At 65.4% G+C, this 53,615-nt stretch carries 59 protein-coding genes and 1 other RNA gene (1 of these 60 running past the window's edge); 33 read left to right on the plus strand and 27 right to left on the minus strand.

Annotated features, from left to right (window positions below; genetic code table 11):
- Positions 1-29 precede the first annotated feature (29 nt).
- The 3 genes from RBB42_RS18515 to RBB42_RS18525 all read right to left on the minus strand — a co-directional run bounded on the left by RBB42_RS18515 (position 30) and on the right by RBB42_RS18525 (position 3,606).
- Positions 30-1,625 (minus strand): TRAP transporter large permease, encoded by a 1,596-nt coding sequence (locus RBB42_RS18515; RefSeq protein ID WP_305971154.1) that lies wholly within the window; start codon positions 1,623-1,625, stop codon positions 30-32.
- Positions 1,625-2,440 (minus strand): TRAP transporter small permease subunit, encoded by an 816-nt coding sequence (locus tag RBB42_RS18520; protein WP_305971155.1) that lies wholly within the window; start codon positions 2,438-2,440, stop codon positions 1,625-1,627. The genes RBB42_RS18515 and RBB42_RS18520 overlap by 1 nt, the downstream gene beginning before the upstream one ends.
- Before the next feature lie 155 nt (positions 2,441-2,595).
- Positions 2,596-3,606, minus strand: coding sequence for a TRAP transporter substrate-binding protein (locus tag RBB42_RS18525; RefSeq protein ID WP_305971156.1), 1,011 nt, complete (start codon positions 3,604-3,606; stop codon positions 2,596-2,598).
- A gap of 203 nt (positions 3,607-3,809) precedes the next feature.
- On the opposite strand from RBB42_RS18525, the gene RBB42_RS18530 reads away from it, so the two are divergent.
- Positions 3,810-4,490 carry a GntR family transcriptional regulator gene (locus RBB42_RS18530; RefSeq protein WP_305971157.1) on the plus strand — a complete coding sequence of 227 codons (681 nt, stop codon included), beginning with the start codon at positions 3,810-3,812 and terminating at the stop codon, positions 4,488-4,490.
- Between the two features lie 46 nt (positions 4,491-4,536).
- Positions 4,537-5,382 carry a fumarylacetoacetate hydrolase family protein gene (locus RBB42_RS18535; RefSeq protein WP_305971158.1) on the plus strand — a complete coding sequence of 282 codons (846 nt, stop codon included), beginning with the start codon at positions 4,537-4,539 and terminating at the stop codon, positions 5,380-5,382.
- Positions 5,383-5,432: 50 nt separating this feature from the next.
- On the opposite strand, the gene RBB42_RS18540 is transcribed toward RBB42_RS18535, so the two are convergent.
- From RBB42_RS18540 to RBB42_RS18550, 3 genes are all read right to left on the minus strand, one after another.
- A complete protein-coding gene (locus tag RBB42_RS18540) occupies positions 5,433-6,185 on the minus strand; it encodes an SDR family NAD(P)-dependent oxidoreductase (protein WP_305971159.1) in 753 nt (250 codons plus the stop codon).
- A gap of 91 nt (positions 6,186-6,276) precedes the next feature.
- The gene (locus RBB42_RS18545) at positions 6,277-7,332 is read right to left on the minus strand and encodes a transketolase family protein (RefSeq protein WP_305971160.1); all 1,056 of its coding nucleotides are present in this window, start codon (positions 7,330-7,332) and stop codon (positions 6,277-6,279) included.
- Between the two features lie 26 nt (positions 7,333-7,358).
- Positions 7,359-8,210 carry a transketolase gene (locus RBB42_RS18550; protein WP_305971161.1) on the minus strand — a complete coding sequence of 284 codons (852 nt, stop codon included), beginning with the start codon at positions 8,208-8,210 and terminating at the stop codon, positions 7,359-7,361.
- Positions 8,211-8,374: 164 nt separating this feature from the next.
- On the opposite strand from RBB42_RS18550, the gene RBB42_RS18555 reads away from it, so the two are divergent.
- The 5 genes from RBB42_RS18555 (at position 8,375) to RBB42_RS18575 (ending at position 14,909) form a co-directional block, all read left to right on the plus strand.
- Positions 8,375-9,535 carry an acyl-CoA dehydrogenase family protein gene (locus RBB42_RS18555; protein ID WP_305971162.1) on the plus strand — a complete coding sequence of 387 codons (1,161 nt, stop codon included), beginning with the start codon at positions 8,375-8,377 and terminating at the stop codon, positions 9,533-9,535.
- Positions 9,535-11,670 carry an acetate--CoA ligase family protein gene (locus RBB42_RS18560; protein ID WP_305971217.1) on the plus strand — a complete coding sequence of 712 codons (2,136 nt, stop codon included), beginning with the start codon at positions 9,535-9,537 and terminating at the stop codon, positions 11,668-11,670. Before RBB42_RS18555 ends, RBB42_RS18560 begins: the two co-directional genes overlap by 1 nt.
- Positions 11,660-12,571, plus strand: a complete 912-nt coding sequence (gene bcoG, locus RBB42_RS18565; protein WP_305971163.1) for a 3-dehydrocarnitine:acetyl-CoA trimethylamine transferase BcoG — start codon at positions 11,660-11,662, stop codon at positions 12,569-12,571. Before RBB42_RS18560 ends, bcoG begins: the two co-directional genes overlap by 11 nt.
- A gap of 62 nt (positions 12,572-12,633) precedes the next feature.
- Positions 12,634-13,734 carry a Gfo/Idh/MocA family protein gene (locus tag RBB42_RS18570; RefSeq protein WP_305971164.1) on the plus strand — a complete coding sequence of 367 codons (1,101 nt, stop codon included), beginning with the start codon at positions 12,634-12,636 and terminating at the stop codon, positions 13,732-13,734.
- A gap of 17 nt (positions 13,735-13,751) precedes the next feature.
- A complete protein-coding gene (locus RBB42_RS18575; RefSeq protein WP_305971165.1) occupies positions 13,752-14,909 on the plus strand; it encodes a Gfo/Idh/MocA family protein in 1,158 nt (385 codons plus the stop codon).
- 192 nt (positions 14,910-15,101) lie between these two features.
- On the opposite strand, the gene metF is transcribed toward RBB42_RS18575, so the two are convergent.
- Entirely contained in the window at positions 15,102-15,971 is an 870-nt protein-coding gene (gene metF / locus RBB42_RS18580) for a methylenetetrahydrofolate reductase [NAD(P)H] (RefSeq protein WP_305971166.1), read from the minus strand.
- 108 nt (positions 15,972-16,079) lie between these two features.
- Here metF and RBB42_RS18585 point away from each other — a divergent pair, with 108 nt between their 5' ends.
- Positions 16,080-16,985: a LysR family transcriptional regulator gene (locus tag RBB42_RS18585; protein ID WP_306043748.1), complete on the plus strand. Its 906-nt coding sequence runs from the start codon at positions 16,080-16,082 to the stop codon at positions 16,983-16,985.
- A gap of 4 nt (positions 16,986-16,989) precedes the next feature.
- On the opposite strand, the gene RBB42_RS18590 is transcribed toward RBB42_RS18585, so the two are convergent.
- A complete protein-coding gene (locus RBB42_RS18590) occupies positions 16,990-17,295 on the minus strand; it encodes a hypothetical protein (RefSeq protein ID WP_305971168.1) in 306 nt (101 codons plus the stop codon).
- 247 nt (positions 17,296-17,542) lie between these two features.
- Positions 17,543-17,749 (minus strand): cold-shock protein, encoded by a 207-nt coding sequence (locus RBB42_RS18595; protein WP_043144101.1) that lies wholly within the window; start codon positions 17,747-17,749, stop codon positions 17,543-17,545.
- Between the two features lie 228 nt (positions 17,750-17,977).
- Between RBB42_RS18595 and RBB42_RS18600 the strand changes: the two genes are divergently transcribed.
- Positions 17,978-18,295 (plus strand): arsenate reductase family protein, encoded by a 318-nt coding sequence (locus RBB42_RS18600; RefSeq protein ID WP_305971169.1) that lies wholly within the window; start codon positions 17,978-17,980, stop codon positions 18,293-18,295.
- Positions 18,296-18,314: 19 nt separating this feature from the next.
- Positions 18,315-18,683 carry a hypothetical protein gene (locus tag RBB42_RS18605; RefSeq protein WP_305971170.1) on the plus strand — a complete coding sequence of 123 codons (369 nt, stop codon included), beginning with the start codon at positions 18,315-18,317 and terminating at the stop codon, positions 18,681-18,683.
- 4 nt (positions 18,684-18,687) lie between these two features.
- On the opposite strand, the gene RBB42_RS18610 is transcribed toward RBB42_RS18605, so the two are convergent.
- The 4 genes from RBB42_RS18610 to RBB42_RS18625 form a co-directional block, all read right to left on the minus strand.
- On the minus strand, positions 18,688-19,254 hold the full coding sequence (locus RBB42_RS18610; RefSeq protein ID WP_305971171.1) for a DoxX family membrane protein: 567 nt from the start codon (positions 19,252-19,254) through the stop codon (positions 18,688-18,690).
- A gap of 7 nt (positions 19,255-19,261) precedes the next feature.
- Positions 19,262-20,008, minus strand: coding sequence for an HvfC/BufC N-terminal domain-containing protein (locus tag RBB42_RS18615; RefSeq protein ID WP_305971172.1), 747 nt, complete (start codon positions 20,006-20,008; stop codon positions 19,262-19,264).
- A gap of 99 nt (positions 20,009-20,107) precedes the next feature.
- Positions 20,108-20,956: an MNIO family bufferin maturase gene (gene bufB, locus RBB42_RS18620; RefSeq protein ID WP_305971173.1), complete on the minus strand. Its 849-nt coding sequence runs from the start codon at positions 20,954-20,956 to the stop codon at positions 20,108-20,110.
- Between the two features lie 65 nt (positions 20,957-21,021).
- Positions 21,022-21,330, minus strand: coding sequence for a BufA1 family periplasmic bufferin-type metallophore (locus tag RBB42_RS18625; protein WP_305971174.1), 309 nt, complete (start codon positions 21,328-21,330; stop codon positions 21,022-21,024).
- A gap of 603 nt (positions 21,331-21,933) precedes the next feature.
- Between RBB42_RS18625 and RBB42_RS18630 the strand changes: the two genes are divergently transcribed.
- Positions 21,934-23,049, plus strand: a complete 1,116-nt coding sequence (locus RBB42_RS18630) for a TauD/TfdA family dioxygenase (protein ID WP_305971175.1) — start codon at positions 21,934-21,936, stop codon at positions 23,047-23,049.
- A gap of 151 nt (positions 23,050-23,200) precedes the next feature.
- On the opposite strand, the gene thrS is transcribed toward RBB42_RS18630, so the two are convergent.
- Positions 23,201-25,150 carry a threonine--tRNA ligase gene (thrS, locus tag RBB42_RS18635; RefSeq protein WP_305971176.1) on the minus strand — a complete coding sequence of 650 codons (1,950 nt, stop codon included), beginning with the start codon at positions 25,148-25,150 and terminating at the stop codon, positions 23,201-23,203.
- Positions 25,151-25,262: 112 nt separating this feature from the next.
- Here thrS and RBB42_RS18640 point away from each other — a divergent pair, with 112 nt between their 5' ends.
- The 11 genes from RBB42_RS18640 (at position 25,263) to rpmG (ending at position 33,133) form a co-directional block, all read left to right on the plus strand.
- Entirely contained in the window at positions 25,263-26,504 is a 1,242-nt protein-coding gene (locus RBB42_RS18640) for an MFS transporter (RefSeq protein WP_305971177.1), read from the plus strand.
- 58 nt (positions 26,505-26,562) lie between these two features.
- Positions 26,563-27,234, plus strand: a complete 672-nt coding sequence (locus RBB42_RS18645) for a DNA-3-methyladenine glycosylase I (protein WP_305971178.1) — start codon at positions 26,563-26,565, stop codon at positions 27,232-27,234.
- A gap of 92 nt (positions 27,235-27,326) precedes the next feature.
- A complete protein-coding gene (locus tag RBB42_RS18650) occupies positions 27,327-28,067 on the plus strand; it encodes an alpha/beta hydrolase (protein WP_305971179.1) in 741 nt (246 codons plus the stop codon).
- Complete coding sequence (locus tag RBB42_RS18655; protein ID WP_305971180.1) at positions 28,064-29,029, plus strand: alpha/beta hydrolase; 966 nt, start codon at positions 28,064-28,066, stop codon at positions 29,027-29,029. Before RBB42_RS18650 ends, RBB42_RS18655 begins: the two co-directional genes overlap by 4 nt.
- A 53-nt stretch (positions 29,030-29,082) precedes the next feature.
- Positions 29,083-29,283, plus strand: a complete 201-nt coding sequence (locus RBB42_RS18660; protein WP_371931803.1) for a VOC family protein — start codon at positions 29,083-29,085, stop codon at positions 29,281-29,283.
- Between the two features lie 30 nt (positions 29,284-29,313).
- The gene (locus tag RBB42_RS18665) at positions 29,314-29,925 is read left to right on the plus strand and encodes a hypothetical protein (RefSeq protein ID WP_305971218.1); all 612 of its coding nucleotides are present in this window, start codon (positions 29,314-29,316) and stop codon (positions 29,923-29,925) included.
- A 120-nt stretch (positions 29,926-30,045) separates the two neighbouring features.
- On the plus strand, positions 30,046-31,008 hold the full coding sequence (locus RBB42_RS18670) for a nuclear transport factor 2 family protein (RefSeq protein ID WP_305971181.1): 963 nt from the start codon (positions 30,046-30,048) through the stop codon (positions 31,006-31,008).
- A complete protein-coding gene (locus tag RBB42_RS18675; protein WP_305971182.1) occupies positions 31,005-31,601 on the plus strand; it encodes a class I SAM-dependent DNA methyltransferase in 597 nt (198 codons plus the stop codon). Before RBB42_RS18670 ends, RBB42_RS18675 begins: the two co-directional genes overlap by 4 nt.
- Positions 31,602-31,674: 73 nt before the next feature.
- A complete protein-coding gene (locus tag RBB42_RS18680; protein WP_305971183.1) occupies positions 31,675-32,385 on the plus strand; it encodes an alpha/beta fold hydrolase in 711 nt (236 codons plus the stop codon).
- Positions 32,386-32,432: 47 nt separating this feature from the next.
- An RNA gene (gene rnpB, locus RBB42_RS18685) (RNase P RNA component class A) lies at positions 32,433-32,858 on the plus strand.
- A 107-nt stretch (positions 32,859-32,965) separates the two neighbouring features.
- Positions 32,966-33,133: a 50S ribosomal protein L33 gene (gene rpmG, locus RBB42_RS18690; protein WP_305971184.1), complete on the plus strand. Its 168-nt coding sequence runs from the start codon at positions 32,966-32,968 to the stop codon at positions 33,131-33,133.
- Between the two features lie 448 nt (positions 33,134-33,581).
- Here the strand turns inward: rpmG and RBB42_RS18695 are convergent, their stop codons facing one another.
- From RBB42_RS18695 to RBB42_RS18705, 3 genes are all read right to left on the minus strand, one after another.
- Complete coding sequence (locus RBB42_RS18695) at positions 33,582-34,043, minus strand: cupin domain-containing protein (RefSeq protein ID WP_305971185.1); 462 nt, start codon at positions 34,041-34,043, stop codon at positions 33,582-33,584.
- 89 nt (positions 34,044-34,132) lie between these two features.
- Positions 34,133-34,912, minus strand: a complete 780-nt coding sequence (locus RBB42_RS18700) for a Bax inhibitor-1/YccA family protein (RefSeq protein ID WP_305971186.1) — start codon at positions 34,910-34,912, stop codon at positions 34,133-34,135.
- Positions 34,913-35,040: 128 nt separating this feature from the next.
- On the minus strand, positions 35,041-35,238 hold the full coding sequence (locus tag RBB42_RS18705; protein ID WP_306043749.1) for a hypothetical protein: 198 nt from the start codon (positions 35,236-35,238) through the stop codon (positions 35,041-35,043).
- A gap of 125 nt (positions 35,239-35,363) precedes the next feature.
- On the opposite strand from RBB42_RS18705, the gene RBB42_RS18710 reads away from it, so the two are divergent.
- Positions 35,364-36,209, plus strand: a complete 846-nt coding sequence (locus tag RBB42_RS18710; protein ID WP_305971188.1) for a LysR family transcriptional regulator — start codon at positions 35,364-35,366, stop codon at positions 36,207-36,209.
- 3 nt (positions 36,210-36,212) lie between these two features.
- Here RBB42_RS18710 and RBB42_RS18715 read toward each other — a convergent pair whose 3' ends face one another.
- Positions 36,213-36,611 carry a hypothetical protein gene (locus RBB42_RS18715; protein ID WP_043144144.1) on the minus strand — a complete coding sequence of 133 codons (399 nt, stop codon included), beginning with the start codon at positions 36,609-36,611 and terminating at the stop codon, positions 36,213-36,215.
- Between the two features lie 55 nt (positions 36,612-36,666).
- Complete coding sequence (locus tag RBB42_RS18720) at positions 36,667-37,686, minus strand: alkane 1-monooxygenase (RefSeq protein ID WP_305971189.1); 1,020 nt, start codon at positions 37,684-37,686, stop codon at positions 36,667-36,669.
- 164 nt (positions 37,687-37,850) lie between these two features.
- Between RBB42_RS18720 and RBB42_RS18725 the strand changes: the two genes are divergently transcribed.
- Together RBB42_RS18725 and ftsY are read left to right on the plus strand one after the other, a co-directional pair.
- Positions 37,851-39,536: an NAD(P)H-dependent oxidoreductase subunit E gene (locus RBB42_RS18725; protein WP_305971190.1), complete on the plus strand. Its 1,686-nt coding sequence runs from the start codon at positions 37,851-37,853 to the stop codon at positions 39,534-39,536.
- Between the two features lie 188 nt (positions 39,537-39,724).
- Entirely contained in the window at positions 39,725-40,843 is a 1,119-nt protein-coding gene (gene ftsY, locus RBB42_RS18730) for a signal recognition particle-docking protein FtsY (RefSeq protein ID WP_305971191.1), read from the plus strand.
- Between the two features lie 5 nt (positions 40,844-40,848).
- Here the strand turns inward: ftsY and RBB42_RS18735 are convergent, their stop codons facing one another.
- Complete coding sequence (locus RBB42_RS18735) at positions 40,849-41,331, minus strand: MgtC/SapB family protein (protein WP_305971192.1); 483 nt, start codon at positions 41,329-41,331, stop codon at positions 40,849-40,851.
- 71 nt (positions 41,332-41,402) lie between these two features.
- Between RBB42_RS18735 and RBB42_RS18740 the strand changes: the two genes are divergently transcribed.
- Both RBB42_RS18740 and RBB42_RS18745 read left to right on the plus strand, forming a co-directional pair.
- Entirely contained in the window at positions 41,403-42,305 is a 903-nt protein-coding gene (locus tag RBB42_RS18740) for an EamA family transporter (RefSeq protein ID WP_305971193.1), read from the plus strand.
- Positions 42,306-42,336: 31 nt separating this feature from the next.
- On the plus strand, positions 42,337-42,966 hold the full coding sequence (locus tag RBB42_RS18745) for an inner membrane-spanning protein YciB (RefSeq protein WP_306043750.1): 630 nt from the start codon (positions 42,337-42,339) through the stop codon (positions 42,964-42,966).
- 12 nt (positions 42,967-42,978) lie between these two features.
- On the opposite strand, the gene RBB42_RS18750 is transcribed toward RBB42_RS18745, so the two are convergent.
- Complete coding sequence (locus tag RBB42_RS18750; RefSeq protein WP_305971195.1) at positions 42,979-43,449, minus strand: Lrp/AsnC family transcriptional regulator; 471 nt, start codon at positions 43,447-43,449, stop codon at positions 42,979-42,981.
- Between the two features lie 76 nt (positions 43,450-43,525).
- Between RBB42_RS18750 and RBB42_RS18755 the strand changes: the two genes are divergently transcribed.
- The 4 genes from RBB42_RS18755 to RBB42_RS18770 all read left to right on the plus strand — a co-directional run bounded on the left by RBB42_RS18755 (position 43,526) and on the right by RBB42_RS18770 (position 48,740).
- The gene (locus tag RBB42_RS18755) at positions 43,526-44,647 is read left to right on the plus strand and encodes a type III PLP-dependent enzyme (RefSeq protein ID WP_305971196.1); all 1,122 of its coding nucleotides are present in this window, start codon (positions 43,526-43,528) and stop codon (positions 44,645-44,647) included.
- 106 nt (positions 44,648-44,753) lie between these two features.
- Entirely contained in the window at positions 44,754-47,051 is a 2,298-nt protein-coding gene (locus RBB42_RS18760) for a xanthine dehydrogenase family protein molybdopterin-binding subunit (RefSeq protein WP_305971197.1), read from the plus strand.
- On the plus strand, positions 47,029-48,081 hold the full coding sequence (locus RBB42_RS18765; RefSeq protein WP_305971198.1) for a T6SS phospholipase effector Tle1-like catalytic domain-containing protein: 1,053 nt from the start codon (positions 47,029-47,031) through the stop codon (positions 48,079-48,081). Before RBB42_RS18760 ends, RBB42_RS18765 begins: the two co-directional genes overlap by 23 nt.
- A gap of 191 nt (positions 48,082-48,272) precedes the next feature.
- Positions 48,273-48,740: a CoA-binding protein gene (locus RBB42_RS18770; RefSeq protein WP_305971199.1), complete on the plus strand. Its 468-nt coding sequence runs from the start codon at positions 48,273-48,275 to the stop codon at positions 48,738-48,740.
- 22 nt (positions 48,741-48,762) lie between these two features.
- On the opposite strand, the gene RBB42_RS18775 is transcribed toward RBB42_RS18770, so the two are convergent.
- The 5 genes from RBB42_RS18775 to hisA all read right to left on the minus strand — a co-directional run bounded on the left by RBB42_RS18775 (position 48,763) and on the right by hisA (position 52,382).
- The gene (locus RBB42_RS18775) at positions 48,763-49,734 is read right to left on the minus strand and encodes a zinc-binding metallopeptidase family protein (protein WP_305971200.1); all 972 of its coding nucleotides are present in this window, start codon (positions 49,732-49,734) and stop codon (positions 48,763-48,765) included.
- A gap of 138 nt (positions 49,735-49,872) precedes the next feature.
- Positions 49,873-50,178 (minus strand): phosphoribosyl-ATP diphosphatase, encoded by a 306-nt coding sequence (locus RBB42_RS18780; RefSeq protein WP_305971201.1) that lies wholly within the window; start codon positions 50,176-50,178, stop codon positions 49,873-49,875.
- Positions 50,179-50,501: 323 nt separating this feature from the next.
- Positions 50,502-51,260, minus strand: a complete 759-nt coding sequence (gene hisF / locus RBB42_RS18785; protein WP_305971202.1) for an imidazole glycerol phosphate synthase subunit HisF — start codon at positions 51,258-51,260, stop codon at positions 50,502-50,504.
- A gap of 86 nt (positions 51,261-51,346) precedes the next feature.
- Positions 51,347-51,562 carry a hypothetical protein gene (locus tag RBB42_RS18790; RefSeq protein ID WP_305971203.1) on the minus strand — a complete coding sequence of 72 codons (216 nt, stop codon included), beginning with the start codon at positions 51,560-51,562 and terminating at the stop codon, positions 51,347-51,349.
- Positions 51,563-51,659: 97 nt separating this feature from the next.
- Entirely contained in the window at positions 51,660-52,382 is a 723-nt protein-coding gene (hisA, locus tag RBB42_RS18795; RefSeq protein WP_305971204.1) for a 1-(5-phosphoribosyl)-5-[(5-phosphoribosylamino)methylideneamino]imidazole-4-carboxamide isomerase, read from the minus strand.
- A gap of 135 nt (positions 52,383-52,517) precedes the next feature.
- On the opposite strand from hisA, the gene RBB42_RS18800 reads away from it, so the two are divergent.
- The gene (locus RBB42_RS18800) at positions 52,518-52,901 is read left to right on the plus strand and encodes a DUF2147 domain-containing protein (protein WP_305971205.1); all 384 of its coding nucleotides are present in this window, start codon (positions 52,518-52,520) and stop codon (positions 52,899-52,901) included.
- A 128-nt stretch (positions 52,902-53,029) separates the two neighbouring features.
- Positions 53,030-53,422 (plus strand): DUF2147 domain-containing protein, encoded by a 393-nt coding sequence (locus tag RBB42_RS18805; protein ID WP_305971206.1) that lies wholly within the window; start codon positions 53,030-53,032, stop codon positions 53,420-53,422.
- A 106-nt stretch (positions 53,423-53,528) separates the two neighbouring features.
- Here RBB42_RS18805 and hisH read toward each other — a convergent pair whose 3' ends face one another.
- Positions 53,529-53,615, minus strand: the 3' end of a protein-coding gene (gene hisH, locus RBB42_RS18810) for an imidazole glycerol phosphate synthase subunit HisH (protein ID WP_305971207.1). It continues 549 nt past the right edge of the window; 87 of the gene's 636 nt are visible here — the last part of the coding sequence; its start codon lies beyond the right edge, outside the window; the stop codon is at positions 53,529-53,531.

Below are 53,615 nucleotides of genomic sequence, written 5' to 3' on the forward strand. Positions count from 1 at the left end.
GCCCAAGCGGCGACCGGTCCGGCCCGGGGTCACAGGAAGATCGTGACGATGGGCGGCCAGGCCAGAAGCACCGCCAGCGCACAGAGCTGCAACGCGATGAAGGGCAGGAAGCCGCGGAAGATGTCGGTGAGAGAGATATGCGCCGGGGCCACCGATTTCAGGTAGAAGGCGGCCGGCCCGAAGGGCGGTGAAAGGAAGCTCACCTGCATGTTCATGCAGAAGACCACGCCGAACCAGATCGGCACGTAGCGCGCGTCCACATGGGCGAACCAGCCGATCTCTTCCGCCGGGAGGCGGACGACGATGGGCAGGAAGACCGGCATGACCAGCAGCACGATGCCGACCCAGTCCATGAACATGCCCATGATGAGGAAGATCAGCATCATGACCAGGATCACGCTCATGGTGGGCATGTCGGCCCCGACGATCATGTTGGCGACATATTGCGGTCCGCCCGCCAGGGTGTAGGCGGCCGCCAGTGCAGCAGCGCCGATGGTCACCCAGATGATCGTGCCGGTGGACTTGAGCGTGCGCATCAGGCTGTCGTAGACGATGTCCCAGGTCATCTCGCGCCGGATCAGGCCGATGACGAAGACCGCCACCGCGCCCATGCCCGCGGCCTCGGTGATGCCGGTGATGCCGCCGTAGATCGATCCCAGCACGACGCCGATGACGACGATGGGCGCGATCAGGCCCTTGCCCATCTCCCAGCCGACGGCGGTGCGTTCGCGCCCGACCACGAAGAAGACGATCACGGCAAAGATCACCAGGGCCCCGACCAGCCAGGGAATGTCCGAAACCATGCCCAGCAGGATCGGTTCGACACCTTCGATCACCTCGTTGGCGCCGGTCACGGTGAAGAAGAGCGCGCGCAGGATCAGCACGCCGGTCACCCAGATGCCGAAGCGGGACAGGAAGCCCAGGAACATCAGTCCCTTTTCCCCGCCCTTGGGGGCGTCCGGTTCCTCGGGCGGCAGCGGTGCTTTTTCGGGCGACAGCTGCGTGGTCACGATGATGTAGAGGATGAAGAAGGACGCCAGCATGAAGCCGGGCAGGAAGGAGGCGGTAAACAGCGCCTTGATCGAGGTTTCCGTCACCAGCCCGTAGAAGATCAGGACGATCGAGGGCGGGATCATGGTGCCGAGGCTGCCGGAGGCGCAGATGGTGCCGATGGCAAGATTCTGGTTGTAGCCCAGCCGCAGCATCTGGGGCAGGGCGATGAGACCGAGCAGGACCACCTCGCCGCCGATGATGCCGGACATGGCGGCCATGATGACGGCCATGACGGATGTCACGATGGCGATGCCGCCGCGCACGCGAGACAGCCAGACGTTCAGCGAGGAATACATGTCGCGCGCGATGCCGGATCGTTCCAGCAGTGCCGCCATGAAGATGAAGAGAGGTACCGATATCAGCACGTAGTTCGTCATCTGTCGGTAGACGGCCTGGCCCAGCACGCTGAGCGGTCCCTGTCCCCAGGTGCGGAACAGGATGTCGACGTCGAATTTCAGGACCAGCGTGACCACCGCGAGGAAGGCCGAGGCAAAGCCCAGGGGCATCCCGATGGCCAGCAGCGCGAACATCGCCAGCAGAAGGATCAGCGAGAGTGTGCCGATGTCGACCATTACTTGTTGTCCTCTTCCAGGGTGCGGCGCAGGGCCTCGATCTCGTGTTCGTCGATCTCGTCGGCGGGGGTGTGGTGTTCGGGGGCCTTGTTCCAGTCGGCGATCAGGTTCGACAGGGCCTGGATGGCGACCAGAACGATGATGAACAGGATGGCGGGCTTTACCGTTCCCGGAATGGGCGGATCCCAGGCCGTGCCAAAGGTTTCCATCCGCAGCATCCGGCGCATGGCGTCGTTGTAGCCGCCCCAGACCAGGCAGAAGGTGAAGACCCAGATCAGGAAGACCGAAACGCAGTCCGAGGCTTTCTGCATCCAGCGGGGCATCATGTCATAGATGACGTAGATGCGGATGTGGCTGCGTTGCTGCATCGCGTAGAGCCCGGCCAGCAGGAACAGGAAACTGGCGATCCAGAGCGACAGTTCGTTGGCCCACATGGTCGGCTGGTTGAAGACGTAGCGCGACACCACCTCGTAGAACATGACGAGCACGATATAGGCGATCGACATCATGGCCAGGCGCGCGCAGACCAGCGAGAGGATGTCGAAGGGCCCGGTGTGATCGACCTCGATCGTGCCCTTGTCATCGCTGAGAAAGAGCGCGGCAAAAAGCAAGGCCAGCGCCAGGGAGATCAGCGTCACCGTGACGATAGGCTTGCCCTGCGGGCGGATCATGTCGTGCATGCCGATGGCATCGGACGAGATGAACTGATTGAAGACGAGAAATATGAAGAGAGCGATGGTCAGGCCCGAAAACCCGATCATGGCCATTTGAACCGGCTTTCTGAGCGGTCCCAGCCAGACGCTGTCCTGTTGCATGCGCGGTCATCCCGGTATGTAGAGTGGCAGTTGGCCCGTTGCCCGTGCCGTCCCTCTGGCTGTTCCGCGTCCCGTGCGGGCGCCTGTGCCAGAGACGAAAACGGCGAGCCTCGCGAAAGGCTCGCCGCGATGTCACGAGGCGGTCAGCCCGGCGATCACTCGGCGATCAGTCCGAGCGCCGTCAGGTATTCGCGGTGGCTTTCCACCAAGGCGGCCGCTTCGGGGGTCTTTTCAGCCCAGCGGTCCCAGGCGGTTTGTGCCGCCTTGCGGAAGTCCGCGCGGTCCTTGGCCGACCAGTCGTGCAGCGTTACGCCCTTGGCCTGCAGTTCCGCTGCGGCTTCGGCGTTCTTCTTCTCGTTCGACAGGGCGGTGTGCAGGGTCAGTTTCTGCATCGCGGTGTCGATGATGCGCTGGTGCTGCTCGCTCAGACCGTCCCAGACGGACTTGTTGCAGGCCAGGTGGTCCGACGGCATCGAGTGGAAGCCGGGGTAGGTGGCGTGGCTGACGATGTCATACAGGCCGAGACCCACGTTGTTGTAGAGACCCGAGGCGTCGGCACCGTCGATGATACCGGTTTCCAGCGCGGTGAAGATCTCGGTGAAGTCCATCACGATGGGCGTGGCGCCCAGCTCGGTGAAGATCTCGGTTTCCAGGCCCGGGGGCGAACGGAATTTCCAGCCCTTCAGGTCATCCGGGCCGGCAATCGGCTTGGAGGACGAGAGCGATTCCTGGCCGTAGAGCCACCAGCCGATCAGCTGCATGCCCTGCGCGTTGTAGAGTTCCTGTGCGGCATCGTAGCCACCGCCGTAGTACAGCCAGGAAATCTGCTGCCAGGGCGTGTCGTAGCCGCCCATGATGTCGCCGACGAACTGGAACGCGGGGTTCTTGCCGGTCTGGTAGGCGCCGCCGGTCATGTCGCAGTCGACGATGCCGTTGATGGCGGCGTCGAAGGTTTCCGTGGTGGCCACGACGGACGAGCTGTAGAACATCTCGATGGCGATTTCGCCGCCGGACATCACCTGCACGTCATCCGCGAATTGCGCTGCCAGGACGCCCGAGGGGTGCTCGGACGCATAGTGGGTCTGGATGCGCAGGGTCACCTCCTGCGCGCTGGCCGCGGATGCAGCAATGGCAACGGCCGCGGCCGTCGTCAGGATCTTTTTCATATGTTCCTCCCTGTGGCGGGCTCCCCCCCGCCGATCGTTGTCGGGGTCGAACCCCTGTCCCCGGATGGTATACCATCACGTGAAGGCAAGCTAACCAAAGCAATGTCGACAGGCAAGGATTTTTGGTATACCAGATTTCCCTCATGGGAGGCCGCCCTGCAGGGTGGAAAAAAGGGTGCGGATTCAGGGAGGTGAACTGCGCCATGACGGATGAGACACTGCCCGAACAGATTGCGACTCGGCTGCGCCGGGACATTCTGCGTGGCGTTCTGCCGCCGGGCACGGCGGTCAAGGAGCGGGACCACGCGGCGGAACTCGGCGTGAGCCGGACACCGCTGCGCGAGGCGATTCGGATTTTGGCCAAGGAAGGGCTGGTCCAGTTGCGTCCGGCACGGTCCCCGATCGTCGCCAACCCCAGCTTTGAAGAAATTGCCCACAACATCGAAGTCATGTCGGCGCTCGAGGTGCTGTCGGCGCGGCTGACTTGCGAGCGGGCCAGCGAGGCCGAGATCGAGAGCATCGCCGAAGTCGCGGATCGTATGGACAAGCAATACGACAGCCTCGACATGCTGGACATCTTCGAGATCGACATGGGCTTTCACCGCGCAATTGCGCGGGCGGCGGGCAATCCCGTCTTGGCAGAGGTCCACCAGTCATTGCTGGCGCGCCTTTGGCGGGCGCGGTATCTCTCGGCCAGCCGCAAACGCTCGCGCGAGCGGGTGCTGAGCCAACATGACAAGATCGTTGCCGCGCTGCGCGCGCGCGATGCCGAAGCCGCCCAGGCGCAGGTGCAAGCGCACCTTGATCACCTGCTGGTCAACGTGGCCGATTTCTTCGAGTCCGTGAAGGACGAGGGCGGAGAGGCAACCGAACCGGTCGAGTGATCGGCCGAACGACAATAAAGACCCTGGAACAAGGATTGGGAAGTTTATGAAACTACTGCGTTTTGGCCCGGCGGGCCAGGAAAAGCCCGGGATGCTGGACAGCGACGGCCAAGTGCGCGACCTGTCGGCCCACGTGGGGGATTTCGCCGGCGAAACGGTCTCGCTCGAGGCGCTGGAGGCCCTGCGGGCCATCGACCCGGCCAGCCTGCCGCTGGTGGCCGAACCGGGGCGGATCGGGTCCTGCCTGGCCTCGGTGCCGAACTTTTTCTGCATCGGGCTGAACTATGCCAAGCACGCCGCCGAAACCGGGGCGGAGCCGCCCAAGGAGCCGATCCTGTTCTCCAAGGCGACCTCGGCGCTGTCGGGCCCCTATGACCCGGTGGTGATCCCGCGCAACTCGGTCAAATCGGACTGGGAGGTCGAACTGGGCGTGGTGATCGGCAAGGCCGCCTCCTATGTCAGCGAGGCGGATGCGCTGTCCCATGTGGCGGGCTATTGCGTCATCAACGACATGAGCGAGCGGGAATTCCAGATCGAGAAGGGCGGCCAGTGGGTCAAGGGCAAGTCCGCCCCGACCTTCGGCCCGACCGGCCCCTGGCTGGTCACGGCGGACGAGGTGCCGGACCCACAGGCGCTGAAACTCTCGCTGGATCTGAACGGCGAGACCGTGCAGGACAGCGATACTTCGGACATGATCTTTGGCGTCGCCGAAATCGTTTCCTACATGTCGCAGTTCATGTTGCTGCAGCCGGGTGACATCATCGCCACGGGCACGCCGTCCGGCGTGGGCATGGGCATGAAACCGCAGCGTTTCCTGAAGCCGGGCGACGTGATGGACGTGCGCATCGAAGGTCTGGGTGAGCAGCGGCAAGAGGCCGTCGCGGCCGGCTGAGGCATCAGCGTGGAAGGACATGGAAAAGGCCCCGCGAGGGGCCTTTTTTGTCAGTGGATCAGCGAGCCGCCGTTCACGTCGACCTCTGACCCCGTGACGTAGGCCGACAGGTCCGAGGCCAGGAACAGGCAGCAGCCCGCCACGTCGCTGGCCTGTCCGGCGCGGCCCATCGGGATGCCGGACAGGATCTGTTCCATCATCTCATTGGTCAATGCCCCGCCGGTGATGTCGGTTGCGATGAAACCGGGGCAGATCGCGTTGGCGCGAATGCCGTCGGGCGCCAGTTCCCGGGCCATCGCCTTGGTCAGGCCGAGGATGCCCGCCTTGGCCGCCGAGTAATGCGGCCCGCCAAAGATACCGCCGCCCCGCTGGGCGGAAACGGACGAGATATTGACGATGGAGCCGGTCTTGCGCGCGCGCATGTGCGGGATCAGCGCCTGGCTCATGTAGAGCGTGCCGCGCAGGTTCACGTCCGTCACCGCGTCGTAATTCTCCGGCTCGATCTGCATGAGTTTCAGCGGCTGTGTGATGCCGGCGTTGTTCACCAGGATGTCGACCTGGCCCAGTGCGTCGATGGCGGATTTCCCCGCCGCCTCGCACTGGGGTTTGCTGGTGACATCGCAGGGCAGCCCGATGTGACCTTCGCCCGGTAGATCAGCGGCGGCGGCACGGGCGGCTTCTCCGTCAAGGTCGAGCACGGCGATGCGCGCGCCGTGTTCGGCAAAGAGCGTTGCAGTGGCCTTGCCGAGCCCCCTCGGGCTGGCGGCGCCGGAGATGACGGCGGTTTTTCCGTTGAGAAGCATTTGGTTGTCCTGTGGTTGGCGGGGTGGGGGGGGCTGCCCCCGCCGACTTCGTCGGCTCCCCCGGAGTATTTTGCGAGAGAAGAAGCCCGGGTCACAGCCTGGAGCTGACGCGGTCCACGATGGATTCGACGCTGAGCCCGTATTGATCGTGCAGCGTTGGCAGGGCGCCCGCGTCCAGGAACTCGTCCGGCAGAGCGATGCTGTCGAAGGCGGGGTGGATGCCCGCGCGCATCAGGTCCGCCGCCACCGCCTCTCCCAAACCTCCGGTGATGGTGTGGTTTTCCAGTGTCACGACCAGGCGCCCGGTCTTGGCGGCCTCGGCGCGAATGGTTTCCGTGTCGAGCGGTTTCAGCGTGGGCACGTGCAGGACGGCGCAATCGGTGCCCTCGGCCCTTAGCGCCTTGGCGGCGTCCAGTGCGCGCATGGTCATGAAACCGGTCGAGATGAACAGGACATCGCTGCCGCCGTGGATCATCTGCGCCTTGCCCAGTTGAAAATTGTAGCCGTATTCGCCCAGCACGTCCGGCACCTTGCCCCGCAACAGGCGCATGTAGACCGGGCCGGGGTGGTCGGCGATGGCATGGGTGGCCTGCGTGATTTCCGTCGCGTCGCAGGGATCAACGATGGTCAGGTTGGGCATGCCGCGAAAGATGGCGAGGTCCTCGGTCGCCTGGTGGCTGGGGCCATAGCCGGTGGTCAGCCCGGGCAGGGCGCAGACGATCTTGACCGGCAGGTTTTCCTCGGCAATCGCCATGATGATGAAGTCATAGGCGCGGCGTGAGGCAAAGACCGCGTAGGTGGTTGCGAAGGGGGTAAAGCCCTCTCGTGCCAGCCCGGCTGCGGCGGAGATCATGACCTGTTCGGCCATGCCCATCTGGTAGAACCGGTCAGGGTAGGCGTTGGCGAAAACGTGCAGGTCAGTGTATTTCGACAGGTCCGCCGTCAGTCCTACGATGTCGTCGCGTTTCGCCGCCAGGTCACAAAGCGCATTGCCGAAGGGGGCGGCGACGGTGTCGCGGCCCTCGGCATCCAGCGAGGCGATCATGGCGGAGGTGGTCAGGCGCGCTCCATCCTCGGAGACGGGGACGGCGCGCGGGGTGTATTTCGATTTGCGGCGCGAGGTCGGGCCGATGGGGGCTTCTTGCATGTCTCTGGCTCCTTGTCGGTCCGGGCTCAGGCCGGAATGGCGTCGTCGAGAATGGCGATGGCGCGCGCCCATTCAGAGGGTTCCACGCGGACGAAATGAGTGATTTCGCGCTCTTCGAGGAAGGGCACGCCCTTGCACATCTGGGTCTTGCAGATGATGACGCGGGGGCGCGGCTCACGCAGGTTGCGCGCGGTGTCGAAGGCCGCCACGAGGGCGTTCAGGTCGTTGCCGTCCACTTCTTGCGCGTGCCAGCCGAAGGCAGCCCATTTCGGTGCCTCGTCGCCCTTGGCAAGGGCCTGCGTGGTCGGGCCGTCGGCCTGCTGGTCGTTGAAATCCACGACGCAGATCAGGTTGTCGAGCTGGTGGGAACTGGCGGACATGACCGCCTCCCAGGTCGATCCCTCGCCCAACTCGCCGTCCGACATCATGTTGTAGACGAAGGCCGGGTTCTTCTTGCGTTTCAAACCCAGCGCCGCACCCACGGCGATGCCAAGGCCGTGGCCGAGCGAGCCGCCGGTGATTTCCATTCCCGGCGTATAGGCGGCCATGCCGGACATGGGCATGCGGCTGTCGTCCATGCCGTAGGTTTCCAGCTCGTCCTCTGGCAGGATGCCGGCCTCGATCATCGCGGAATAAAGCGCGATCGCGTAGTGGCCGATTGAGAGGTAAAAGCGGTCGCGCCCTTCCCACTCCGGCTCGTCAGGCCTGTAATTCAGCGCGTGGAAATAGCTGACGGCCAGAACGTCCGCCACACCGAGCGCCTGCCCGATATAGCCCTGTCCCTGCACCTCGGCCATGCGCAGCGCCAGCCGCCGGATGGACCAGGCCCTGCGCGCGAGGCTGACATTGGCGCCCGCGTGTTGCGTTTCGGTGGACATGGTCTCCTCCCTAGTCCGATTTGGTATACCATTTTCCAGAAGAGACGCCACGTCAAGGCGAGAGGCCGTCCCTTGCTTTGTCGCATTCAGAAGAGGATCGGGCGTTTTCGGTTTGAGGGTCGCGCCAAACTCGACTTGGATGGGGGCAAAGCTGGGAGGACGCGATGCAGTTCGGATTGAGCGACGAGCAGGAGATGATCGTTTCGACGGTGCGCAGCTTCGTCGAAAAGGAGATCTATCCTTTCGAGGCCGAGGTCGAACGAACCGGACAGGTGCCGCCGGGTCTTGGCGAAGAGATCAAGCGCAAGGTGATCGACCTCGGCTTTTACGCCTGCAACTTCCCCGAGGAGGTGGGGGGCGCGGGGCTGGGCCACCTCGATTTCACGCTGGTCGAGCGCGAGCTTGGGCGCGGCAGCATGGCGCTGACGCATTTCTTTGGCCGACCGCAGAACATCCTGATGGCTTGCGAGGGGGAGCAACGCGAGCGCTATCTGCTGCCCGCCGTGCGGGGCGAGCGGATGGATGCGCTGGCCATGACCGAGCCGGAGGCCGGCAGCGACGTGCGCGGGATGAAATGTACCGCGGTGCGGCAGGGGGGCGACTGGGTGGTGAACGGGACCAAGCACTTCATCTCGGGCGCCGATCACGCGGATTTCTTCATCGTTTTCATTGCCACGGGCGTGGACGAGACCCCCAAGGGACCGAAAAAGCGGATCACCTGTTTCCTGGTTGATCGCGGGCATCCGGGGTTCGAGGTGCGCGATGGCTATAACTCTGTCTCGCACCGGGGCTACAAGAACTGCATCCTGGACTTCACCGATTGCCGCTTGCCGGACGCACAGGTGCTGGGCGAGGTCGACGGCGGGTTCGAGGTCATGAACACTTGGCTGTACGCCACGCGTTTGACCGTGGCGGCCTTTTCCGTGGGGCGGGCGCGGCGCTGTTTCGACATGGCGGTGGATTACGCGGCGCAGCGCAGGCAGTTCGGTCAGGCGATTGCCAAGTTCCAGGGGGTGTCCTTTCAGGTTGCGGACATGGTGACAGAGATCGACGCCGCCGACTGGCTGACCCTGGCCGCGGCCTGGCGGCTGGACCAGGACCTGCCGTCGAACCGCGAGATCGCGAGCGCCAAGGTCTACGCGACCGAGATGCTGGCTCGGGTCACGGACACGACCTTGCAGATCTTCGGCGGCATGGGGCTGATGGACGATTTCCCCATCGAACGGTTCTGGCGCGATGCCCGGGTCGAGCGGATCTGGGACGGCACATCCGAAATCCAGCGCCACATCATCGGGCGGGAGATTTTCCGTCCCCTGGGGGCGTGATGGCCCTCGGCGCCAATGACACTGCCGGGTCCTTGGCGCGCCTCCTGCATCCCCGATCCATTGCGGTGATCGGCGGCGGGGGGTGGTGCGCGAATGTCATCCGCGAATGCCGGAGGATGGGCTTTGACGGGCCGCTCTGGCCGGTGCATCCGACGCGCGCCGAGGTCGGCGGACTGCCGGCTGTGGCGCGGGTGGAGGACCTGCCGGAATCGCCGGATGCGGTCTATATCGGCATAAACCGCGCCGCCACGGTCGAGGCGGTGCGGCTTCTGTCTGCTGCCGGCGCGGGTGGGGCGATCTGCTTTGCCTCGGGATTTGCCGAGGCGCAGGCGGAACTGTCGGATGGCCGGGACATGCAGGCGGCGCTTTTGGCGGCGGCGGGGGAAATGCCGGTGCTGGGGCCGAACTGCTACGGCATGCTGAACGCGCTCGACCGGGTCGCGCTCTGGCCCGACCAGCACGGATTGGTCCCGGTGGAAAGGGGCGTGGCGATCCTCTCGCAAAGCTCCAACGTCGCGCTCAACCTGACAATGCAACGGCGCGGCCTGCCGATCGCCTTTCTGGGCACCGTGGGCAACCAGGCGCAGGTGGACCTGAGCACGCTGGGCATGGCGCTGCTCGAAGACCCGCGGATCACGGCGCTGGGGCTTTATGTCGAGGGCATTGCTGACATCCGCGGGTTCGAGGCCCTTGCGGCGCGGGCACGTGCATTGGGCAAGCGGATCGTGGCGCTGAAGCTGGGGGCCTCGGAGCAGGCGGGCGCGGCGGCGGTGTCGCATACGGCATCCCTGACCGGCAGCGATGCGGGCGCGCGGGCCTTTCTGCGACGCATCGGGGTGGCGCAGGTCTCGTCCCTGTCGGCCCTGCTGGAATGTCTGAAGATCCTGCATGTGGCCGGGCCTCTGCGTTCCAACCGGCTGGTCTCGGCTTCTTGTTCGGGCGGCGAGGCGAGCCTGATGGCGGATACCGGCCTGGGCTACGACATCACCTTTCCGCCCCTGGGCACCGTCCAGCGGGAGGCGCTGCGCGCGGCGCTGGGTCCCAAGGTGGCGCTGGCCAACCCGCTGGATTACCACACCTATATCTGGGGCGACGTGCCCGCGATGAGGGCCTGTTTCGCCGGGCTGGCGCAAGGGGACGATCTAGGCGCAGCTGTTGTCGTGCTGGATTTTCCGCGCGGTGACCGCTGTTCGAGCGCCGATTGGGAGCCGGTGATCGACGCGGTGACACAAGCGCGGGGCGATGTGCCCTTGGCGGTCCTGTCGAGCCTTGTCGAGACGCTGCCGGAGGATGTGGCCCGGCGGCTGGTGGCGCTTGGGATCGTTCCGCTCTGTGATCTGTCGGCGGCTCTGGAGGCGCTGGCGGCGGCGGCCTTCCTTGGCCGCGCGGTGGACCCGGCGCCGGTGTTGTTGGCGCGTGAGGAGGGGGCGCTGCCCCCGTCGCGTTCCGCGACCCCCCCGGAGTATTTTGGGAAAGAAGAAGCGGGGGGTGTTCTGCAGGAGGCCGAGGCGAAACGGATCCTGGAGGGCGCGGGCCTTGTGGTGCCGGCGCATGCGCGCGCCGCGACACCGGGTGTGACGGCAGAAGCGGCGGCGCGGATCGGCTTTCCAGTGGTTCTGAAGGGCGAAGGCTTTGCCCACAAGAGCGAGGCGGGCGCGGTGCGGCTGAACCTGGCCTCGGCGCAGGCGGTGCGGTCGGCGGCCGAGAACATGGACGCGCGGGGCTACCTGATCGAGGAAATGGTCGGCGGCGCGGTGGTGGAACTGCTGATCGGCGTGGTCCGCGATCCCGCGCACGGGTTTGTCCTGACCCTGGGCGCGGGCGGCATCTGGACCGAGATCCTTGGGGATACGCAGGTGCGGTTGTTGCCGGTCAGTGAAGCGGAGGTGCGCGAGGCGCTGGCGGGCCTGCGGATCGCGCCGCTGCTGGCCGGCTATCGTGGCGCGCCGGGGGCGGATGAAACGGCGATTGTGGCCGCCGTCCATGCGGTGCAGGCTTTCGTCGCGGCCCATGCCGACAGGATCGAGGAACTGGAGATCAACCCGCTGATCGTCACGCCCGACCGGGCGGTGGCGGCGGATGCATTGATCCGGTTGAGGACGGAAAGACAGGAAGGAGAGGGCGATGCCGCTTGAGATGAACAGAGAGGTCTTTATCACCTGCGCGGTGACGGGATCGGGCGGGACGCAGGACCGCAGCCCGCATGTGCCGCGCTCTCCGAAAGAGATCGCCGAAAGCGCCATCGCGGCGGCCCGGGCGGGGGCGGCCGTGGTGCATTGCCATGTCCGCGATCCCGAGTCCGGGGCGCCCTCGCGGGAATTGGCCTATTACCGCGAAGTGACAGAGCGCATCCGCGATGCCGAGGTGGACGTGGTGCTGAACCTGACAGCGGGCATGGGCGGCGACATTACCTTTGGCTCGACCGAGGCGCCCTTGCCGGTGAACGAGGCCGGGACCGACATGATCGGCGCCGAGGCGCGGGTGGCGCATATCGCGGAATGCCTGCCCGAGATCTGCACGCTGGATTGCGGCACGATGAATTTCGCCGAGGCCGATTATGTCATGACCAATACACCCGGCATGTTGCGCGACATGGGCGCGCGCATGACCGCGCTGGGGGTCAAGCCCGAGATCGAGGCCTTTGACACCGGTCACCTGTGGTTCGCCAAGCAATTGGTGAAAGAGGGCGTGCTGGAGGGACCCGCGCTGGTGCAGCTTTGCATGGGGGTGCCCTGGGGCGCGCCGGATGACCTCAATACCTTCATGGCGATGGTCAACAACGTCCCGGATGACTGGTGTTTCAGCGCCTTCGCGCTGGGGCGCAACCAGATGCCCTATGTGGCGGCCTCCGTGCTGGCGGGCGGCAACGTGCGCGTCGGGCTGGAGGACAACCTGTTCCTCGACAAGGGGGTGCTGGCGACCAATGCACAACTGGTCGACCGCGCCGTGGGGATCATCGAAAACCTCGGTGCCAAGGTCATGGGACCCTCAGCGGTGAGAGAAAAACTGGGGCTGACCAAGCGCGCGCCCAGATAGGTCTTGTCGCCCCGACGGTCGGCGTCGCAGGGTTGCCGGGCGCTGACATCGGGGGAGGGGACATGGCCAGCATCGGGATCGGAATCGTCGGCGGCGGATACATGGGCAAGGCACATTCCGCCGCCTTTGCCGCTGTTGGCACGGTATTCGAGACAAGGTTGAAACCGCGTCTGGTGGCCATCGCCGGGTCCACGCCTCACAGCGGCGCCCGCTATGCCGAGGCTTACGGGTTCGAGCGCGGTGCCCATGACTGGCAGGCCCTGGTTGAGGATCCCGAGGTGGAGGCGGTGGTGATCGCCTCTCCACAGTCGACGCACCGCGAAATCGCGGAGGCGGCCTTTGCGCTTGGCAAGCCGGTGCTCTGCGAGAAACCGCTGGGCCTGACGCTGGAAGAGGCGCGATCCATGTTGGCCGCCGCCGAACGTGCGGGGGTCGCGCATATGGTGGCCTACAACTATAGCCGGACACCCGCGACGCGCTTTGCCCGCCAGTTGATCGCTGCGGGCGACCTGGGGCGGGTGCATCACCTGCGCATCGAACATACCGAGGATTTCCACCTGACCTCGATCCTGCCGCCCTGGCGGTCGCAGGGCGAGGCCAACGGTTGCCTGGGGGACCTTGCGCCGCATCCGATCAATGCCGCACTGGCGCTGGGCGGGCCGATTGCCGAGGTCTCGGCGGTGATCGAGACGGTTTTTCCCGAACGCAATGGCGTGGCCGTGACCAACGACGACCAGGTTCTGATGACCCTGCGCTTTGAGAACGGGGCCAGCGGACAGCTTTTTGCCAGCCGCGTCGCGACGGGGCGGAAAATGGGGTATGCCTATGAAGTCACGGGGGAAAAGGGCGCGATCCGTTTCGACCAGGAAGATCAGAACGCGCTCTGGCTTTGCGATGGGGCGGCGCCGGCGGAACGGGCCGGGTTTACCAAGGTCCTGACCGGTCCGGCGCATCCCGACTACCGGGGGTTCTGTCCGGGGCCGGGGCATGGGACCGGCTACCAGGATCAGATCATCATCGAGGCGAAGGATTTTCTGCAGGCCATCGACGGCGGGTCTCCGGTCTGGCCGACCTTCGCCGACGGGGTCGAGGTGCACCGCGTGATCGCCGCGGCCCGCGCTGCGTCGGTGTCGGGGAGCTGGGCACGGGTGGCGGATTTCTGAGACCGGGAGGGCAGGCAATGACAAAACTGAACTGGGGCATGATCGGTGGCGGAGAGGGCAGCCAGATCGGTCCGGCGCACCGGCTGGCCGCGGGGCTGGACGGGGCGTTCGATTTCGTCGCCGGGGCGCTGGATCATCGCGCCGAGGAAGGTCGGGCGTTCGGTCAGCGACTGGGGCTGGCGGCCGACCGGGCCTATGGGAACTGGCGCGAGATGCTGGAGGGCGAGCGGGGGCGCGAGGACCGGGTCGACCTGGTGACGGTGGCCACGCCCAACGCCACGCATTTCGAGATCAGCAGGGCCTTTCTGGAGGGCGGGTTTCACGTCCTGGTCGAAAAGCCCATGACGATGACCGTCGCCGAGGGCGAGGAACTGGTGGGTCTTGCGCGAGAGACAGGGCGTATCTGCGCGGTGAACTATGGCTACTCGGGCTATGCGCTGGTGCGGCAGATGCGGGCGATGGTGGCGGCGGGCGATCTGGGCCGCGTGCGGATGGTGGTGGCGGAGTTCGCTCACGGCCATCACGCGGACGCGGGCGATGCGGACAACCCGCGCGTGCGCTGGCGCTATGACCCGGCGCAGGCCGGGGTTTCGGCACAATTCGCCGATTGCGGCATCCATGCGTTGCACATGGCCTCTTTTGTCATCGGGCAGGAGGTGGAGCGGCTTTCGGCGGACACGGTAAGCTGTATCGAAAGCCGGGTGCTGGAGGATGACGCGCAGGTAAATCTGCGGTTCGACGGCGGTGCGGTGGGGCGGCTCTGGACCTCGTCGATCGCGCTGGGGCGTCAGCACGGGCTGACCTTGCAGGTCTTTGGTGAAAAGGGAGGGCTGCGCTGGGCGCAGGAGCAGCCGAACCAGCTATACTGGATGCCGCTGGGCGGACGGCTGGAAGTGATCGAGCGTGGCGGACCCGGCCTGTCACCCGAGGCCACCCGCGCCAGCCGGGTGACAGTGGGCCATGCCGAGGGAATGCCGCTGGCCTTCGGCAATCTCTACGCTGACCTGGCCGAGGCGATCCGGGCACGCAGGGAAGGACGAGAGATGGACCCGGCCGCGGATCTGTACCCCCGGGCGGAAGACGGTTTGCGTTCGATGGCCGCCGTCTTTGCGGTGGCCGAGAGCGGCAAGGCCGAGGGCGCTTGGGTGGAGGCGCGGCCGCCCATGATGCGCTGAGGGGCCGGATACGGGGACGGGGGCGGACGCTGTTCCGCGCCTGCGGCGCCAAAGACGCCCCGCCCACCGTCCCTTGGGACCGCGCTCCGGTCTGATCGTCCTCTTCGGGTCGGTCCAAGCCGACAGCCAGCCAGGAAAAACCCCGCCTCGGCGGGACCGGGCGGGGCGATTGTTCGCAGGCTGGCGGGTGGTTCAGGCCACCTGTTCCAGCGCCACCTCTGGCGTGACACCCAGCGCAAAGCAGACGTCGCGGGTCAGTTCCGGGCGGTTCAGGGTGTAGAAGTGGAGCTTGTCCACACCGCCTTCCAGCAGGTCGGAGCACAGCTCGGTGCAGATTGCCGTGGCCAGCAGATCCTCGCGCCCGTCGCGCTGCGCCTTTTCGAAGGCGTCCGAGACCCACTGCGGGATGTAGGTGCCACAGCTTTCGGCAAAGCGGCGTGCGCCGTTCCAGTTTTCGATCGGCAGGATGCCCGGCACCAGCTTGTCACCGTCGATCCCGGCCTTCTGGCAGGCGTCGCGGAAACGGAAGAAGGTCTCGGCCTCGAAGAAGAACTGGGTCAGGGCCTCGTCCGCGCCGGCGTCCAGCTTGCGCTTGAGCCAGGCGATGTTGGCGTCCATGTCCGCGGCCTCGGGGTGGCAGTCGGGGTAGGCGCCGACGCGCTGGGTGAACTTGCCGGTCTCGGCCAGAGCCTCGATCAATTCGATAGAGTTGGCAAAACCATCGGGGTGCTGGGTGAAGCCGTCCGAACCCTTGGGCGGGTCGCCGCGCAGGGCCACGATATCGGTGACGCCCGACTCGGCAAAGCCTTCGGCGATGGCCAGGGTCTCATCACGGGTGGCGTTGACGCAGGTGAGATGCGCCGCCGTGCGCAGGCCGGAATGCTTGTGCAGCGTCGCCACCACGTCGCGGGTCAGGTCGCGGGTGGTGCCGCCTGCGCCATATGTCACCGAGACGAAGCGCGGCGCCAGCGGCGAAAGAACCTGCACCGCGTCCCAGAGGCGAAAGGTGGCCTCGATGTTTTTCGGCGGGAAGAATTCGAAGGAGATCTCGGGGCGCTGCATGGTGCGGGGTGTCCTTTATGACGTTGGAGCCCTTGTCGCATGTGCAGCATTGTGAGACAAACTCATAAATCTCAAGATCAACATGAGGCGGATGAGGGAAAGCCCCCCATGCATATCGAATTCCGGCATCTCCGGACCATCAAGGCGATCCATGACGCGGGCGGTGTGGCGCGGGCGGCAGAGATGCTGAACATCACGCAATCGGCGCTAAGTCACCAGATCAAGGGGCTGGAGGACCAGGCGGGGGTCGAGCTTTTCGTGCGCAGGTCCAAGCCGATGAAACTCTCGGCGGCGGGGATGCGCCTTCTGCGGCTGGCCGAGCAGATCCTGCCGCAGGTCGAGGCCGTCCAGGCCGAGTTCGAGGGCTTGCGCGAGGGCAAGTCCGGGCGGTTGCACATTGCCATCGAATGCCACGCCTGTTTCGAATGGCTTTTTCCGGTGCTGGAAGGTTTCCGCAAGAAGTTTTCCGACGTGGATGTGGACATCCGTCCGGGTCTTGCCTTCGATGCCTTGCCCGCTCTGATGAAGGAAGAGGTGGACGTGGTCATTTCCTCGGACCCTGAGGACCTGGCAGGCGTCACTTTCGTGCCGCTCTTCGACTACAGCCCGGTCTTCGTCGCCTCGTCCCAGCACCCGCTCGCGGAAAAGGAATTCATCGAAGCCGAGGATTTCCGGGGCCAGACACTGATCACCTACCCGGTGGAACGTTCGCGCCTGGATATTTTCAGCCAGTTGTTGACCCCGGCCAAGGTGGAACCGGCGGCGATCCGACAGGTGGAACTGACGGCGGTGATCCTGTTGCTGGTGGCGTCCAACCGGGGAGTGTCGGTTCTGCCGGACTGGGTCGTGCGTGAGGTGAAATACAGCTCTGACTATGTCACGCGCCCGCTTACGAAAAAGGGACTGACGCGGCGCCTTTATGCGGCGGTGCGGACAGAGGACCTGGACAAACCCTTCATGACGTTGCTGATCCGGCTGGCCGGGGAAGAGGCGCGCAGACTGCAGGCTGCGTGATCTCTCAACAGCCCTTGTCCGCCTGGGCACGGGCCAGATCCCACCGGTTCATGTAGGCGGCGCCCGGCAAAGGGTCGTGCGGGGCGCTCATGACCTCATCGGCCTTTTGGGCGAAACAGCCGCAATTCACGCCAGGCAGGTTGGCCCGACACCATGCGATGGGATCGGCAGGGGCCGAGGCGGCGCTACGGGGCGGCGGGCCGCTGCGCGGCAGGCCACCCTGGGTCAGGGGCGGCAATTGGTTTACCCCGGCGACCAGCAAGGCGACGGTCGCCAGAGCCATGGCAGCGGTGATCCATCTGATCGGCATCACGGGTTCCAAAGGGGGGGCTGGGGAAACGGGCAGAACGCCCGTGCCGGACCCCTCACCGGCCCCGTGAGGGTACTGTAAACCGCAGCGCTGGCGAAGCGCCAAGTGCCTAGAATTTTAGGACAAAGCCAAACGTAGCCGCATCCCGTGAAGATGTTGCTGACAGTCAAGCCATAGGTGTCCGGGCGTGGCCGCCCGGCCGGTTTGGTCTGGATCGGCAAGCCGGTTCACATGACCGGCCCACGGGTCAGAGAATCTTGAGGTCCGAGGCCATCGTGCGGCCGTCGCGTCCCTCTCGCAGTTCGTAGCTGACCTTCTGGTTGTCGGCGAGCCCGGTCAAACCCGAGCGTTCGACGGCGGAGATATGGACAAAAACATCCTTTCCCCCTTCGTCCGGCGCGATAAATCCATAGCCTTTCGTGGTGTTGAACCACTTCACGGTGCCGTTCGGCATAATCCCCGTGCTCCTATTCAAGTCCTTGCGTTCATCCCCGTGCAGATCGGAGAAGGTCACATTCGCCGTTCAGGGCCGCAGGACGCCGGGGCGCCAAGCATCCGGTGCACGAATATCACGCGGGTGACATTAGCGCAGAACGGCGAAATACAAGAGTCCCACTCTCGCATTTCGACGAAATCTTGCCTATCTGACGATCCTGAACCGCAGACTGCCAAGGGATTGTGCATGATCATCTACGGGTTGAAGACCTGCGACACCTGCCGCAAGGCGCGCAAGGCGCTGCCGTCGGCCACTTTTGTCGATGTCCGCGAAGAGGGCTTGCCGGCCGAAATCCTGGACCGCGCGCTGGCGCAATTCGGGGACAAACTGGTCAATACGCGTTCGACCACCTGGCGGGACTTCGACGAGGACACGCGCGCGATGGACCCCGCCGCGTTGATCGCGGCCCATCCCACGGTGATGAAACGCCCGCTCTTCGTCGAGGATCAGCGCATGGTCCTGGGCTGGGACAAGACGGCCCAGGCGGCCCTGGGCGTGGTATGACAGGGCAGGAGGCAGAAACATGCGCAACGCGGCACTGACACTGGGCATCATCGCCGGCGTCATCGGCATGATCGTGGGGTTCTTCGGTTTCGGCTACACGGAACTGGTCAAGAACGTGGGCGAGGTCGAAGAGATGTTCGGTATGTTCGACGACCCACAGACGGTGCGCATCGTGTCGATCCTGGCCCCCTTGCTGGCCATTGCCGGCGGTGCAATGGCCAAGGCGCGCGCGCTGTGGGGTGGGGTCCTGCTGCTGCTTTCGGCGGCGGCGATGTTCCATGCCTTCGGCTTCAACGTCTTCACCATGTTCCCCATCGCCTTTGCGGGCCTGGGCGGTGTGCTGGCGCTGGCCGCGGGCAAGCCCGACGAGCCCAAGGCGCATTTCTGATCCGTTAGGCCGAGACCTGGCGCGCGGCGGGCGCCAGGCCGAACAGCCGGTCCAGCGACAGGACGCCCGCGCCCCGGATCACCATCACCAGCAGCAGCAGGGCCCAGAGCATCCGCTCGTCGATCAGGCCATAGCGCGTATCGAACAGCGCGCCCAGCGTGCCGCCATGTCCGGTCACGTCGACCCAGGTCTGCACGGCGACAAAGCCGATCATCCCCAGCGCCGCCAGCCGCGTGAACAGTCCCAAAACGATCAGCAGGGGCAAGAGCCATTCCGCGTAAGTGCCGGCAAAGGCGATGAGGTCATAGTGAAATCCCATGTTGGCGGTATTGTAGCCCGCCGCCTCGAACGCCTTGGGAAACATCTGCGCGTAGGTGCCCGATTCCAGCGTGAAGAAGTCAAAGATCCCCTCTTCGCCCTTGCGATCCCAGACCTTGGTCCCGGCGGAGTTCCAGTAGTACCGCAAGAGCGTCGCCGCAAAGGCAAGCCGGGCCAGCAGGGGGATCATCTGGTCGCCCAGCCGTTCGACAGGGGCAAAGATCGCATTGTGCAGGGAGATGAGACGGTCCATCGGGTCCTCAATCGGTGAGCAGGTCTGAAAATGCGCTTTGCTGCAACAGCAGCGAAAGCGTGGCGGAAAGGTCGAAATCGGCACCGGCGGCCTCGACGGCCGCGCCAAATGTCTCGCCTCTGATCAGGGCGGCAAGAAAGCCGGCGCCGCCCTGCGGCAGGAGATGGGGCACGGGATCGAAGTCCGGTCGGGTTATGACAACCGCCTCGGCGCGGGCCGGGGGCTTGGGCTGGCCCGGTTCCATTGAGAAGCGATAGATCGACAGCACCGGCCAGGGCGACCGCAGAAGCCGCAGGGCCGGCGAGGGAACCAGGCGCGCCCGCATGAGTGCAGCCTCATCCAACTCCGCCAATCGCGCGGCATCCAGCCCCGGCGCATCGGCTGCATGATAGCTCTGGCGCAGCGCCAGTTCCATCCGCGCCACGTCGCCCAGGTAGCCGATCCCGCGCAGCGCCTCTATCTGCTCCAGGAACTCGGGGAAGCCGGCACCGTATTGCATCATCAAGGGGCTGGCGGGCGGATGGGCGCGCAGGAACATCCCCGCCGCGCGGGCGAAATTCTCGGGCCCGATCAGTTTCGCCACCGCGGGAAAGCCCGTTTCTAGCGCCTCGCGCAGGGCCACGGCCACGTTGTTGCGGTAGACGTCGTAGCGCCGCCCGGCCGGTCGCCCCTCGCCATCGGTCAGGCCTTCGGGAACAGGCGCATCCGCGCGCAGCAGTGCATTGCGGAAGCTGGTCTCGGCAAGGCTGGTCATGTCGCGCTCCCTTGTGATTCTTCCTGATCCAGCCCCCGGGGGTGAAACCGCGGGCCCGTGGTCTTGCCGAACGCATGCCTTCGTGGCGAGGTCCCGACCTCAGGCGGCCACGCGCGTCAGCGCCCGCGCCGCCCTTTCCGCTTCTGCGGCCAGAACGGGCCAGTCCGGCACGTCATTGTCCCATTCGATCAGCAAGGGCAGCGGCCCGGCGCGATCCAGCACCATGTCCAGCAAGGCCCAGACCGGTTCGGCCACTTCGCGCCCGTGGCTGTCGATTAGCAGCGGGGCGCCGAAATCGTCGTGATCCTCGTCGTGGCCCGCCAAGTGGATTTCGCCCACCGCAGCCATCGGAAAACCCGCGATGTAGTCCTGCGGGCTGTAGCCCAGGTTGGTGGCCGAGACGAATACGTTGTTCACGTCCAGCAGCAGACCGCAGCCGGTACGGCGAGCGATCTCCTGCAGGAAACCCGTCTCGTCCAGCTTGCTTTCGGCGAAGGCGAGGTAGCTGGAGGGGTTTTCCAGCAGCATCCGCCGCCCCAGCGCCTCCTGCACCTCGTCGATATGGTCGCAGACGCGGGCGAGCGTGTCAGGGGTATAGGGCAGCGGCAGCAGGTCGTTCAAAAAGGCGCTGTCATGGGTGGACCATGCCAGGTGTTCGGAAAAGCTCGCCGGGTTCAGCCAGCCGACGAGATGTTTCAGCCGGGCAAGGTGATCCGGGTCCAGCCGGTCCGGCCCGCCAATCGACAATCCAACCCCGTGGACCGAGATCGGGAAACGCTCGGACAGGGCGCGCAACTGTGCCAGCGGCCTGCCACCGTCACCCATGTAGTTCTCGGCGTGAACCTCGAGCCAGCCCACGGGTGCTGGATCGTCCCGGATGGCGGAATAGTGCTGCGGTTTGTAGCCGACGCCGGGCATGGGGGGGAGGGAGCTGGTTGTGTCGAACATTGCTTGGTCCTCGGGTCGAAAGAGGGACCGCGGGACGCGCCAGGGCGCCCCCCGCAGTCTGCCGTTTACGAGTCCATCGGCAGGTCGCGCTCCAGTGCGTCGAGCGAACCCATGCGCGGCGTGCCATCGGCCATCGCGGGCAGTTCGATCTCGGTGCAGGTGCCTTCGTCAACCAGCGTCCAGGCGTTGCCCTGGTAGTCGACGGTCGAGGTGCCGGCACAGGTGGTGCCGGGGCCGGCGGCGCAGTCGTTTTCGCCGGCGAGGCTGACGCCATAGCACTTTTCCTTTGCCATTTCGTCGGCATGTGCGCCGGTTGCGGCGATGGCGGCGGCAACAGCGCCGACGAGGGCGGCGGATTTCAGAGTGTTGGACATGTGGGTTCCTCCGAGGTTTGGACGTTGCGAAACTTGGCCGCGGGCCGACTTGCCCGTCGGTGACTGCAGGGTGCCGCGCTGGAGGGTTTGTCGCGATACACGGGGTCGTGCATCACGCGGCCGTCAACCCGCGTGTCATGCCTGAGAGGTCAGAGAGGGGATTCCAGCCGGTGAAAGGCGAAATTTGTAACTATGACTGCCCGTCTGTCCATGCTGCATAGCAGAATGTTACAAAACGCATGGCCCGTCCGCGCGGGCCGGCCGGTTAGTTCACGGTGTTCGTCAGGGCTGTAACGAGTCAAGTCCGGGTTTCCGTCGCTTGCAGCCCAGAAAAAAGGGGGGCTCACGGCAAAAGCCAGCTCGGTCGGGCCACGGACAAGCGGCTCCTGTTGGTGCCGACATAAATGACCCGGGGCACGATCTGCTTGCCTCGAGTGGTCAGCCCTGTTCTCTAGGAGCGGCAGAAGAAGCGACCGGAAAACATGTGCACCGTCTTGGGAAGATGTCCGGGCCATCCGCATGCGAAGGCCCATGAGTGGTGGCCGCCCCCGCGGCGCGGCTGAGCCGCCGCGCCTGACCACCACAAACTTACCGGAGACACACATGCAACCGACCCTCACCACCGGGGCCGAGAGCCTCGAGATTCGCTGGCCCGACGGAACCGTGGGCGATCTTCCCTATATCTGGCTACGCGACACGGACCCCTCGGGGTTTCACCCGCAAACCGGCGAACGCGCCTTCGAACTCACAAGCGTTCCGCTCGACCTTGTCCCCAGCCAGGTGGAAATGAAACCTGATGCGCTTATCGTGACCTGGAAAGAGGGCGACAGGCCAAGCCGCTTCGACCTCGACTGGATCAAGGCGCATCGTCCGGGTCAGCCACGCCACGATCCTGCCGACCTGACGCCCGTCGCGTGGCGCGCGGAACTGGGCGGTGACGGTGTGCCACGCCACGATGCTGCGGGCATCCTGACCTCGGAGGCGGGTCTTGCCGAATGGCTGGCCGACACCAAGCGTTACGGGCTTTCGATCGTGACAGGACTGGCGGACAGCACCGACGCCGGCATGCAGGTTGCCCGCCGGGTCGGCTTCTTGCGCGAAACGAACTTTGGATTGACCTTCGAAGTCGTCTCCAAGCCCGATCCGAACAATCTCGCCTATACCTCTGACGCGCTGCCGCTGCATACGGACCTGACCAACCAGGAATTGCCGCCGGGGTATCAATTCCTGCACTGTCTCGCCAACGAGGCAGAGGGCGGCGGCTCGACCTTTTGCGACGGCGTCGCCGTGGCCGAGGATTTGAGCGCGCGTGACCCGGAAGCCTTCGAGGTCCTGTCGACCGTCACCGTTCCCTTCCGTTTTCATGACGCCAACACCGATATCCGCTCTCGCAAGACGGTCATCACGCTGAACACGCGCGGGGAGGTGTCCGAGATCTGTTTCAATGCCCACCTGGCAGACATACTCGATCTCGAACCGGCGCAGATGACGTCCTTTTACCGTGCTTACCGATTGTTCATGGAATTGTCGCGCTCCGCGGACTACGGCATTGCGCTGAAGCTTTCGGGGGGCGAGATGGTTGTCTTCGACAACCGCCGCGTCCTGCACGGTCGCCAGGCGTTCGACCCCTCGACCGGTTTTCGCCATCTGCACGGTTGCTATGTCGACCGGGGGGAATGGGACAGCCGGATCCGGGTGCTTGATCGGTCTCGGGGCTGACCGTTCAGGGACCGGAAAACCGGGGCAGGCGCGTCGCAGGACGGCGGCGCGCCTGCCTGCCAAGATGCACGCGTCAGAACACGTCCCCGGAAGAAGGAAAGGCAGCCGCCAGGGGCTGGCGACTGCCTTTGGTGTCTCGTCGTGGCAGCTATCAGTCGCGCAGGTCCGGCGGGGTTGCGTCGCGGCCCAATTCTGCCGTGATCTCGTCCAGAGAGGCGACCTGCGTCTGCTTTTCGCCCAGACGGCGCACGGTGACGGTGCGTTCCTCGACTTCGCGGTGACCCACGGCCAGGATGACCGGGACCTTGCCGACCGAATGCTCGCGGACCTTGTAGTTGATCTTTTCGTTGCGCACGTCGGCCTCGGCCCGAACACCGGCCTTGGTCAGCGTCTCGACCACATGGGCGACGTATTCATCCGCCTCGGATGTGATCGAGGCCACGACAACCTGGCGCGGCGCCAGCCAGAAGGGCAGCTTGCCGGCGTGTTCCTCGATCAGGATGCCGATGAAGCGCTCGAAAGAACCCAGCGTCGCCCGGTGTAGCATCACGGGGCGATGCTTGTTGCCATCGGCGCCGATGTAATGCGCGTCCAGACGTTCGGGCAGGACAAAGTCCACCTGGAAAGTGCCGCACTGCCAGTCACGGCCGATCGCGTCGGTCAGCACGAATTCCAGCTTGGGCCCGTAAAAGGCGCCTTCGCCCGGGTTCAGCTCGATGTCGTTCGTCACCTTGCGCGTCGCGGTCAGCAGCGCTTCTTCGGCCTTGTCCCAGATCTCGTCCGATCCGGCGCGGGTTTCGGGCCGGTCCGAGAACTTGATCTTGTACGAGGGGAAGCCGAGGTCTCGGTAGATCCCGGCCAGGAACCCGATGAAACGCTCGGTCTCTTCGGCGATCTGGTCCTCGGTGGCAAAGATATGCGCGTCATCCTGCGTAAAGCCGCGCACCCGCATGATCCCGTGCAGTGCACCCGAGGGTTCGTAGCGTGCACAAGAGCCGAATTCCGCCATCCGCAGCGGTAGGTCGCGGTAGGATTTCAGCCCCTGCTTGAAGATCTCCACATGGCAGGGGCAGTTCATCGGCTTCAGCGCGTTGATCGCCTTTTCACGGGCATGTTCCTCGTCCACTTCGACGATGAACATGTTTTCCTGGTACTTTTCCCAGTGCCCCGAGCGTTCCCACAGCTTGCGGTCAACGACCTGCGGGGTGTTCACCTCGACATAGCCGCCGCGCGTCTGCTGGCGGCGCATGTAGTCCTGCAACGTGGTGTAGATCTTCCAGCCGTTCGGGTGCCAGAAGATCTGGCCCGGCGCCTCTTCCTGCATGTGGAACAGGTCCATTTCACGGCCCAGCTTGCGGTGGTCGCGCTTGGCGGCCTCTTCCAGCATGTGCAGGTGTTTTTTCAGGTCATCGCGGTTCTTGAAGGCGACGCCGTAGATGCGCTGCAGCATGGCGCGATCGCTGTCGCCGCGCCAGTAGGCCCCCGCGACACTCATCAACTTGAAGGCATCGCCCGGAACCTGGCCGGTGTGCTGCAGGTGCGGGCCGCGGCAGAGATCCTGCCAGTGGCCGTGCCAGTACATGCGGATCGGATCATTGCCGGGGATGGCCTCGATCAGCTCGACCTTGTAGGGCTCGTTGTTGGCCTCGTAGTACTTCACCGCACGCTCGCGCTCCCAGACCTCGGTGGTCACGGGGTCGCGGCGGTTGATGATCTCTTTCATCTTTTTCTCGATCGCGCCGAGGTCTTCGGGCGTGAAGGGCTCTTCCCGGTCGAAGTCATAGTACCAGCCGTTCTCGATCACCGGGCCGATGGTGACCTTCACGTCGGGCCAGATCTCTTGCACGGCGCGGGCCATGATATGCGCGAGGTCGTGCCGGATCAGTTCCAGCGCGGGCGCGTCATCGGCCATCGTGTTGATGGCGATGCGGGCGTCTTCCTCGATGGGCCATTGCAGGTCCCAGTGGGCGTCGCCCACGGTGGCGGAGATCGCTTTCTTGCCAAGCGATTTGGAAATGCTCGCGGCCACTTCGGCAGGGGTCACGCCCTTGTCGAAGTCGCGTTTCGAGCCATCTGGAAATGTCAGGGAAATCTGGCTCATCGGCCTAGTCTCCTCGTCGGTTTGGCGCCCACGGAACGCCCGGTTGCGGGTATGCGTTGTGCCAAGCGCAATGGCCCCCGGGGTCGGTGAAGTCAAGCGGGAAGAGGGCGGGATGAGCGAAAGCACGACAGAAGTCTACGAAGGATTGACCGGCGCAGAGGAGGTCAAGGCGCACGAGGCCCGCAACGGGCTGCGCCATGCCACCAGCCTGACAATGACCAAGATCGCCGACGGGCTGATCGACCCAAAGCTGGTGCTCAGCTGGCTGGGCGGAGCCTTGGGTGTGCCCGCCGGTATCGTCGGGCTGTTCGTGCCGATCCGCGAGGCGGGCGCGCTCTTGCCGCAGATCGTGCTGGCGGGGCGGGTGCAGGCGATGCGGTACCGCAAATGGGCCTGGGTCGCCGGATCGGCGGGGCAGGGGATCTGTGCCGCACTGATCGTACTGGCGGCCCTGACCTTGTCGGGGTGGGCCGCCGGTGTTGCGATTGCCCTTGCGCTGGCTGGTCTCGCCGTCAGCCGGTCGCTCTGTTCCGTCAGCTTCAAGGACATATTGGGCAAGACGGTCGCCAAGACCCGGCGCGGCGCGGTGACGGGCATCGCCGGGTCGGTCTCGGCGCTGGCGGTGCTTGGCTTCGCGCTGATCCTGATGGTGGGGCCGGGGCAGGCGCTCTGGCCGGTGATGGTGGCGATCGGGCTGGCCTCGATGCTCTGGCTGCAGGGCGCGATCCTGTTCTCGACGCTGGAGGAAGGGGCCTCGGAACCTGAAAAAGGCGCGGGCCTCGACCTGTCGCCCCTGCGCGAGGACGCGCGACTGCGCAGGTTCGTGGCCGCCCGTGGCGCGCTGACCGTGACCGCGCTGGCGCCGCCCTATTTCGTCCTTCTGGGCGGCGGGCAAAGTGCCCTGCAGGCGTTGGGGGCGTTGGTCCTTGCCTCGTCGGCGGCCTCTTTCTTGTCGTCCTATGTCTGGGGGCGTCTGGCGGACCGGTCGTCCCGTCTGGTGCTGGCGGCCTCGGGCGTGCTGGCGGCGTTGTTCATGGCGCTTGCGGTGTTGGCGGACCTGGCAGGCTGGGCGGGCGCGCCCTGGGTCATTCCCACGGTGCTGTTCGGACTGATGCTGGCCTACCACGGGGTGCGACAAGGGCGGTCCGTCTACCTGGTCGACTTTGCGCCAGGGGACAAACGCTCGACCTATGCCGCGCTGGCCAATACCTCCATCGGCCTGCTGCTGCTTGCGGTGGGTGCCCTCGGCGGGGCGCTGGCCGCGCTTGGGCCGCAGGTGGCGCTGGCCGGGTTCGCGGTGCTCAGCCTGCTGGGGGCCGCGCTGTCGTTGGGCCTGGGCGAGGTCGAGCGATAGGCGCTTGCCTGTGCGTCCCGCGCGGCGCAGTCTGGCGCCTGCAAGGGGGAGGGGCGTCATGCGGACATACGAAGAGATTCTCGATCTCGCGGCGGATCGCAAGGGCGGGCGCGCGGCGGTTCTGGCCGACATGCCGCCGGTTCTGGATGCGGATGCGCTGGCGGCCATTCCGGACGATCGCTGGCTGGCGCAGATGGCGCGCGGAATCTTTCAGGCCGGCATCAGCTGGCAGGTCGTGGAAAACAAGTGGCCGGGCATCGAAGAGGCGTTCCACGGTTTCGACGTCGGCCACGCCGCGATGATGTCGGAGGACCGGTTCGATGAATTGCTGTCCGATCCGCGCATCGTGCGCAGCCCGCCCAAGGTGCAGGCGATCCAGCAGAACGCCGTTTTCATCCAGGAGGTGGCCGCCGAGGCGGGGTCATTCGGGCGCAAGGTGGGCGACTGGCCAGCAGAGGATTTTTCCGGGCTTTTGGAGTGGATGAAAAAGAACGGCGCCCGCCTGGGCGGGGCGACCGGCGCCTACACGCTGCGGTTCCTGGGCAAGGAAAGCTATGTCCTGTCGCCATCGGTCGTCGCGCGACTGGTGGCCGAAGGCGTGGTGGACAAGGCGCCGACATCGAAAAAGGCGATGCAGGCGGTTCAGGATGCCTTCAACACCTGGAAGGCCCAGAGCGGCGAGAGCCTGACGGTCATCAGCCGCGTCCTCGCGCAAAGCATCGACGGATAAGGGGCGATGGCAGTGCCGCGGGGAAACCCGAAAGCCGTTTTCGATCCCGACGCACCGGCGCTATGGTCCGGGGCAAGGAGAAAGGGGGCTGAATGACGGTCGTATCCCATGTCGAAGGTCCGCGGGGCGACAAGCTGGTCTATGCAAAGACCTCGGGCCGGGGGCCATGCGTGGTCTTCCTGTCCGGCTATCGCTCGGACATGGAAGGCACCAAGGCGGTGCATCTCGAAGGCTGGGCCAAGTCGGAGGGCCGGGCCTTCCTGCGGCTGGACTATGCCGGACACGGGCAGTCCGGCGGGGTCTTCGAAGAGGGCTGTATCGGCGACTGGGCGGCGGATGCCGAGGCGGTCATCACCCATGCGGTGGAGGGTCCGGTGGTCCTGGTCGGCTCTTCGATGGGCGGCTGGATCGCCTCGATCCTGTCGAAACGCCTGCCGCAGATCGTGGGTTTCGTCGGCATCGCCGCCGCTCCGGATTTCACCGAGGACGGGTTCTGGGCCGGATTCTCGGAACAGGCGCGGCGCCAGGTCATGCAAGAGGGCAAGATCCTGATGCCCTCGGCCTACGAGGATCCCTACGTCGTGACCCGCAAGCTGATCGAGGACGGGCGGCGCAACCTGGTGCTGCGCTCTCCGCTGTCGATGGATTGGCCGGTGCGGCTGTTGCAGGGCACGCTGGATGAGGCCGTCAGCCGCGAAACCGCGCTGCGCCTGCTGGACCATATCGAGGGACCGGACGTGCGATTGACGCTGGTCAAGGGCGCAGATCACCGCTTTTCCACGCCCGTCTGCCTGACCCAGATCGAACGGGCCATCCGTGAGGTCCTGGGGTGAATGCGCTGCTCTGGGGGCTTGGCGCGCTGGCCGCGGCGGGCGGCGCCTACAGCCTGTTCGCTCCGCGCGAACCCGTGGTGACGAATGTCCGTTTTGACGCGGCGCTGCTGGACGGCGGCGTTGACGACTGGCTGGTGCGGAGCGAGGCCAAGGTTCCCAACCTGCGCCCCGGGGCGCAAAAACAGGTGATCTGGGCGGGCGCACCCGAGGCGCAGACCGACTGGGCGTTGGTCTATGTGCACGGGTTTTCGGCCGCTTCGCAGGAACTCCGTCCGGTGCCGGACATGGTTGCGCAGGGCCTGGGGGCCAACCTGGTCTTTACCCGGCTCAAGGGCCACGGACGCGACGGCCCCGCGATGGCAGAGGCCACGGTCGAGGGCTGGATGGAGGACATGGCCGAGGCGCTGGCCATCGGGCACCGTATCGGACGCCGCGTGCTGCTGATGGGCTGTTCCACCGGCGCCACGCTCGCAACCTTGGCCCTGCACGAGGAAATGGGCGCGGAGGTCGCGGGGGCGATCCTCGTGTCCCCCAATTTCAAACTGGCAGACCCGAAAACCGCGCTGATCACCTGGCCGGGTGCGCGCTGGTGGCTGCCCTGGCTGGCAGGACGCGAGATCGGCTTTGACCCGCGCGGAGAGGCGCATGGGCAATACTGGACCTCTCGCTATCCCAGTCTTGCGGTCCTGCCCATGGGGGCGGCGGTGCGCGAGGTACACCGGCGGCGGCAGGAGGACCTGTCCGCGCCCGCACTCTTTGTCTTCGACCCCGGCGACCGGATCGTCGATCACCAGGTCAGTCGGCAGGTCGCCGCGCGCTGGGGGGCGGGGGCCGATCTGCACGAACTGGACCTTGGGCCAGAGGACGACCCCTCGCGTCACCTGGTGGCGGGCGATGTCCTGTCGCCCCGCATGTCTGAACCGGTGGCAGGGGCCATGTTGGACTGGGTGCGCCGCCTGTGATGTGGCGCCGAAAAAGAAAAGAGCGATGGACCGGAGAGGCAGCTTGATCATGCTTGGATGCCGGGACATGGCGCGCGCCGGAGGGCTTGGGGACCGGCGCCACGATCCTGAAACAGGCGCATGACGTCTTTTGGAGCGGGCACATCGGCTATTTCGCCGACCCCGAGGGCCATGTCCGGGAGGCGGCCCATCATCCGTTTTCGACGCTGGGGCCGAACGGGGAATTCCGCTGGAAAGGCTACGGCGATGACTGATCGGACGAATTCATGAGGCGTCCGCGCTCCATGTGGTCTCTGGAAACCCTGGGGCGCGAACGCCTGTCGCGGCATTTCTGGATGCGCGAGTTCCTCTGTTCGGAAATCGGGAATGTCCACGGCATCAGCAACATCCCGGACATTCCCGACCTGGCGCTGGAGCGCGGGCGGGCCTTTGCCACGACCTTGCTGGACCCGCTGGAGGAGACCTTTGGCCGGATCTTTGTCCGCTCGGGCTATCGCTCGGCGCGGCTGAACGCCTTTGGCAACGCGCACCGGCTGAACTGCGCGCGCAATGACTATCCGCTGGAATGCCATATCTGGGATCTGCCCGAGCGGCCCGTGGCGGGCGCCTCGATCGTGATCCCCTGGTTTGCGGATCGCCATGCGCAGGGCCGCGACTGGCGCGACCTAGCCTGGTGGCTGCATGACCACCTCGATTTTTCCGAGATCTGGTTCTTTCCAAAGCTCTGCGCCTTCAACATCGCCTGGCGGCCAGAGCCCCTGCGCCGGATCGACAGTTACATCGCGCCAAAGGGCTGCCTGCTGAAACCCGGGGCGCAGCCCGCCGAACCGCCCGAGGATCGGGCAGCGCGCTACCGGGATTTCCCGCCGTTCCGCGGCATTGCCTATCCGGGTTGAGCCGTGCTGGACAGGACCGCGGACCGGGGCTAGCGTGCGGAAAACACAACCAAAGAGAGATACGATGGCGCCCGCGCCGCAGAAATCCGTTCCGATGTCTCGTCCGGGGGGCCGTGCCTGATGCATGGCCTCGATCCGCAAAACCGCGATTTCGCGGACTTCCTGCTGACCGCCACCCGCGAGATCTGGGAGGGGCGGGGCCTGACCGCGAGGGCGCAGGCCTATTACCATCCCGACGTGATCTTGCGCGGCGCCGAAGGCGTGCAGTTCGGCGCCCGCGCCGTGGCCGATGACGCGATGGCCACGCTGGTCAGCCTGCCGGACCGGCGCCTATTAGGGGAGGACGTGATCTGGTCTGGCCATGACCGGGTGGGGATGCTGGGGTCGCAACGCATTCTGACATTGGCAACCCATAGCGGTGACGGTCCCCTTGGCCCCGCGACGGGGCGCACTCTGAAATACCGCGAGATCGTGGACAGCTACGCCAAGCGCGACCAGATCAGCGATGTCTGGCGGGTGATCGACAGCGGCGCGCTGCTGCGCCAGCTGGACCGCACGGCAGAGGACTGGGCGCGGGCCCGGCTGCCGCATCTGGACCCGGACACGCAGCCGTTCACGCCCCGCGTCGACGTCACCGGCCCCTATACGGGCCAGGGCAACGCCGACCAATGGGGAGAGGGGTTTGCCAACGTGCTGATCCGGGTGATGGAGGGCGATCTGTCGATCATCCCGGACCAGTACGACCGGGCGTGCCACCTGTATTATCCCTGCGGCGTCGAGGCACACGGGCCGGAGGCGGCGGATCGCTTCTGGCTGGGGCTCAGGGCGGCGCTGCCCTCGGCCCGGTTCGAGGTGCATCACCGGATCGGGATGGAAGAGCCGCTGATGCCGCCACGCGCGGCGCTGCGCTGGTCGCTCAAGGGCCGGCACGAGGGCTGGGGGGCTTTCGGCGCGCCCACCGGGGCGGACGTCTACGTCATGGGGATCAGCCATGCGGAATTCGGCCCCGGCGGCTTGCGCCGGGAATGGACATTGTACGATGAGGCCGCGGTCTGGACTCAGATCGTGGCCCAGACCGGGTGAGCCTGCGCGAGACCTACGAACGGCAGGCGGCCCGCTACGACGCGGCACGCGGAAAGTCGCTGTTCGAACGTGCCTGGCTGGATCGTGCGCTGGCGGATGTTCCTGCGGGTGGGGCTGTGCTGGACCTGGGCTGTGGGGCGGGGCGCCCGATCGGGGTCTACCTTGCGGATCAGGGGTTTGCCGTCACGGGTGTCGATTTCTCACCGGCCATGCTGGCGCTTTTCGGGCGTCATGTGCCTGCGGCGCGGACCTTGCTGGCGGACATGCGGGCGCTGGACCTTGGACAGACCTTCGACGCGATCATCGGCTGGGGCAGCTTCTTTCACCTGACGGAGGCGGAACAGCGTGACGCCTTGCCCCGTATCGCGGCGCACCTTGCGCCGGGCGGGCGGCTCTTGCTGACGGTTGGCCCGGGGGCCGGAGAGGCCTGGGGCACCGTCGGGGATGAGCGCGTCTACCATGCGTCGCTGTCGCAAGATGACTATGCCGCCTTGCTCTCTGCGGCAGGTGCCCCGGTTGAGGATTTCGTGCCCGAGGACCCGACCTGCAACGGGCATTCGCTGCTGCTTGCACGGCGCCCGGCCGAGGCCTAGGGTGCCGCCGCACGGGCAGGGGTGAAACGAAGCAAATGCAGGACTTTCAGCACATTTCAGGCGCCGCCGGACCATGACGGAGCCGGTGGTCTTTCTGCCCGGGATGATGTGCGACGCGCGGCTCTTTGGGCCGCAGATCACGGATCTGTCCCGCGATCACGCGGTGATGACGGTGCCGATCACGCAGGGCGAACGGGTCGAGGAGATCGCCTCGTCCGTGCTGGACGTGGCGCCGATGCGCTTTACCCTCGCCGGGCTCGGCATGGGTGGCATGGTGGCGATGGAACTTTACCGCCGCGCGCCTGATCGGGTGACGCGGCTGGCGCTGATGGATACCAGCCCGCTGCCCGAACCGCCCCAGATGGCGGCGATGCGTGATCCGCAAATCATCCGGGCGCGGTCCGGCAAGCTGCGCGAGGTCATTTCGAACGACCTGCTGCCGCAATACCTGGCGCATGGCCCCCACAGCGCCGAGGTGGGCGCGCTGGTCATGGACATGGCGCTGGGCCTTGGGGTCGAGGTCTTTGTCCGCCAGTCGCGTGCGATGCAACGGCGGCGCGACCAGCAGGGCACGCTGCGGCGGATCAACGTGCCGTCGCTGGTGCTCTGCGGGGCCAAGGACCCGATCTGCCCGATCAAGCGCCATAGCTTCATGGCCGAGATGATCCCCAAGGCAGAGTTGCGCGTGATCGAAGAGGCCGCGCATATGCCGACCCTGGAACAGCCCGAAGAGGTCACGCGCGCGCTGCGGGACTGGCTGGCCGAACCGCTGCTCCTGCGCTGAGTTTGCGGGATTGACCGAGGCGGGCGGCGTCCCTATGTGGGGCGGGCGCGGAAGGCCGGACGGCCGCTTGCCATTGGCGAGAGGAAAGTCCGGACTCACCGAAGCACCGGTGCCGGGTAACGCCCGGGCAGGGCAACCTGACGGAAAGCGCCACAGAAATGAAACCGCCGTCGCACCGGAGGTGCGCACTGGAAGTCCGCTTCTGGTGAGACCAAAGGAGACTGTGGCGGTAAGGGTGAAACGGTGGGGTAAGAGCCCACCGGGGGGCTGGCAACAGCGCCCGCATGGCAAGCCCCACCGGGAGCAATGCCGAATAGGGATCGTGCGCGCCTTCGGGCGCAGGGCCGCTTCGGCCCCGGCGATCCGGGTTGGCAGCTAGAGCCGCGTGGCAACGCGCGGTCCAGAGGAATGGTCGTCTGAGGGCGGGGAAACCCGTCCAAGAACAGAATCCGGCTTACAGGCCTTCCGCGCACGAGTTTTTGGCCCGATCCCGTGTTGACTCGCGGGCGATACGCGGTAAAAGGCGAGCTTCATACAGATTTCACACCGGGCGATCTTCCGGTGTTGCAGGAGACGACACATGGCGAAGCCGACCACCATCAAGATCCGCCTGAACTCCACCGCGGGCACCGGCCACTTCTACGTGACCAAGAAGAACGCTCGGACCATGACCGAGAAGATGTCGATCAAGAAGTACGACCCCGTTGCGCGCAAGCACGTGGAGTACAAGGAAGGCAAGATCAAGTAAGCCATTCTGGCCGAAGGTCTTTTTTCGGGTCGCGCGGGGGATGCCCCACGCGGCCTTTTCGTCGTTGGCACCTGTAGGATGGGTGGTCGTGCAATGTCGGGCCAGACCGGGTCGCGCACCGACCGGCAAGAGGACATTGGCGCGCGGATTACCCGCTTTCTACGCTGGCGACGGCGGTCCGCTGATCGGACGGGCGCAGCCCGCGCGTGTCGTCTCCGGCCGGTTCCACGTTGTCGAGGATGATGCCGGGCGCCAGTTGTGCGCTGGCTGCTGGTCTCTACGGGCGCGGGGCCATTTCCTGCAAGAGGCACGGGACGACAAGCTGCCAGAGGTGCATTGCCAGAGCGCGCTGACCGCGCGTTCTTTCCATGAAAACATGGGGTGCCAGCCGTGGCACGTGATCAACGTACCGCTGCCCGGCGATTCTCATGATCTGCCAGCCCAGGGCTCACCCCTTCAAGGGGTCCGCCGGAGCGCCATTGGCCCTGGTCCAGCGGCGTTCCTCGCCGTGGCTGCGTTCGATCAGCTGGACCCGGTCGTGACCGGGGTAATGCACGCGGTCGCGGGTGGCCCGGGTGCCGATCACCAGGATGCGCGCGGGCGTATCGCCCCGGTTTTCCAGGCGATGTGCGGTCTCGACCCCGGCGGCAAAGGTGGCGGCGGTGCCTGCGTTCATCTCCTGCTCGCTTTCGCCCTCGACCAGTGTCAGCGTGCCGTCCAGCACATAGATCATCTCGTCCTCGGCCTCATGCCAGTGCGCGTAAGAGGAGGCTGCCCCCGGGGCGAGGATTTCGACCAATGCCCCGAATTGCGTCAACCCGCCCGATTCGCTGAACAGCAGCGTCTCGAAACTGCCGAGCGCGCCATCGCCCGTTTTTCGCTGCACGGAGTCTTCGGTGATGATCGGCATGTTGTCCCCCCACGGCCCCTTGGCCCAACACGAAAAAAGGGCCGGTCAGATGACCGGCCCCCTTGGTATAACACGAATGCGAGGATCCGTTATTCTTGCTGGCCCATGAACATCAGCAGGAACTGGAACATGTTCAGGAAGCTGATGTAGAGGCTGAGAGCGCCGTCAAACGCGGCCTTGTTCAGCCATTCCTGGTCACCATGCGCGGCGTGGGCGACGTAGGTGTTCTTGATTTCCTGCGTGTGCCAGGCGGTCAAGCCCGCGAAGATCAGCAGGCCAATGGCGGAAATCGCGTACATCATTGCCGGCGACTGCAGGAAGATGTTGACGATCATCGCCACGATCAGGCCAATCACGCCCATGATCAGGAACGCGCCCCAACCCGAGATGTCCTTTTTCGTGGTGTAGCCCCACAGGGACAGGCCGGCGAAGGCGATCGAGGTCACGAGGAAGGTCGAAGCGATCGAATAGGGCGTGTAGATCATGAAGACCGTGCCCAGCGAGATGCCCATGACCGCAGAGAAGGCAAAGAAGCCCAACTGGACCGCGGATGCCGATCCGCGACGCATCAGGGCGCCCCAGCCGAAGAAGATGAACGCCAGCGGTGCGAACATGATCACCCACTTGAGCGGCGAGACATACAGCATGTAGCCGATGTCGGTCAGATACCGATCAGCGCCGATCTGGTAGGGCGTCTGCTGGGATGTCATCGACAGCCCCGAGATCGCCCAAGCCGCCAGCGCGGTGATCAGCAGACCCACGGACATTGTGCCGTAGACCTTGTTCATGTGGGCGCGCAGCCCTTCGTCAATCTGGGCAGCGCGTGCGCCGGAGACGCCAGCTGCCCGGACTGTATCATATTCTGCCATGTAAGCCTCCGATGTTGACATAGGTCCGGGGGCCCAAGGCCCCCGCACGTCACGTTAGATATTGGAGGAACGCGGGGGATTTTCAAGAACTTCGGATCGGATTCGGGGCAATAAGATGCCCCGATTTGTCACCATTGGCTCTCGGACTCGATCCAATGGCCGGGCGCGTCCCATCGGGGCGCTTCCGGGGCGATTTTCCCCATGTCGGACAGTGAGACAAGCGAGCGATTCTGGCGGGCTCGGTGCCGGGCCGGATCAGCGGGCAGCGCCGAACCTTCGCGGCGGAAGAAAGCGTGGGGAAACAGGGCAGGCAGGGCGCGGATCATGGTGGCATCCTTCACGAGAAATGATTGAGGTGCGGGTTCGTATCTTCGTCGTTGATGAATGTGGCGATCCGTGTTTGATATTGGAAGTGAATGTATGTGACCTCTCTCATCACAAGGTCTGATGGATGCGAAATCTTGACGTGACGACGCTGCGATCCTTCGTGGCGGTGGCCCAGGCCGGGGGCGTGACCCGCGCCGCGGGGTTCCTGAACCTGACGCAATCCGCCGTTTCGATGCAGATCAAGCGGTTGGAAGAAATGCTGGACCTGCAGCTGCTTGACCGGACGGGACGGGGGGTGACCCTGACCCCTGCGGGGGGGCAGTTGCTGGGCTACGCGGAAAAGATCGTGTCGCTGAATGACGAGGCCTACACCCGGCTGACCGACCAGAGCTGGGAGGGCGAAATTCGCCTCGGCGTGCCGGCGGACATCGTCTACCCGGTGATTCCGCTGGTGCTGCAGCGCATGGCGCGCAGCTATCCACGGGTGAAGGTGCAGCTCGTCAGTTCGTTCACGCGCGTGCTGAAGTCGCAATTCGCCCGGGGCGAGATGGATGTGATCCTGACCACTGAAACCGGGCTCGAGGCCGGGGGAGAGACCCTGTTGGACGTGCCGGTCCGCTGGGTCGGGGCGCCGCAGGGGCAGGCCTGGCGCGACCGTCCGCTGCGGATCGCGATGGCGCGTACCTGCGTCTTTCGGGACGAGGCGATGCGGCGCCTGGACGTGGCGGACATTCCGTGGGAGCTGGCCGTGGATTCGGACAGCGAAACCACCATCGACGCGACCGTCAGTGCCGACCTGGCCATTACGGCGCGGCTGGAAGGGCACCTGGCGCCCTACCTGGCCTATGTCGATTGCCACAACCTGCCGGACCTTGGGATGATGAAGGTCAACCTATACCAGGGCAGTGGGCAGGCGGCCTACACGCGGGCGCTTTGCGAGGACATCCGGCAGAGCATGGCGTCGCTCTAGCGCTCAGACGCCGACGTCCGGGCCGTGGCACAGCATCGGGTCATCGTTCTGCTGGGCTTCGTACAGAACCGTGCTGGAGGGGTCGTTCTCGAACACGGCTCTCAGGCCCGAACCTTCCCGGAAGAAGCTCCAGCACTGGGGATCTGGGTTGTCTTCGTAGACAAAGCAGATCTGCCCGGCTTGTTCATACCAGAAGCCATCCTTGCATTTGCCATCCAGGAAGGACCACTGCACCTTGCGGTCGGGCAGGTATTTCTCGACTCCGTAGGCCTCTCCGTTGAGGCCGAAATACAGCGTCTTTCCCGTGACATAGCTTTCGAAATCAGTGGCCGACATCGGCTCGGCCGCCAACGCGGGCAGAGCGGTCAGGCAGGTCAGGGCAATGGCGTAGATCTGTTTCATGTGCGCGAGCCTGCCAGAAACGCGGAATTATCGGAAGTCGGGTATTAATGAATGGTTAACCATGGGCGGGCTCGGGCCCGTGCCATTGCCGCGCGCGCCTGTCCATCACGCGCCGCCAGAGCGGGGGCACAAGGGCGATCACCGCCATGACCGGCAGGGAATGCGGCAGGATCGGCATCCTGCCCCGGTCGAGGTCGAGGCCCGGGTAGGGCCTGGCGGGATGTGCGTGATGATCGGAATGGCGGGGGGCGTTCAGCATCAGCGCCGATGAAAAGCTCTGCGGTGCGTTCCAGCTGTGCTGCGGCCCGACCGGTTCGTATTTCCCGGGGGCGACTTCGCGCCGCCAGAGGCCATAATGCTGGACATAGTCGCTGAGCAGAAGTTGCGCCTGGGCGTAGGCGGCGATCGCCAGCAGCGCCAGACAGCCACCGGCCCCGCCGACAAGGGCGGCCACGATCAGGGAGGCCACCGCACCACCGAGATGACCAAAATAGGGGTGCCATCCGCGCCCTTGTCGCAGCCGCGATTCGGCACGTAAACCTTCGCGAAAGCCGCCGATCCAGGCGCGCGGCGCAAAGGCGTAGAAACTCTCTCCGGGCCGCGCAGTGTTCGGATCGCGCGGCGTGGCGGCGTGGACATGGTGGACCCGCACATGGGCCGAGGCGTGGTGCCCGAAGAGGAAGGAGGCGTAGACCGCCGTACCCAAGCGCCGCAGGCCGCGTGACGGGCGGTGGATCAACTCATGCGCATTGGCGTTTCCGACTTGGCCGATGAACAGGGAGAGTGACAGGTATATCAGTGCCTTGTCGACCGTTGTTGCGGCAGAGTGCGTCAGGGCCCAGATGCCGCCGTAGAGCAGGGGGAAATGCGCAATCGCCAAAAGCGCGGACAGCCCGTGTCCGGCGGGAAACTCCTGCCCCGGATGGTCGGGGGCGACCAGTGCCGACAGCCTGTCCATCGCGAAGGTGAAGACCGTGATGTAGACCAGTGCCAGCGCCGGGAACGGGCCGCCCGCCGCCAGCGCAAGCGCCAGCAGCGTCACCATGCCAAGGGTTGCCAGTGTGAAACGCCGCATCACCGCTCCAATACGATCCGAGATTTAACATATCGGAACATTCCGTTCCCCGTTCGGCGAATCCGAGGGAATTTCTGGGCGCTCGCCTGCCCAATTCGGTCGTTTTTCACCCCTTTCCCGGAGGCGTTCGGCGTTAGGGTCTGCCGGAACGAATGGAGGCACGCATGGCACTCGACGAACGCAAGGGCGTCTGGAAATCGGGCAAGGGCAAGGGGCGCCACACGCCGAAGGGCCGCCAGGTCGACGACACGGCCCTGGCCGAGGTGAAGGCGCTTCTGGGCGATCGCCCGCGCTACCGTGACCTGCTGATCGAGTTCCTCCACCTGATCCAGGATGACTTCGGCCATCTTTCGGCTGCTCATCTGCGCGCCCTGGCCGAGGAAATGCGGCTCAGCATGGCCGAGGTCTACGAAGTGGCCAGTTTCTATGCCCATTTCGACATCGTGAAGGAGGGCGACACGCCGCCGCCCGCGTTGACCATCCGGGTCTGCGATTCGCTGTCCTGCGAGCTGGCGGGGGCCGATCAACTGCGCGCCGCGCTGGAAGAGGGGATGGACCCCGCAAAGGTCCGCGTGTTGCGCGCGCCCTGCATGGGGCGCTGCGACACGGCGCCGGTGCTGGAACTGGGGCACAACCACATCGATCACGCCGACCTGGACAAGGTCAATGTCGCGATCGAGGCGGGCGATACCCATGCGCATGTTCCAGAATATCAAGGTCTTGCAGCCTATACCTCAGGTGGCGGCTATGCCCGTCTGAAGGATTTGCGCCAGGGCGGAAACTGGGAGGAGGTGCAGGAAACGGTCCTCTCTTCCGGCCTGCGGGGCCTTGGCGGTGCGGGGTTCCCGTCCGGTCGCAAGTGGGGCTTCGTTCGGGGAAATCCCGGCCCGCGTTACCTTGCCGTCAACGGGGACGAGGGTGAACCGGGTACCTTCAAAGATCGCTTTTACCTCGAACGGGAACCTCATGTTTTCCTTGAGGGAATGCTGATCGCAGCCTGGGCCGTGGAGGCGGATCGCTGCTTTGTCTACATGCGCGACGAATACCCCGCCGTGCTGGAAATCCTGCGCCGCGAGATCGCCGCTCTGGAAGCGGAGGGCATCGTCGAACCCGGCTATATCGACCTGCGCCGTGGCGCGGGCGCCTATATCTGTGGCGAAGAAAGTGCGATGATCGAGTCCATCGAAGGCAAACGCGGGCTGCCGCGTCACCGTCCGCCCTATGTCGCGCAGGTCGGGATCTTTGACCGTCCCACGCTGGTGCACAACGTCGAGACGCTCTACTGGGTCGCGAAGATCTGCCGGGAAGGCCCTGAAATCCTTTCCGGAATCGAAAAGAACGGTCGCAGGGGGCTGCGCTCTTACTCGGTCTCTGGCCGGGTGTCGAAACCGGGCGTCTACCTTCTGCCTGCCGGGTCGACCATCCTTGACGTGATCGAAGCCGCGGGCGGCATGGCCGAGGGGCATGTCTTGAAGGCCTATCAACCCGGTGGGCCGTCCTCTGGACTGTTGCCGGCCTCGATGAGCGATGTGCCGCTGGACTTTGACACGTTGCAGCCGCATGACTCCTTCATCGGGTCCGCTGCCGTTGTCGTGCTGTCGGATCAGGACAGCGCCCGCGATGCTGCGTTGAACATGTTGCGGTTCTTCGAGGATGAAAGCTGTGGCCAGTGCACGCCTTGCCGGGTCGGCTGCGAGAAGGCGGTCAAACTGATGAGCGCGGAAAGCTGGAACACGGACCTGCTCGAGGAATTGTGCCAGGCGATGGGCGATGCCTCGATCTGCGGTCTGGGACAGGCGGCGCCGAACCCGATCCGCCTGACGATCAAGCATTTCCCGGACGAGGTCTGAAGTCCGGTACATCGGGATCCTGCTAGCAAAAACCGTCCACAGCTGCCTGTGGACGGTTTTTCGATCGGCTTGGGGCAAGAAGCCAGCGGTCCCTGGTCGACACGGGGGCTCAGGTCGCTGTGAATGCGACCTTTCATTGCGCGCGCAGGCGTATTAGGTGAAGACAACTCAAGCATCAGGCGCGGCCCATGTCCTTTTTCGGCAAGCTCAAGAACAAGTTGTTCAAGTCCTCCTCCAAGCTGGACGAGGGGTTGGACGCGATTGTCCAGGACGGCGATGAGGAAGACGTCGCCGAGGCGCCTGCGCCAAAGGCAGAAACGACAGAGCCAGAACCCCAGGCCCCGGCGCCGAAACCCGCGCCGATCGATCCGGTGCCAGTCCCCGAACCCGAAGCCCCGGCCGAGGCAAAGCCCTCCGGCGGTTTGCTGGGGCGGATCATGGGGCGATCGCAGGGCGAGGGCGCGGTTGCGCGCCGGGTGCTGGACGACGAGATGCTGGAGCAGCTCGAAGAGCTGCTGATCGCCTCGGACATGGGCGTGGACACGGCGCTGCGCGTGACCTCGAACATTGCCGAGGGTCGGTTCGGCAAACGCTTGTCCTCGCTGGAGATCAAGCAGGCACTGGCGTCGGAGATCGCCCGCGTGATGGAGCCGGTGGCGCGCCCGCTGCCGCTCTATCCGAAAAAGCCGCAGGTGGTGCTGGTCGTCGGCGTCAACGGATCGGGCAAGACCACGACCATCGGAAAGCTGGCCAGCCAATTCAAAGCCGCGGGCAAGCAGGTGGTGATCGCGGCGGGCGATACCTTTCGGGCCGCCGCCGTCGAGCAATTGCAGGTCTGGGGTGAACGCGCCAACGTGCCCGTGTTGACCGCGCCCGAGGGCAGCGATCCGGCCAGCCTGGCATTCGATGCCATGACCAAGGCCCAGGCCGAAGGCGCGGACCTCTTGATGATCGACACCGCTGGTCGGCTGCAAAATCGCCAGGACCTGATGGAGGAACTGGCCAAGATCGTCCGGGTGATCCGCAAGAAGGACCCGGATGCGCCGCACAACACGTTGCTGGTGCTGGATGCGACGACGGGCCAGAACGCGCTCAGCCAGGTCGAGACCTTCCGCAAGCTGGCCGATGTGTCCGGCCTCGTCATGACCAAGCTGGACGGCACCGCCAAGGGCGGCGTTCTGGTTGCGCTGGCGGACAAGTTCGGCCTGCCGATCCATGCCATCGGCGTGGGCGAGCAGATCGACGATCTTGCCCCCTTCGACCCCGAGGAATTCGCCGCAGCGCTGACCGGCCTCGACACGGAATGAGCGGCCTAGCGGCCGTGGGCGATGTCCTCGATCCATTTCAGAAGCGCAAGCACAATGACCACCATCGCCGTGGCCATCGCCGCAAGGATCAGTCGCCCCGCACCGCAGCCCAGGCCCACGGCGCCCGCCAGCCACAGCGACGCCCCGGTGGTGATGTTGTGAACCTTTTCCGCCGAGCGAAAGATCACGCCCGCCGCCAGAAAGGCAACGCCTGCCGTCACCGCCTCGATCATGCGCAGGGGGTCGTTACGTTGTTCACCGGCGCCACCAAAGTCCAGCGCGCTCAGCTCGCGCCCGATCAGGACAAAGAGGCAGGCGGCCACGGCCACCAGGATATGCGTGCGCAGGCCGGCCGGTTTGTGGCGCCATTCCCGCTCAAATCCAATGGCGGCGCCAAGCACCAGGGCGCCGCAGAGCCGCACAAAGGCGGACCAGGCGGGAACAACGGCAAAGTCGCCGTAGAATTCGGATGTCAGGCTTTCGAACATGCGGTCCTCTTTAGGTTCAACGTAACACCAACGCACAACAGGGGCGATGGTGTCCGCGCGGAGGGCCGTGGGTGAGCGATTGGCTGATCTCGCTGGAGGGCACGGAGGCCGGCCACCGGGCGGCGCTGATGCTGGCGCTGACCGCAGCCCTTTTGCACGCGGTCTTCGGCGCCCTGCAGAAAGGGCGGCACGACCCCTGGGTGTCTCGTGCGGCGATCGACGGATGGCTGGTGGTGCTCAGCTTTCCGATGCTGTTCCTCGTGCCCTGGCCCGAGCCGCACATGTGGCCGCTCTTTGCCGGGGTCATGGTGATCCATCTTGCCTACAAGCTGTTGCAGGCGATGGCCTTTACCCGCGGCGCCTACACGGTTGTCTACCCGGTCGTGCGCGGCACGGGCCCGCTTTTCACGGTGATCGGTGCCTGGCTGATCTTTGGCGAGAGCTTTACCGGCGTTCAGTGGCTGGGCCTCGGCGTTCTGCTGGCCGGGATCTTCGGCCTCGCGGTCTACAACTTCATCTTTCTCGAAACCGCGCGCGAGACGCTGGGCCCGGCCTTGGCCTATGCCCTGGCAACGGGTTTGTTCGTTGCGCTCTACACCACCTATGATGCCTACGGCATCCGCGCCACCGCCGATCCCTTTACCTTCCTCGCCTGGTTCTTTTTCCTGTCGTCACTGGATTTCCCGATCCTGCTGTGCCTCACCCCCATGCGGCACCGGGTGTCAGGTTTTCCCCTGCGGCCTCTCATGCTGCGCGGGCTGGCGGGGGCACTGGTGGCCTATGGCTCTTTCGGGTCGGTCATGATGGCCACGCGCCTGGACAAGGTGGGAGAGGCGGCGGTGCTGCGCGAAACCTCGACCGTCTTTGCCGCCTTCATCGGCTGGCTGGTCCTGCGCGAGACGGTGGGACCGCGCCGCATCGCACTCATGGTCCTGATCGCGGCGGGGGCGGTGATCGTTGAGCTTGGCGGCTGAAAGGCCTATGTGCCCTGCAAAGGAGTGATGCATGTCCGACTCGCCCGCCGATGCGCGCAAAGTGAACCCGACGCTGAAGTCGATCCTGGAACTCGGGCCGGTGATCGGCTTCCTTGTGGCCTATTTCTGGTTCAAGGACGACGTCTTTACCGTCGGGGGGCAGGAGTACGGCGCATTCATCGCGGTGACCGCCGTCTTTGTCCCGGTCTTCCTGGTGTCGATGGGCGTGGTCTGGTGGCTGACGGGCAGGATCAGCCGGATGCAGGTCTTTACCGCCGTTGTCCTGATCGTCATGGGCGCGCTGACCGTCTGGTTCAACGATGACCGTTTCGTCAAGTTGAAGCCGACGCTGATCTACGGGGCCTTCGGGGCGATCCTTGGCGTCGGACTCCTGTTCGGGCAATCCTACCTTCGCTACGTCATGGAGGAACTGACCCCTTTGCAGGACGAGGGCTGGATGCTGCTGACGAAACGCGCAACCCTCTTTTTCGTGGGCATGGCCGTGCTGAACGTCGTCATCTGGCAGCTTTTGTCGGAACAGGTCTTCGTGGTCTGGGACACGGTGGGGCAACTCGCGGCAACCTTCGCCTTCTTCATGGGGCAGGTCGGGTTATTCTCCCGCTATGCGGTGGAACAGGACGAGGAGACACCCGCCGAATAAGGCGGGCCGGGGTCATGTGCCCCTGTCGATCTTCGTGCTGAGGTGGATCAGGCTTTCCGAGGCCTTGACGCCTTTTGCTTCGCCAATGGTGTCCAGCGTGCGGTCCAGAGCCTCTGTCGTTTCCGCGCTGAGCTGCGCAATCAGGTCGAACCTTCCCGACGTGGTGTGCACCGTTTCCACCGCCGAAAGGCTTTTCAGTCGGGACAGGACCGCCGGTGTGGCGCGCGGTTCGACCGAGATCAGCACCGTGGCGCGCAGGGCAGGGCGCAGGCCCGGACCACGCTTGAGCGTGTAGCCGGCAATCGCGCCGCGTGCCTCGAGCCGGTCCAGCCGGGCCTGCACGGTGGTGCGCGCCAGCCCCAGCCGACGCGCCAGATCGGTCACCGGGGTCCGGGCATTCTCGGCGAGAGCCGCTACCAGGGCGCGATCCGTTTCGTCGATCTGTTGGTCCATATCGTCACTTTGCCCGAAAATGCCGTACATTCCGAACAGAGTTGCAGCTGAATCCGTCCCTTGCAAGCGCCACACTGGTCTCACAGGCGAACAGGAGGCACGAGCAATGGTGCTGCACGAGGCATTTCAGCGCGATCCCGCGCTCTGGCTGGCGCGCGAGCGTCCCGAAGACCCGGTTTTCTTTCACGATCCCAAGCGGCTGCGCGACGTGGCGCGGTTGTTTCTCGACCGCTTTCCCGGTGAAGTGACCTATGCGGTCAAGGCCAATCCCGACCGGGGCGTGATCGAGACGCTGGCAGAGGCGGGGATGGAGGCCTTTGACGTGGCCTCTCCCGAGGAGATGGCACTGGTGCGAGAGATCGCACCGCGGGCACGCCTGCACTACCACAACCCGGTCCGGGGCCGGTCCGAGGTGGCGGCGGCGCGGCGCTATGGCATCACCTCGTGGTCGGTCGACCGCATGGCGGAACTGGACAAGCTGGGGCCGTTGGAGGGCGCCGAGGTGGCGGTCCGGCTGAAGCTGCCGGTGGCCGGGGCGGTCTATGACTTCGGATCGAAATTCGGTGCCGGCCCCGAGGCTTGCGGGGAACTCCTGCGTGCGGTTGTCTCGCGCGGCGGACGCCCCTCGCTCACGTTCCATCCGGGCACGCAATGCCGCGCGGCGGGGGCCTGGGTGTCCTACATCCAGGCCGCGGCCGAGATCGCGCGGTCCAATGGCATCCGCCTGCACCGGCTGAATGTCGGCGGCGGGTTCCCGGCGCACCGCGAAGACCCGGCCCCCGACCTGCCCGCGCTCTTCGGTGCCATCGACGAGGCCGTCGGGGCGGCCTTCGGGTCGGACCGCCCGGCGCTGGTCTGCGAGCCGGGCCGGGCGATGGTGGCCGAAGCCTTTGAACTGGCCTTGCAGGTCAAGGCGCGGGACGGGAACGCGGTCTTTCTGAACGACGGCATCTATGGCGGCCTCAGCGAGTGGCGCGATCTTGGTCCCGCGACGCGGATCAGCGCGCTGGCCGCGGATGGGACACCCAAGGCTGGCGCCCTCTGCGCGACAGAGGTGTTCGGGCCGACCTGCGACAGTCTCGACCGGCTATCCGACCGGGTCGACCTGCCAGAGGACCTGATCGAGGGGGATTACCTGCTGTTTCATGCCTGCGGGGCCTATTCCACGGCACTGGCCACCCGATTCAACGGCTACGGCGCCCGGCGCATCGTGACATTGGCACGATAATCGGCCCTTCGCGGAAAACCGGGTGTGGGCCGTGGTGCGCCCTCTGGACACCCGCGCCATGACGACTAATCTCCGCCGCGACAGGACAATTGCGAGGGAGACACTCATGGACAAGTTCGGCAAGAGCCAGCCGGTGAAACGGGTCGAGGATGTGCGCTTCCTGACCGGGCACGGGCGGTATGTGGATGATGTCGCCCCCGAGGGCGCATTGCGAGCCTTTGTCTTCCGCTCTCCCGTGGCGCATGCCGAGATCACCATGCTGGATGTGAGTGCCGCACGCGAGGCCGAGGGCGTGCATCTGGTCGTGACATCGGAGGACCTGCTGGGGGCCGGCATCGACACCGGAATGTCGGGCGCGCTGGCTCCCAACCGCGATGGCAGCAAGGGCGCGGCGCCCAAGCGTCCGGTGCTGGCCGAGGGGCGTCTGCGCTATGTCGGCGAGCCGGTGGCCATGGTCGTGGCCGAGACATTGCAGCAGGCGCGCGACGCCGCCGAACTGATCGAGCTGGACTATGACGACCTGCCGGTCATCATGGATCTGGCGCCGGGCGACACGGCGATCCACCCGGAGGCACCCGACAACCGGGCCTATGATTTCGGTATCGGCGACGAAGAGGCCACGAATGCGGCCTTCGAGACGGCGGCCAAGACCGTCAAGCTGGAGATCGGCGACAACCGGATCATCGTGAACTCGATGGAGCCGCGCGGGGCTTTTGCCGAATGGACCGACGGGCGCATCCATCTGGGCTTTGGCGGCCAGGGCGTCTGGGGCATGAAGGCCGAGCTGGCGCGCGCCTATCACATGGAGCCCGAGCAGATCCACACGACCAACCCCGACGTCGGCGGCGGTTTTGGCATGAAGGGTTTTCCCTATCCGGAATATTTCGTGTTGCCCTTCGCGGCGCGCGAAACCGGCCGCCCGGTGCGCTGGATGTCCGACCGGACAGAGGCGATGCTCTCCGACAACGGCGGGCGCGACCTTGTGACGACGGCAGAGCTGGCCTTTGACGCGGACAACCGTATCACCGGTTACCGGCTGCACACGCGGTCAAACCTGGGGGCCTACAACTCGCATTTCGGGCAGTTCATCCAGTCGAACCTCTTTGCCCGCGTGCTGACCGGCACTTATGACATCCAGAATGCCTACTATCGTTCGGAAGGGTTCTATACCAACACCGTGCAGGTGGATGCCTACCGTGGCGCGGGCCGCCCCGAGGCGATTTATGTTCTGGAACGGGTGATGGACCGCGCGGCGCGCGAACTGGGTGTCGATCCGCTGGAACTGCGCCGGATCAACTTCATCAAGCCCGACCAGTTTCCCTACAAGACGGTGACCGGCGAAAACTACGACGTGGGCGATTTCGTGCGCGTCATGGGCCATGCCGAAACGACGGCGGACATGGCGGGATTCGCGGCCCGGCGGGCGGCCTCGGAAAAGGCCGGCAAGCTGCGCGGCCTGGGAATTTGTTACTACATCGAGTCTATCCTGGGCGCCCCGAACGAGGACGTGAAGGTGGAGTTCACCGAAGACGGCGGCGCGAAGATCTATGTCGGCACCCAGTCGAACGGGCAGGGGCATGAAACCGTGTTCCGCCAGTTCCTGGCCGACCAGACAGGCATCCCCGCCGAGAAGATCGAGGTGGTGCAGGGCGACAGTGACCTGATCGGCTCGGGCGGCGGCACTGGCGGGTCTCGTTCCGTCACCGTTCAGACCAACGTGACCCTGCAGGCGGTCAGCGACATGGTTGCAGGTTTCTCCGATTTCCTTGCCGGCGAAATGGGCGTGGACGCTTCGGCGATCACCTTCGACGATGAGACCTTTCGCGCGGACGGATCGAACCTGACCCCCACCATGCTGGAAGCTGCGCAGATGGCGCGCGAGGCCGGGCGCGAGGATCTGCTGGTCTGGCAGGCGACCTCGACGCTGCCGGGGCGCTCCTACCCCAATGGCTGCCATGTGGCCGAGGTCGAGATCGACCTGGAGACCGGTGAGACGATCTGTGACCGCTACAGCGTGGTCGACGATTTCGGCAACCTGATCAATCCGATGCTGGCCGAGGGGCAGGTGCATGGTGGCGTGGCGCAGGGCCTGGGTCAGGCGCTGACCGAACATGTGGTCTATGATGAGGATGGGCAGCTGCTCACGGCCTCTTTCATGGACTACGCGATGCCGCGGGCCGACAATATGCCCATGATCGGTTTCGAGACGGAGCCGGTCCCCTCCACCGCCAACCCGATGGGGATGAAAGGCTGTGGTGAGGCAGGAACGGTTGGCTCCATGGCCGCCGTGTCGAACGCGGTTCAGGATGCGCTCTGGGCGCGTGGGATCAAACAGGTGGACATGCCCTTCACGCCGGCGCGAGTCTGGGCCATGTTGGAAGGTGATGCGATCGCAGCTGAGTGACATTGTTTTCGGCTGGCTCCGCCGCAAGTCTTCGGCGGACCATTCCGCTTATGCGCGGCGGCGCGGGCCGGTCGATCATGTCCTCATTCTGGATGGCACCATGTCTTCGCTCACGCCCGGCGAGGAAACCAACGCCGGGCTGACCTATTTGCTGCTGAAAGAGGCCGGGCATTCGTCGCTCTACTACGAGGCCGGGGTGCAGTGGACGGACTGGGGCGCCACCACCGACGTGGCGCTGGGGCGGGGCATCAACCGGCAGATCCGCCGTGCCTATGGTTATCTCGCCTCGCGCTATCGCGCGGGCGACAGGATTTTCCTGATGGGCTATTCGCGCGGCGCCTACGCGGTGCGGTCGCTGGCCGGCATCATCGACATGGTCGGTTTGCTCCGCGCCGAATGTGCGACGGAGCGCAATATCCGCCAGATCTATCGCCTGTACCAATACGCTCCAGACGGATCCTCTGCCCGGGCCTTTGCCAAGCAGACCTGCCATGCCGAGTCGCCGGTCGAGATGATCGGTGTCTGGGATACGGTCAAGGCACTGGGCCTGCGTCTGCCGCTGCTCTGGCGCTTGACCGAAGCCGAGCACGAGTTCCACAATCATTCCCTGGGTCCCGCGATCCGGCATGGTTATCAAGCATTGGCCCATGACGAGACGCGCGCCGCCTATGCGCCGGTGCTCTGGGAGTGCCCGCCGGGCTGGGCGGGCAAGGTCGAACAGGTCTGGTTCCGTGGCACGCATGGCGATATCGGCGGGCAACTGGGCGGCTTCGATGCGGCGCGGCCCCTGTCCAACATCCCGCTGGTCTGGATGCTGGACCGGCTGGAGGCGCGTGGCGTGGCCCTGCCGGAAGGGTGGAGGACGCGCTTTCCCTGCGACGTCAACGCGCCTTCGGTCGGAACCTGGGTGGGCGTCAGCAAGCTGTTCATCCTGCGCAAGACGCGCCGGGTCGGGCGGGACCCCTCGGAAAGCCTGCACCCCACACTTGTGGGCTTGATGGAACCCGACGGCGCGCAGGTCGCGGGGTGATCGGATAGTCAAGAAAAATGTTCACAGTTTCTTTACAGGCCTTGGAACTGTGGCTTTACTGCCTATCTCTTGGTCAGGATCGCGGGGACGGAACCCCCGCGAGACCTTCACTGTCCCTCGTTCCGTAACTGGCGCCCGGGTTTTTGCCCGGGCGCTTTTTCTTTTCGAAATGCCGGTATATTTGAGGGGACATGAGCTATTCGGATGACAAGCTGAAAGAGATCCTGACGCGGACCAAGGTCGTCGCAGTCGTGGGAGTGTCCATGAACCCGGTACGGCCCAGCTATTATGTCGCGCGATATCTTTCGTTGAAGGGTTTCAAGGTGATCCCGGTCAATCCGGGACATGCCGGCAAGCGCCTGTTCGGGCAAGAGGTGCGCGCCTCGCTGTCCGAATGCCCCGATACCGTGGACATGGTGGACATCTTTCGACGCCCGGAACATGTGCCGCCCATCGTCGAAGAGGCGCTGGAGGTCTTTCCGAAACTGCGCACGGTCTGGATGCAGATCGGCGTCGTCAACGAAGAGGCAGCCCGGATGGCCGAGGCGCGCGGCGTCGACGTGGTGATGGATCGCTGCCCCAAGATCGAGTACCAGCGCCTGTTCGGCGAACTGCGCATGGGCGGGTTCAACACCGGGATCATCTCGTCCAAGCTGTGACCGGACGTCTTGACTGCCTGCGCTATGTCCTGAAGGCGGCGCGGAGCTGGCCGTGCACAAAGCCCAGTTTCTCGCGCACCTGCGGGGTCAGCACGAACGGATAGAGATCGGGCAGCTCCAGTGCACGGTTCACATGGGTGACGGCCAGCGACAGGCGCACCGCGTGATCCAGCACGCGGTCGGACTGCGGGTCGGCATAGGCGTCATAGCCGGTCTGCGGACCTGCGGGCAGGGCAAGCCCTGCGGCGGCGGCGCTGTCTGCAATATCCACGAGATGCAGCAGGTGGGCGACGGTTTCGGCCCAGTCCTCATGCGGGTGGGCCGTGGCGTAGGGGGTGATGTGGGTTTCGCCCGGATCGCGTGGCGCCGCATAGTGGCGGTCCAGCGCTTCGGCGTAGTCGGCACGCTCATCGCCGAATTGGGTCCGGAAGTCGGGCAGGAACGCGGCCCGCTCGGTCAGGCGTTCGAACAGGAAATGCGCGCATTCATGGCGCATGTGGCCCAGCATGGTGCGGTACAGTTCGCCGAGGTCGTCCTGGCGTTGGGCCCGGGTGGCCTCGTCGGCCTCGCTCACGTTGATGGTGATGACGCCCATGGCGTGGCCCATCGTGACCGGCTGTTCACCCTGCGCAGTCTCTTCCGACAAAAGGCGGAACACCGGGCGCGGACCCGGATCGCTCTCGGTGAACCAGCCCCAGCGCGCAAGGTTCGCCAGCATCCAGCGCTTGGCCGCCTCCGTCCGCGCCCAGAGGGGCAGGTTGTCCGCCTCGCGCAGGTCCGGCACGGTTTCCGTCATCGCGCAGGACCGGCACAGCTCGTCCGCCCCCGGTTCGGGCGACCAGTTGCAGCCGATGGCCGCGTGATTGGCACAGCGGGCAGTTGTGGCCACCATGACCTGTGCCTGTGGGTCGAACCCGACCTCCTGGCCGCAGGTGCAACGGTCATTGTCGAACCAGAGCGGGGTCTGGCAGGCGGGGCATGTGAAAACCTGCATCCGGGGTCCTTTCGAGGGTATCCGGCAGGCCAACGCGGCATGGCGGTTCTGGGTTGCGTCAGCGGTGGGCGGCGTTCCGGCGCCGCAGGCTCTCACGCGAATTGGCGGTGAATGCAGCCTGTCCCGCAGGGCGGTACCTCAGCGCGCCGCCTTTTCGGCTATGCCGGATTGCCCTTGGCGCCGGGCCAGTTCTGCCATGACCTCGCTCAGCGCCACGTCGCGCGATTTCAGCATGACCAGCAGGTGAAAGAGCACGTCGGCGGACTCCGAGACCAGCCGCGCGCGGTCGTCCTTGACCGCTTCGATGATCGCTTCGATCGCCTCTTCGCCGAATTTCTCGGCCACCTTTTCCGGACCCTTGGCCAAGAGCTTGGCGGTCCAGCTGTCATCCGGAGAGGCGGCGGCGCGGGTGGCGATGATCTGTTCGAGGTCGTCCAGGGTCATGTCGGTTCCTTTTCAGGCGTATGTCAGAGACGGCTGTCCGCGGTCGGAAAAGTGCCGAGCAGGGACCGGAGTTGTGCCTCCATCGGCACGCCCAGCACCTGTGCGCGGTTGAGCGGGATCAAGAGCGGGCGACCGCGGCCATGTCATGCTTGGACCAGTCCAGCAGGCTGGGTTCGTCACGCGAAATGCCGATCCGCGGGCCCCGGCGTTCGTCAGGTCCGGCGCCTTCGGTCCAGTCTCCGGTGCATCGGCAGACGCGGGGCAGGCGGTCTCTTCGATCTCGCCCTCGTAGAGGGTGACGTCAGAGCCGTCCCTGAACACGTCTACAGCCGGACCGGGATGCCGGCGGCTGCCATGTGCGCCTTGGCCTCGGCCACGGTGAAGGTGCCGAAGTGAAAGATCGAGGCGGCAAGAACGGCGCTGGCATGGCCTTCGGTTACGCCTTCGACAAGGTGATCCAGCGTACCCACGCCGCCCGAGGCAATGACGGGAATATCCACCGCATCGGCGATGGCCCGGGTCAGGGGCAGGTTGAACCCGGCCTTTGTGCCGTCGCGGTCCATCGAGGTCAGCAGGATTTCCCCCGCGCCCTTGGCGGCGATGGTGCGGGCGAATTCAACCGCGTCGATCCCCGTTGGCTTGCGCCCGCCGTGGGTGAAGATTTCCCAGCGGCCCGGTTCCACCGTCTTGGCGTCGATGGCGCAAACGATGCACTGGCTGCCGAACTGGTCGGCGGCCTCGGCCACCACGTCCGGATTGGCGACGGCGGCGGAGTTGAAGGACACCTTGTCGGCGCCCGCGAGCAGAAGGGCGCGGACATCCTGAACCGTACGCACGCCGCCGCCCACGGTCAGCGGGATGAAACACTGCTCCGCTGTGCGTGTGACCACGTCGAACATGGTGCCGCGGTTCTCATGAGTGGCGTGGATGTCGAGGAAACAGATCTCGTCCGCGCCGGCGGCGTCATAGGCGCGGGCGGCGTCCACGGGATCGCCCGCATCGCGCAGGTCGACGAAATTGACGCCCTTGACGACACGGCCGTCGGCGACATCGAGGCAGGGGATGATGCGGGTCTTGAGCATGGCGTTGCGTTAGCGCGAATTGACCGGCGAGGGAAGGGGGGAGAGGTCATGGCGGGCCGCCGCTCTGGCGGGCACGCCTGTGCGGCTCAAGAAAGCGTCGGCGCCGGCCGGGAGACCCTGAGCCGGGACCCAATGGGCCGGGAACGTGCAACGCGCCCCAGCGCCGTGGCGGGGAAAAGGTAATAGCCCAGCGGCAGGCGCGCGTTCCACAACAGGTCGTTCGGACGGAAAGGCCCACCTTTCTCCGGGTTTTCCAGCACGGAGAAGATCACGTTGACGATCCAGATCGCGGCCATGAACATGAAACGGTCCTTTTGGGAACTTGTCTTGGATAGAGGTGTATCAAGCCGCCCGCAGGCGGCGCAGTCAGGAAGTCCGGACCTGGTCCTGTGATGCGGCTCAGCCCTTGAGCGCCTCGAGCGCGGCCTTGAGGTCGATGGCCCCGTCATAGAGCGCGCGGCCCGAGATCGCCCCGTTCAGGGGGGCGCCGCAGTCGCGCAGCGCCTTGAGATCCTTGATCGAGGACACGCCGCCCGAGGCGATCACCGGGATCGTCACCGCGTTGGCCAGGGCCGCCGTCGCCTCGACATTCGGGCCCTGCATGGCGCCGTCGCGGTTGATATCGGTGTAGATGATCGCCGCCACGCCCGCGTCCTCGTAGCTGCGCGCAAGGTCCACGGCATCCACCTGCGTGACCTCTGCCCAGCCCTTAGTGGCCACGCGGCCGTCCTTGGCGTCGATGCCGACGGCCACCTGCCCGGGGAAGGCGCGGGCGGCTTCGCGCACCAGATCGGGACGCTCGACGGCCACGGTGCCAAGGATGACCCGCGACAGGCCCTTGCCCAGCCACATCTCGATGGTGGCCATGTCGCGGATACCGCCGCCCAGTTGGGTCGGCGTCTTGGTCTGTTTGAGGATCGCCTCGACGGCGGCCGCGTTTACCGGTTCGCCGGCAAAGGCGCCGTTCAGATCGACAAGGTGCAGCCACTCGCAGCCCTGCGCCACGAATTCCAGCGCCTGGGCGGCGGGATCGTCGTTGAAGACGGTCGCCTTGTCCATGTCGCCGCGCAGCAGGCGCACGGCCTTGCCGTCCTTCAGGTCGATCGCGGGATAAAGGATCATTTCGGGCTGCCCTTTCAGAGTTTTGCCGCGCCTTAGTATGACGCCACGATAGATGCAACGCGACCTTGCGTCATGCTTGATCGGGGTCTGGCGCCGCAGACACAGTCAGGATGACCTGAACGGGAGGAGACAGGCATGAAACTACTCAAGATTGCGGCGTTGTGCGGAATTTTGGCTGGCGCGGCGGCGGCGGATCCGATCGAAGGCGTCTGGAAGACCCAGCCGGACGATGGATCCTATGCTCATATCGTGATGGGGCCCTGCGGTGGCAAGATCTGCGGCAAGATCGCGCGGACCTTCAACGCGGGCGGCGAATACACCTCTCCGACCAAGGGCAAGACGCTGGTGATCGACATGGTCCCGCAGGGCGGGGGCAAGTACGAGGGCAAGGTCTGGCGCCCGTCGAACGACAAGATCTACCTGGGCAAGATGACACTGAACGGCAGCAGCCTGAAACTGCGCGGCTGCGTGGCGGGCGGATTGATCTGTTCGGCACAGACCTGGCGCCGGGTGCAGTAGGCCGCGCGCAAGAGAGAGAACCGGCAATATTTTGCGGACGGGCTTGCGGGGACTGGAAAAGGGCGGCGGCCCGACCATATGCGTGGTAGGTTCAAGTTCTTGAACTTCTGCAACAAAGGACGCATCTCATGCCCCGCTTTCGCCTGCTTCTGCCGCTTGTGCTCGGTAGCCTGGCGGCCCCCGCTCTTGCCGATCCGGCCGTCGGTCTCTGGCGCACCGAACCCGACCGCAAGAACCTGACAAGCCTGATCCGCATCGACACCTGCGGCGCCGCGCTCTGCGGTACGGTGCTCAAGGCCTTTGATCCGCAGGGGCGCGAGGTGCAGACCGCCAACGTCGGCAAACAGCTTTTCTGGGATCTCAAGCCCGCCGGGTCGGGCAACTATCGTGGCGGGACGGTCCATGTGCCGCTGCTGAACGTCGAGGCCAAGGCCAAGGCAGAACTGTCCGGCAACAAGCTGCACGTGACGGGGTGCAAGGGGTTGATCTGCGACGGCCAGACGTGGGTCCGCGCGAACTGATCCCGGGGCGGGGGCTCTATCCCCGCGTCTGTGCCGTGCCTCCAAGGCTATTCAATCAAAGTGGTCGCTTCGACTGTCCTGACTTGGGACGGCCGAAGCGGCGCGTTCAGGGGTGCCAGGTCAGGAAATTGGCAATCATGCGCAGCCCGGCCCCGGCGCTTTTCTCCGGGTGGAACTGCAGGCCGATCATGGT

It is taken from the genome of Mameliella sp. MMSF_3455, assembly GCF_030733205.1.
Lineage (GTDB): Bacteria > Pseudomonadota > Alphaproteobacteria > Rhodobacterales > Rhodobacteraceae > Antarctobacter.

What these genes read in the sequence shown, in the direction of transcription:
- RBB42_RS18735 (WP_305971192.1), bottom strand. Translation starts at nt 41,331, where the DNA reads ATGTTCGAAAGCCTGACATCCGAATTCTACGGCGACTTTGCCGTTGTT.
- RBB42_RS18585 (WP_306043748.1), top strand. Translation starts at nt 16,080, where the DNA reads ATGCATATCGAATTCCGGCATCTCCGGACCATCAAGGCGATCCATGAC.
- metF (WP_305971166.1), bottom strand. Translation starts at nt 15,971, where the DNA reads ATGCAGCGCCCCGAGATCTCCTTCGAATTCTTCCCGCCGAAAAACATC.
- RBB42_RS18515 (WP_305971154.1), bottom strand. Translation starts at nt 1,625, where the DNA reads ATGGTCGACATCGGCACACTCTCGCTGATCCTTCTGCTGGCGATGTTC.
- RBB42_RS18715 (WP_043144144.1), bottom strand. Translation starts at nt 36,611, where the DNA reads ATGAAACAGATCTACGCCATTGCCCTGACCTGCCTGACCGCTCTGCCC.
- RBB42_RS18545 (WP_305971160.1), bottom strand. Translation starts at nt 7,332, where the DNA reads ATGCAAGAAGCCCCCATCGGCCCGACCTCGCGCCGCAAATCGAAATAC.
- RBB42_RS18555 (WP_305971162.1), top strand. Translation starts at nt 8,375, where the DNA reads ATGCAGTTCGGATTGAGCGACGAGCAGGAGATGATCGTTTCGACGGTG.
- RBB42_RS18560 (WP_305971217.1), top strand. Translation starts at nt 9,535, where the DNA reads ATGGCCCTCGGCGCCAATGACACTGCCGGGTCCTTGGCGCGCCTCCTG.
- RBB42_RS18725 (WP_305971190.1), top strand. Translation starts at nt 37,851, where the DNA reads ATGGCACTCGACGAACGCAAGGGCGTCTGGAAATCGGGCAAGGGCAAG.
- thrS (WP_305971176.1), bottom strand. Translation starts at nt 25,150, where the DNA reads ATGAGCCAGATTTCCCTGACATTTCCAGATGGCTCGAAACGCGACTTC.
- RBB42_RS18680 (WP_305971183.1), top strand. Translation starts at nt 31,675, where the DNA reads ATGACGGAGCCGGTGGTCTTTCTGCCCGGGATGATGTGCGACGCGCGG.
- hisA (WP_305971204.1), bottom strand. Translation starts at nt 52,382, where the DNA reads ATGATCCTTTATCCCGCGATCGACCTGAAGGACGGCAAGGCCGTGCGC.
- RBB42_RS18640 (WP_305971177.1), top strand. Translation starts at nt 25,263, where the DNA reads ATGAGCGAAAGCACGACAGAAGTCTACGAAGGATTGACCGGCGCAGAG.
- RBB42_RS18570 (WP_305971164.1), top strand. Translation starts at nt 12,634, where the DNA reads ATGGCCAGCATCGGGATCGGAATCGTCGGCGGCGGATACATGGGCAAG.
- RBB42_RS18595 (WP_043144101.1), bottom strand. Translation starts at nt 17,749, where the DNA reads ATGCCGAACGGCACCGTGAAGTGGTTCAACACCACGAAAGGCTATGGA.
- RBB42_RS18550 (WP_305971161.1), bottom strand. Translation starts at nt 8,210, where the DNA reads ATGTCCACCGAAACGCAACACGCGGGCGCCAATGTCAGCCTCGCGCGC.
- RBB42_RS18805 (WP_305971206.1), top strand. Translation starts at nt 53,030, where the DNA reads ATGCCCCGCTTTCGCCTGCTTCTGCCGCTTGTGCTCGGTAGCCTGGCG.
- RBB42_RS18575 (WP_305971165.1), top strand. Translation starts at nt 13,752, where the DNA reads ATGACAAAACTGAACTGGGGCATGATCGGTGGCGGAGAGGGCAGCCAG.
- RBB42_RS18590 (WP_305971168.1), bottom strand. Translation starts at nt 17,295, where the DNA reads ATGCCGATCAGATGGATCACCGCTGCCATGGCTCTGGCGACCGTCGCC.
- RBB42_RS18750 (WP_305971195.1), bottom strand. Translation starts at nt 43,449, where the DNA reads ATGTACGGCATTTTCGGGCAAAGTGACGATATGGACCAACAGATCGAC.
- ftsY (WP_305971191.1), top strand. Translation starts at nt 39,725, where the DNA reads ATGTCCTTTTTCGGCAAGCTCAAGAACAAGTTGTTCAAGTCCTCCTCC.
- RBB42_RS18540 (WP_305971159.1), bottom strand. Translation starts at nt 6,185, where the DNA reads ATGCTTCTCAACGGAAAAACCGCCGTCATCTCCGGCGCCGCCAGCCCG.
- RBB42_RS18630 (WP_305971175.1), top strand. Translation starts at nt 21,934, where the DNA reads ATGCAACCGACCCTCACCACCGGGGCCGAGAGCCTCGAGATTCGCTGG.
- RBB42_RS18710 (WP_305971188.1), top strand. Translation starts at nt 35,364, where the DNA reads ATGCGAAATCTTGACGTGACGACGCTGCGATCCTTCGTGGCGGTGGCC.
- RBB42_RS18790 (WP_305971203.1), bottom strand. Translation starts at nt 51,562, where the DNA reads ATGTTCATGGCCGCGATCTGGATCGTCAACGTGATCTTCTCCGTGCTG.
- RBB42_RS18610 (WP_305971171.1), bottom strand. Translation starts at nt 19,254, where the DNA reads ATGGACCGTCTCATCTCCCTGCACAATGCGATCTTTGCCCCTGTCGAA.
- RBB42_RS18770 (WP_305971199.1), top strand. Translation starts at nt 48,273, where the DNA reads ATGAGCTATTCGGATGACAAGCTGAAAGAGATCCTGACGCGGACCAAG.
- RBB42_RS18695 (WP_305971185.1), bottom strand. Translation starts at nt 34,043, where the DNA reads ATGCCGATCATCACCGAAGACTCCGTGCAGCGAAAAACGGGCGATGGC.
- RBB42_RS18615 (WP_305971172.1), bottom strand. Translation starts at nt 20,008, where the DNA reads ATGACCAGCCTTGCCGAGACCAGCTTCCGCAATGCACTGCTGCGCGCG.
- bufB (WP_305971173.1), bottom strand. Translation starts at nt 20,956, where the DNA reads ATGTTCGACACAACCAGCTCCCTCCCCCCCATGCCCGGCGTCGGCTAC.
- RBB42_RS18670 (WP_305971181.1), top strand. Translation starts at nt 30,046, where the DNA reads ATGCATGGCCTCGATCCGCAAAACCGCGATTTCGCGGACTTCCTGCTG.
- RBB42_RS18645 (WP_305971178.1), top strand. Translation starts at nt 26,563, where the DNA reads ATGCGGACATACGAAGAGATTCTCGATCTCGCGGCGGATCGCAAGGGC.
- RBB42_RS18745 (WP_306043750.1), top strand. Translation starts at nt 42,337, where the DNA reads ATGTCCGACTCGCCCGCCGATGCGCGCAAAGTGAACCCGACGCTGAAG.
- RBB42_RS18625 (WP_305971174.1), bottom strand. Translation starts at nt 21,330, where the DNA reads ATGTCCAACACTCTGAAATCCGCCGCCCTCGTCGGCGCTGTTGCCGCC.
- RBB42_RS18520 (WP_305971155.1), bottom strand. Translation starts at nt 2,440, where the DNA reads ATGCAACAGGACAGCGTCTGGCTGGGACCGCTCAGAAAGCCGGTTCAA.
- RBB42_RS18600 (WP_305971169.1), top strand. Translation starts at nt 17,978, where the DNA reads ATGATCATCTACGGGTTGAAGACCTGCGACACCTGCCGCAAGGCGCGC.
- RBB42_RS18535 (WP_305971158.1), top strand. Translation starts at nt 4,537, where the DNA reads ATGAAACTACTGCGTTTTGGCCCGGCGGGCCAGGAAAAGCCCGGGATG.
- hisF (WP_305971202.1), bottom strand. Translation starts at nt 51,260, where the DNA reads ATGCTCAAGACCCGCATCATCCCCTGCCTCGATGTCGCCGACGGCCGT.
- RBB42_RS18780 (WP_305971201.1), bottom strand. Translation starts at nt 50,178, where the DNA reads ATGACCCTGGACGACCTCGAACAGATCATCGCCACCCGCGCCGCCGCC.
- RBB42_RS18605 (WP_305971170.1), top strand. Translation starts at nt 18,315, where the DNA reads ATGCGCAACGCGGCACTGACACTGGGCATCATCGCCGGCGTCATCGGC.
- RBB42_RS18705 (WP_306043749.1), bottom strand. Translation starts at nt 35,238, where the DNA reads ATGATCCGCGCCCTGCCTGCCCTGTTTCCCCACGCTTTCTTCCGCCGC.
- RBB42_RS18665 (WP_305971218.1), top strand. Translation starts at nt 29,314, where the DNA reads ATGTGGTCTCTGGAAACCCTGGGGCGCGAACGCCTGTCGCGGCATTTC.
- RBB42_RS18800 (WP_305971205.1), top strand. Translation starts at nt 52,518, where the DNA reads ATGAAACTACTCAAGATTGCGGCGTTGTGCGGAATTTTGGCTGGCGCG.
- RBB42_RS18755 (WP_305971196.1), top strand. Translation starts at nt 43,526, where the DNA reads ATGGTGCTGCACGAGGCATTTCAGCGCGATCCCGCGCTCTGGCTGGCG.
- RBB42_RS18530 (WP_305971157.1), top strand. Translation starts at nt 3,810, where the DNA reads ATGACGGATGAGACACTGCCCGAACAGATTGCGACTCGGCTGCGCCGG.
- RBB42_RS18775 (WP_305971200.1), bottom strand. Translation starts at nt 49,734, where the DNA reads ATGCAGGTTTTCACATGCCCCGCCTGCCAGACCCCGCTCTGGTTCGAC.
- rpmG (WP_305971184.1), top strand. Translation starts at nt 32,966, where the DNA reads ATGGCGAAGCCGACCACCATCAAGATCCGCCTGAACTCCACCGCGGGC.
- bcoG (WP_305971163.1), top strand. Translation starts at nt 11,660, where the DNA reads ATGCCGCTTGAGATGAACAGAGAGGTCTTTATCACCTGCGCGGTGACG.
- RBB42_RS18720 (WP_305971189.1), bottom strand. Translation starts at nt 37,686, where the DNA reads ATGCGGCGTTTCACACTGGCAACCCTTGGCATGGTGACGCTGCTGGCG.
- RBB42_RS18760 (WP_305971197.1), top strand. Translation starts at nt 44,754, where the DNA reads ATGGACAAGTTCGGCAAGAGCCAGCCGGTGAAACGGGTCGAGGATGTG.
- RBB42_RS18650 (WP_305971179.1), top strand. Translation starts at nt 27,327, where the DNA reads ATGACGGTCGTATCCCATGTCGAAGGTCCGCGGGGCGACAAGCTGGTC.
- RBB42_RS18700 (WP_305971186.1), bottom strand. Translation starts at nt 34,912, where the DNA reads ATGGCAGAATATGATACAGTCCGGGCAGCTGGCGTCTCCGGCGCACGC.
- RBB42_RS18525 (WP_305971156.1), bottom strand. Translation starts at nt 3,606, where the DNA reads ATGAAAAAGATCCTGACGACGGCCGCGGCCGTTGCCATTGCTGCATCC.